We start from the raw sequence: 52979 nt of genomic DNA, 5'->3' as shown, positions 1-52979 counted from the left end.
GCGTGACAGGCTGTGCATGCTCGCGGTCAGCAAAGGGATTGAGGTTGACCTCGGGAAGCTGGAGCCGGTGCGTCAGCGTGAAGCCTCGCTTCAGGAGGTGCTTGATCCTCATGAAGCGGTCGCGTCACGCTACAAGGCCTACTCGTACCTGGCGGACAAGGAGGCGCGTGACCTGGCCTCAGGGAAAGGCTTTCGTCGGCAGCTGCTCGATGGAAGCGAGGATGGCCTCGGGACGATTGGGCGCGGGTACGCGAAGGCCCGATCTACTGAACCGTTCATCCGGCACCCGGATGATCCCAGCTTGTCCCGTCTCCTGACCAAGGCGGAACATGCCAGGGTCAAGACGATCCCGGAAGAGCTGGTACATGGTCTGCCGGAGACCGTCAGCCATGAGCTGCTGGGCCAATCAGTCGTGTTTGGGGCATTCCGTGCCGTGGGCCGGCTGGTCGGCAACTGCTTGGCGAGCATGAAACGCTCAGATGCCATAGCAGCTTGATCTACCCTTCGAGCCCCAGGCACATCCGTGCTTGGGGCTTTTTTCAGTTTCGCATGCGAAATCGCGCTGGCGCTTTGGTCTCGCCACCCGGGAACGTGGCAGTCGCCCCCCTACCTCTCCATAACCGTCACACCTTGCCCTACCTCCTTGTGAGATCCGGGCAACCGGGAATGAGAGAGGAGACTGTTCATGAGCAAGAGCAATAAGTACGAGATCGCTGATGTGAAGCGAATCGCCCAAGGGCGCTGGGGGGAGGTCTTCCAAGCCCTCTGCCCCGAGCTGGATGCCGCTCTCGAGCACCCTGGCACGCATATCGATTGCCCCGTCCATGGTGGAAAGGAGGACTTCCGGCTTGATCGGGACTTCCAGCTGCGTGGCACGGCGATCTGCACTTGCGGTAACTGGGATGGCTTCAGCCTGATCAAGGAGCTGAAGGGCTGGAAACTCCCAGAGATCCTGGAGCAAGTGATGGGTGCGCTCGGCGAGAAATCGGTTGAGCCGCTGGCGCCGGCTGTTTCGCGGCCCGTGCCTCCTAAGCCCAAGCCCAAGCAGGACATCCGACCAACGCTGCGAAAGCGCTGGACGGAAGCCCTGCCGCTGGACAAGGGGGAAGGCAGGTTTCTCCTTGGGAGCTACCTGCAATTCCGCGGCTTGCCGGTGAAGGCCATGCTCAGCGTGATGGAAAGCGAGGCTCGGCTTCACCCGAACCTCGCCTACATCGAGAAAGGCAAGGTGGTGGGGCACTATCCGGCTCTGCTGACGATCGTGAGGGATGCCCAGGGCCAGCCCGTGACCATGCACCGGACCTACCTTCACCGTTCCCAGAGCGGCATGGTGGAAAAGGCGCCTGTGACGAAGGCCAAGAAGCTGTTTCCGGTCGTCAATGGCGGCGAGGTCGGTGGTGGTGCTATCCGACTCGGCGCAGTGGTCGGCGGTGTTCTCGGCATCGCCGAAGGCATTGAGACCGCACTGGCCGTTCGTGCAGCGACAGGCATGCCTGTATGGCCCGTGTTGTCCGCGTCTCTGATGGGGGCTTTTGAGCCACCAGAAGGGATCAAGGAGGTCGTGATCTGGGCTGATCGTGATCTGCCGGACAGGATGGGTCGAAAGGCTGGGCAGGATGCGGCAAAAGCGCTTCAGGCTCGCCTGTGGGAGAAGGGGATTCAGGCGTCTATCCGAATCCCGGATGCACCCAGCTCCGGTCCTGACAAGAGCCTGGACTGGGCTGATGTGTACACCAGTGGCAACCTGGCGGGGTTTCCTCGCGAGGGTCAGGCTGCTTAACCTTCAAGCCCTCCTAACATCCTGTTGGGAGGGCTTTTTAATGTTCAGCCATAGGGACGGGAGGGGATGCTTGTTAGCTGAATCAAGTGTTTCGTCGTGGAGAAGCGTCACTCAGTTAAATCATCGTTAACCTCCGCTCCCTGTTTGTTGCTTTCGGGGCACTCTTCAGGGTGGCAAGCAATCCACCTGGAGGAGCCTCAGTTTTTAAGGCCATCAGCACGGGGTCGGCTGTCGCTTCCTTTGCCTTATATCCATGATCAGCTTTTTTATTCTTGCGGATTAGACGCGCTTCGACTCGTGGTGAATGGGGCCTAGCGTCTTCATCTAGTTCCCATGCGCGGTACATCAGTTCTCCATGCGATACGTTTCTGAACCTGCATCAGTTCTTGGTTTTTCTTTTTAATTCAGTTAGTTGCTTCACCTCCTTGGCTATCTGTCAGTGCCCCCCCTACCTCTCGTGAGACCCCAGTACCTGGGGGATGAGAGGAGAGCACGTTATGAACCGTAGCGACTCAATCGCAAGCATTGGCAGAGCGTTGGCTTCAGTCCAGGCAGAGCTGGGTGGGGTTGTCGCTTCGGATTGCAGCAATCCGATGTACGACAGCAGCTACGCCAGCCTGACTGCCATTATCGGCAGTGTCCGCGAGGTCTTGAATCGGCACGAAATTGCGCTGGTTCAGGCGCCTGTACCAGGCAATGTGGGCGCAGTGGTGATGGAAACCATGCTGATTCATGGTCCGAGTGGGGAGTTTATTGGCTCCTATTGCGAGATGCCAGTGGACACCCATGACAGCCATGGCGTGGCGTCTGCTCAGACGTATGCGCGACGGTATGGGTTGCTGGCGCTTCTGGGCCTGGCTCAAGGGTCTGATGACGATGGAAATGCTGCCAAAAATGCTGCTGTGAACACCTCAGCAATGCTCCCTGGAAGGGATGCTGAAGCTCATTCTCAGCAGGAAAAAAGCGGTCGTAGGCTGGCCTCCCCTGAGGTAATTCTGGCCGAGATCGACAATGCAGATGCTGAGCGGCTGGCCGCAGCTGAACACTGGGTCAATACCGCACAGCTAGATGCTCACCTGTCTGCACGGTTGAAAGGGGCGATCGCACAGCGCCGCCGCTTCATCCAGCGACAGCAATACCAACCAGCATGACGATTCATAGCCCCCTTTCCTTCGTGGAATCGGGGCTTTCTCGCGTGCTCTGAATTGACCCTAGGAGGCCCTGTGACCGGCAATGCGCACCGGCTTTTTGGTTTGGCGTTTGGTGTGACCGCAGGAGCGGCGATCACGCCCATGTATGGAGGCATGCCGGGGCTTGCGGTGGTGGCGCTGGCGCTACCTGGCTCAACTGCCCCGGATTGGATGGAGATCCGGTTCGGGCCGACCACGCTGATCCCTCATAGGACCGTGACGCATTGGCTCCTTCCTTGGGCAGGGGGAGCGGTGGCCGCGTGGCTGTGGCTCGATGAAACCCCTCTCTTAGCTGCGGCTCTCCTGGGGTTCGTCATCGGAGGTCTCTCGCATATTGCGGGGGATGCAGGAACCCCCTCCGGGGTGCCCGTTTGGCACCCCGGTAAGCGTCACTCCTTGAATCTATGGGATGGCGGCACTTCGGAATTCTGGCCCGTGCTTGCCGCATGGGCGCTTGCGGCAATTTCTATTCGGAGCTTCGTGCTATGAGAAACCTACTGGCTGGCCAAGTGCTGGCCCCCTTGCTCTTGTCGCTGCTGGCGCTATCGCCGGTCTTGGAGGCACAAACAGAGGTCGGCTCGAACCGCGCTTGCCTGGATTCCAGCAATCCCAAGGAATGTGGCTGGTTCTGGGGCCACCTGGATGACGATGAAGAGGAGGAAGAGCAGGAAAAGCCTCCAGAGGTCATCGCGGAGCCTCGTGAAGAGCCGAAAGAGGAGGAGATTGACTGCACCGACCCTGACGAGTGGGAGCCGTCATGCGGCTTCGTGGACCCGCAGGGGAGCTTCGAGTTCCAGGCCAAGCAGCGTGACATGCTGCTGAACCAGGCCGTGATGAGCCCCAACAACCCGGAGACCGTCGAGCGGTTCCAGCGCTACATGCGCTGGGCCGTCGATCAGGCCATCACAATGTCGCGCATGTGGGAGTGGAATCAGATCCAGAACCAGGATCTGAACCCCCTAGTGCATAGCCCAGTATCTTCCTTCGGGCTGCGAGCGGCGTCTCGTGCTCAGGATGGCAAGCGTAACGCGGTCATGGCCGAGATTAACGATCAAGGTGGGTTTCTGGTCTGGTTTACCCGATCAGCCTGCCAGTTCTGTCATGACATGCAGCCTGTGATGAAGCAGATCGGCCGCCGCACGGGGCTCACCATCTATAACGCCCCCCTCGATAACGTGTGCATGTCGGACTTCACCGAGACCTGCGATACCACGGGGCGATCGGTCGAGGCAGCCGGCCACCTGGCCATCGAAGCTGTCCCGGATCTCTGGCTACACCTCCCCCAGGATGACCTCTGGTTCCGGGTCTCCAGTGGAGTAGAGGCAGCCCAACGAATCACATCACGCATTGAGGTTTTCTTTGGTGCCATTCAGCGAGCGGCAGAGCAAGGCCTGAACGCCGTCAGTGACGGCGGAGGTCCGGCAGTCGATTTCAGTGTTCCCGACATGCTTGAACGGTCGTCCGGTGGTTTGGGCGCCGGCATTCCCCAAGGAGTTGAGTAATGTTTCACCGCAAAAAGATAGCAACCATGGTGGCGACCTCCGTACTTACGGGAATGTCGCTAACCGCTACGATCGGGCAGGCAGAGGCGAGCGCCCTGAATGATGCGTTCGATAGACTTTCAAGTGCTGGCGGTGGTTTCAGTAGTTCAACGAGTGCCACAGCATTTGAAACCCGGACGAGACATGGGTACTCCGCGGGTGGCATGACAATGCGGTTCTCGCAGAATCGCTACTCGTTGGTGAATATCGATCCACCAAGGCTCGAGGTCGGATGCAACGGGATTGATGCCCATTTTGGCGGGTTCTCGTACATTGACAGCGAGCAGATCCAGCAAATGCTGCAACAGATCGCACAGGGGGTTGTCGCCCTCTCCTTCCAGCTGGCGTTGAAGCAGCTTTGTCCAATATGTGGCGATGTCCTGGAGTTTGCTCAACGCATGGCTCAGGCAGCCGCCAAGCTCTCCCAGGACAGCTGTGAGGCAGCCCAGGCCATCGTAGATGGCTTTCCAGATTACTCAGGTGAGCTGAGCAACCTTTGGTGTAGTTCTGTGGGCATGTTTGAAGGGGTGGAAAGTGACTGGCTCGCTGCCCAACAGGATACCTGCGACTCAAGCGGCGATGCTGGCAGTGAAATTCGTGACCATCTTGATGCGAATGAAGGTGACCGAGCCCTCGCGATGGACATAGATGGCAATCGCACATGGCTCGGCCTCCAAGAGGCAGGCATAGCACCGGGTAAAGACGGCTCAAACAATATGGGGAGTGAAAACAAGATATTTGCCGAGCTTCTTATGAGCTGGATTGGTACAGAGGTTAGGAATAAAAATGGCAATGGTGATGCAAACACATATCCGCCTACGATAGAGACGGGGGATGCCATGCTGGATGTTTTCCTTTGCGGAAGTGAGCGGGCATCACCATCAGAAATCCAGTACGCGGACTTTATAAATGAGTTCTGTGAAGACAAGGTTTGGCAGGAGGGTAGCTCCGGTCAAAAAATGGAGATTTACACCTGCCAAAGCAGTGATCTGAGGGATTGTTGGGCGCCACAAAGAAGCAAGGTAGAAGACCTATCGTTAGGGCAAGGCTTCTTGACAACTGTGGTGACTGAGCTAGAGGGGGCTGTAGAGAATGTCGCTACAGGAACCCCGCTCTCCTCGTCTCAGAAGGCAATTATTGCTGCTGCGCCATTCCCGCTTTACCAGGCGGTTAACGTCGCTGCTACCTACCCAGAGATTGCTTATGACCTTGTTGTAGGTAACTCAATGATCCTTGCCTATATGATTTCCATTGAGTACATCCGTCATGCTGTACAGGCGACGGCAAAGACATCAGTGACTTCCTCAGTGCCAGCCGAGGTTCTTCGGGAGTTCAGGGAAGCACAGAATGAACTTGTTGCCCTGACTTCTGAAAAGGCACAGCAAATCAACCTGATGGCCGAGACGCAGGAAAACATCATGTCACAGGTTGACCGAATCAATCGTTCAACACTCCGCAACCTTCATGCCATGGGGCTCTCCGGCATGAACTTCGCCCGTGACATGGCCCGGGAGGTGAACTGATGAGGTGGCTAGGAATAGGCCTGACGGCTATTGCTTTGGTGCTCCTACCGGGAATGGCGATCGCCGAAACTATGAGCCCGGGCGGGGGTGCTGATACCTGGACCTTCTATGGTTACGGTAATGGCTATGCCCTTGCGCAGATCCTCGAGGCGATCAAACGCATGACGGACCCGGCTTCTAACCCTGGGTTTCGTAACCTGACGCTTTTACTGGCCATGGCAGGCTTTCTGGCGATGTGCTTCACCGGAATTCTCGCTGGCACATTGCAGAAGATTGCCATGTATTTTGCAGGTATGCTGCTAACGGTTTACATGCTTTTCAGCTTGAAAATAGATATTTTCGTTGAAGACATGGTGTGGGATGGAACTGGTGCTCCGCAGTTTACCCAACGCATCGAGGGAGTCCCCGCGGCTATTGGCCTACCTGCCGTTGTCATCTCCGAAATCGGGATGTGGGCGACCAGTAGCATTGAGTCCAACTTCACAACGCCGAACTTTGCGAACCTCAGGCTCTCTGAAGGTGCCCCTGTGGGAATGGCCGCGAGCATGCTGAATGACATGAAAAGCATTCGGCTTACCGATCCCTACCTTCGATCAAGTATCCAGAGCTTTTTAAATGACTGTGCTCTCCCCAATATCTTTAATGGAAGTATTGCTCCGGTCACGCTCATTACGTCCCAAAATGCCTGGGGCATTCTTGGTTCTAACTTGAATCCGGCTGTTTACACAGTGGTATATGATTCTTCAGATCCTAATGGCGGCATGGAAGCCTGTGACACGGCTTACACAAAGATAGACAATCGCTTGCAGGCCTCTGCACCTTCACTGCTGAACGGCATGGGGGAGTCATCCCCATTCTGGCTTCAGCAGGCGGCGGGTTCTACTGCGCTGGCTGAGGCTGCTCTGGAAGACTCCTTCCGGTGGGCATCAGGCGGTAGTGTCGTCCAGGACGCCACTGGCCTGGCCACCCAAGCGGCTATCGCCGAAATGTACTCAGGCACCTACGAGTACGCAGCAATGGCGACCGGCTCAAGTGAGCTTATCTCGGCACTCAATATCGAGCAGGCGCGAAGGGCGCAGCAATCAGGCTGGTATAGCACCGCGATCTTGTTCCGTGACATGGCGGGATATTTCTTTGCCATCTTGCAGGCATTTGTCATTGGTCTAGCGCCGATCGTCTTTGCCGCCATATTGGTGCCAGGCCTCGGACGGAAAATGGGCACCTCCTACGCTCAGGTTATGACCTGGCTCATTCTATGGTGGCCAGGCCTTGCGATCGTCAATTACATCATGATGCTGTACTTCCAGGGGCAGACGACTGGTTACCTGGCCGATGGTCTCACCATGGCCAACATGGGGGCCGTCAGTGAAATGTCCGACAAGATGGTGATGGCATCGGGATTCATGTCGACCCTCGTGCCTGCCATCATGTGGGGCTTGGTGTCCGGCAGTGGCTATGCCTTCACGTCTGTCTTGGACAGGGCTTCTGGATCTCAGCACGCGGCGGCTGCTGCCGGCAGCATCTCTTCTGGTGCGGCAACGGCTGGTCAGGTGAGCATGAACAACGCGAGCATGAATGCTCACCAGACCTCTCACCGCTATAGCTCTGGCAATGAGGTCTCTGCTCACCATGTTGGTGTTGGTGCCTCTCAGGTGACCAATATGAGCGGTCAGGACATGAATGTGGGTCTTCGTGCTGCCGACTTCAGGGAAAGCATGTCAGCCTCCCAAGGCTATTCAGAGGCGACTCAGAGAACTCAGGAGGCCAAGGAAGCATTTAGTCAGCAAGCCCAGAGTATGATGACCGATACCTTTCGGGGGGCTACGCAGTATGCTGAAGATCAAGGGTATGTCAGAGATGGCAATATTGATTGGTCTCGAATGAGCCAGGACACACAGGGTCAGCGATACATTGAAGAGCTTGCAGCAACGAACTCGCTGATGGAGAACGCTGGTGTTTCCGAGAGAGAGATGGCCGAGATAACTCAACGCTCTTCCACTACGGCTGCTGCGGAAGTCGGCGCTCGTGTTCAAGGCGGTCTGAGCCTTAATACCGGCGTATCTGCCTATGGACAGGGATCAGTGCGTGGTGAGACAGGAAGAAGCTCTTCTGACTCAGAGCAGGCAGCTCGGGAAGAGGGAAACAGTGTCTCTCAATCCGACAGCGGAAGGCTCGCCTTCGCCGAGGATGGTACGTTGTCGGTTACTGGTTCTGACGGTGAAAGATACTCCGTCAAATACAATGAGGGTGAAGCCCGGCAAGTTCTTGAAAGTCGAGCTGGTGAGGATCGTGCCTCGATGCTTTATGCTGCCTCGACTGACTACCAGGAGGCTGTTCAGGCACAACAGAAGGCCCACGAAGAATGGACAGCCAGCAGGTCGGGCTCTCTGCCAACACCTGCTAATCCGCAGGTTGTTTCCGACATGCAGACCGACATGAGCAATCTTCGTGGTCGTGTCGATCAAAGAATGGAAGATGACCAAGCAGAAATTGACAGCCAAAGAAACGATGTTGTTGGAGCTGTTGGCGCTAACACTTCTGATGTGGGCGCAAGAGCAGGAGATGCCGCTGAGACCACCTCACCTATCGGAGATCGGGGAGTTCGCGATCTTTCTGTAGATACTGGAGGACAGCTCGACAATATCCGTGCATCCGCTCAAGCACCAGTGGAAAGGCCTGACGATTATCAGGTGATCGACAACGGAGACGCCTTGTCCGTAGTTGATAGGCGCGATATAGCAGCGGCAGATCAGGCAAACGCAGATGCCTTGATCACTGGTGGCGAAAGGACAAACATCCAAGTCGGAAATGATACGTTTGTCCCTACCTTTTATACCCAGGACGAGAGTGGTCAAGCACATGCCGTCTACGCTGTTGAGCGTGAAGGTGGGCATGCTTATTACCAGTACGGAGGTGATGGTACATTTGAACCGACAAACGTAGCGGTTCCACCCACTCAGGATCAGATAGACCAGCAAGCGCAGACTGGTCCCACTGTTGAATCCACGGAAGCCAGCATGACGAGGTGGCAGCTCCGTGAGGATCAACCAACTCCTGAATCCCAGTTAGGTAATGGACAGCCCGAAAGCTCTGCGGCCAATCAGGCACCCTCTGATACACCCGGGATTGCTCCTGGGCCTCAGAATGGCCAACAGGTTGCTGGCTCCGGCCAGGAGACGCCCGCAGCGTCTCAGGGCGGCCAAGTGCCCCAGGCGGCCGCCTACGGGGCTAATCCGGGAGTTACCCCTGACCAGGGAGGGTATCTCGGCCAAGAGATGGGCACCGGGCAGCAGGCAGGCGGTGAACCTTGGGAGGCATCAGAGCAATCCCAGCCAGCGCAAGCACCGAGTAATGGGTGGACGAGTGATAGTGGTGGGGGCTCAAGTTCTAGCGGGGAGCCTCCAGCTTCTGCACAGCCCCGCGACCAGGCCCCTGGCCAAGACGAAGAAGCTGACCCAAGAGAAAACATGGAGTCACGGTAATAAAAAGCCCCCGCATCGGCGGGGGCTTTTTTTAGGCGTTACGGATAAGTCTCCGATAACGGTGTAGGAAAACCATTTGCAGAATAAAAAAGCCAAAAAAGCAGGCCCAGATATACGGGCTGTTATGGCTTACAACTCCACCTTGATTGGCGTTGGTGTGATAAAGGAGAAAGAGAAAAGCTACAAGATTGAAACCAAGGATAAGGTATACATTTACTTTGGCTCGCCACCTGACAGCGCTCACAACACTTTCTTTATCGGCTCCAATAAGCTCGTGAAGTTCATTGGCAATAAAAGAACCCTTGGGTTGTGATGCAGCCTGACGACGAGCATTGAGCGCCCGCTGGCGTTTTGGATTGCGTTTATTCTTAGCCATAAATTACCTCCGAGCGCTCGACATGATTCGATGGTCATTTAAGTATACGGTACGACGATTTCAATGTCAAACTTTACTCTATTTCCTTATCTTGTCAGCAGGATCGAAATAACTGCGTGAATGTGTAAGGTGGCTAATGAAATCAAGGTGCGCGTGAATGATCGTTTTTAACAGCCAAAGAACATAGCCAGCGGCAAACTTCACAACCTCCACGATGCCTTTTGATAATATGTCCATTATTGGACGAAAAATCTCCTTAACCCCAGGTAGAACGCCCAAGAGGAACATTGCGAATATAGTGATGGTTCCCCAGAAAACAATAGTTATCATCTAGCTTTCCTCATGCCACATCTGTGAGAAATTCATTTAGCCTGTCTTCAAAGTTCAGCGGCTGCTTGTTTGCTGGGATTTTCGTGTTGCGCTTTACAGCCTTAAATGACGGAATTTTCTTTGGGTAGTTAATCATTGGTGTTCTGAGGTGATACATCCGCGCCCCCATCATCATTACCGCATGACCCATATCCATCGCTCTTAATTGGTCAGGGGTGACGCGAAACTCCTCTATTTCACGCCAGCTTTCCCCCATGCCCCCACCATCTGACATGCTAGACTGCGGTGTTGTGCGCAGGTACTGGGCACTTTCACCTTGGTTAGCAGAAACTGATACCGATCGCTGGAACCTTTTGGTCTTTCCGAGTATTTCAGCAGCCTCTTCCGGGCTATCTTTTGAACCGAACTTGAAGAAAATCTTATTCCATGTGTTTTGAATAACAATGTCAGCGAAGTCAGGTGAGACGCGATTCAACTGACTAAACGACTGGAATGCAGGTATTAGGGCAATGTTGGCCGAACGGGCTTGCTCAAAGAGTCTGCCCACGCCCTCCATAACATAGGCCCCCATCTCATCAAGAAGGGCAATGAAGTGCTCTGGTCGCTCTCCTTTTGGAAGATCCTGTATATGCGCAACAGCAGACCGAATATCTGAAACTATCATCTTACCGAGGTTGAGTGCGGCGGTATCTTTGCCCATGGTCGGCAAGGAAACGTAGAGCATGTGACCTTTTCGGATGATCTCTGTAAGGACAATTTCAGGCGCATACACGTTAAAGACTTTGCCGAATTTACCTTGTGCAAACAGGGCAATACGCCCGGCCATGCCACCCAGGGTCTGTTTCATGCGATTCAGGTCGATTTTTGTCCCTTCCTTGGTCCGGGTGCGGAATTGATCAAGGAAGATCGAGAGAGCACGTCTTTCAGATCCCTGGGGAGTCATTCTTTCGAGGTTTTCAAGCGCCTTGTCCGATTGAAGCAGAATCGAGAGATCGCCGAAGTGGTATAGCTGTCCCGAGGCTTGCAAAGCCGCGATAATGACCGTCAAAGCGTGGTTAGCGGACTGTCGGTAGTGATCCGCGCCAGGGTTGTTCTCGGCTGAAGGGATCAAGTTCATGAGACGAGAGGCTACCTCATCAGGATCACCGTGGAGTACGGGGTTATAGGTATTGGCATTGTCTGGGTCGGAGACATCGATGATATAAAGCTCATCTTCTCGTCCGGTTACTTTCGCCATGTAAGCGAGGTGATCACGGGTATCACGGTCGATCTTCGCATCGATGAAGAGCCACCCCCCGCCTCTGGCGGTCTGCTGCCAGAGGATGTACTCACCAATAGTGGTTTTACCCACACCGGACTGACCCACGATCGCGGTATGTCGTTTCCCGAGGTTGTCAGGCATGTTGACTCTTGTGTTTTTGTCGGTTGTCAGCCCTATGTGAAGACCGCTGCCTTTGTCATCGATCGGTTCGTCTGAAGGGAGAACAAAACCTTCTCGCGAGTCCTCATCGATCCTTTCCAGGGTAGCCATGGCTTGGCTCCAAGTGAGCTGTGCCATTCCAATAGTGCCAAGCAGCCCCGCAGGCCACACAGGCAGCGTTCCGGCCGCCCAGGGGGTGGCCGTGGCCACCCCGGCTGCGATCGCAGTGAGAGCCAGGGCATCCCTCCTTCCGGCAATCATGGGCACTCCTCCAAAATCACATCATCAGCCTTGAAGATCCCGGCTGCCCAGGAAGCAGGTGCAATATGGCTCTTGGAGTCAGGCAGCGGGGCTTGATGGCAACGGATCGTTGGTGTCGCTGTGGAATCGGTCCTATGAAGGCTTATGAGGTGCCCTGGGTAGGCGGCGAAGACCAGGACACCGACATGACCTTGCGGCAATTCTTGTGGCGGAAGCCCCCCAAGGTTCTTGAACCATGCTGTCTGCCACTCAACCGAATCATAAGTAATGATCGATTTATTTACTGTTCCTCCAGAGTCAGGTCCACCATAGAGACGACTTCTTTCCTCTTCAGGCTGTTGACCGAATGCACTGGAGCTAACAAGAAATGCTAGCAATGAAGGCATTACGATATTTCGGAAGTAATGTTTCATTTGTTGTTCCTATCAAAGAAACCACTGGGAAGTTTGTCGCTTGAACCTGCGCCATTTACACTGGGGAGGAGCTGATTAGGCAAAGCTCTACCTCCAGGTACAACCGAGTCGAGAAAGTTGTTCCACATGCTGTACTGAAAACGCTCCGTATAAGCATCTCCAGAGGTCGTCACGAATGTGATTCTTCCTGTAAAGACTACACTTCCGTTTGGCGTTATAGAGCCTTCTTTAGTGCGATGCCCATAGGTGTGATAGGCGGGCGTGCCGGGTGTTACTGTCGTGGCGTTAGAACCATCCCCCCAGTCGACAACTGCTTTTTCAACCTGCCTGACATTCTGGCCACCGTGCTCAAACGATGTATAAGTCATAGAAACATCAAGCCGAGTTTCCAATCCAACATAGCCGTTGTTCGGCGTGAACATAAAGGGTCGTTGCCCGCCATTCTGCACCACCTCTTTAGATGAGGCAGCTCCAGATGCAAGAGCGTTGGCTTGATCAGTTATTCTCTCGACAGGGCTCCCGTGGGAGCCCATAGAAAGAATAGTTAACCAAGTAGCCGCGATTGACTGAATTTTTAATTTGCCCATGTCTGGTTAAACTCCGACTTTGCTTTCTCTGACAGAGTTTCCACGTATTCAGAAAAGTCCATATCACCTAAATCCAGTGCTAGGAACTCATCGATAGTGAAACCGGAGCAGTCAGGTTTGTATTGGCGATCGTAAGTCGTAGACGCTTCAGCCACACAACTTCCAAGGACTTCAAGCATGCAAGGCTCATATTTTTTCTCGGAGTATGTATACCAAGGCTTTGCAGTAAGATTGACCTCCACAGTGGCTCTAAACTCACATTCGCTATCAGTGCAACCACCAGTCAACGTGACAGGGGGAGTGCTGTTGACATAGTTGTTCATGTCGCTAATGTCATCTTGGATGTCAACTTCAGTCCACGTCGAGTCATAACGACACTGGTATGCTGAGCCAATGCACATCCGCAAACCTCGATCCGGTGATTCCGTACCGAGTGGGTTGGTATATGCTTCAAAATGCACATTGTTGTGAGCCCATGAGAACTCTCCCCAACCTGAGTTAGGGAAATTGATCGGCCATTTCATGTCGATCGGTATCCTCATTTGCCCGCCAGCCCCAGCTTTCCAGGCGTGGACTTTGTACTCGCATGAGCCATCGTCAAAGCACCCGCCCTCCACGACTGAGTAACGATTGACTGCTCTAACATGATGATCTTCAGCGGCAAGTCGATGGGTTTCCCAGCCGGGACTGAACCCATAGACCGGGTGATCGGGTGGACTTCCACATGAGTCTTCTGAGCAGACGGCGGCATAAATGTCCGGGCTTGAAGGGCAGTCATAGCCAGTCAGCATCGAGTTTGTATAGCCTTCCTCTGTTGCACACGATTCCTTCCACTTCCAGAATCTTACCCGGTTTCCATTGACATTAAGCTCGCTTGTCCACCCTCCGGTGGATTCGTAGAAGGGAAAACTTGCAGTCTTGGTTTCAGCTCCTCCTGCATTTTGTGCGGCCAGTTGGGCAAGCTGCTCGCGTCCTTGCTCCTGGATGATCCGCGCCAGCATAGAGTCAAACTCGCACCAGCGCTGATACTCATCGACTTGTGTTTGAGTGTTCGCCATGGACCATGGACGAGTCCAATGCGAGCATATTTGCTTGGCATAAGCCATATCACCCTTGGCTGGGGCGTTGTAAACGTAGTTCGCGATCGTGCAGAGCGTATTATTGGTTGGAACGAAGCCAGGGGTAACCTGAACAGCTCTTTTTGCCATCCGAGCAGCAGCAAGCTCGACATCCTCGAGATCACAGTAGTCTTCACCAACGCCGGTCGCCATAGAGATAAACGAGCTTGTGAGAACGACATCCTCTGGGTCGTCCTGGCAGCATTCCATGTGCTCAAGAGCGTTCATAATGTCAGCTGTTGCAGTTCCAGCGAGCGCAGCCCCCAGCGGTCCTCCAAAATATGTCGCCAGAATAGTGCCTATTGTGGTGTTAAACTCCATCATCCTGACAAAATCGCTAGTAACCGCTTTGCACTCTCGCTCAAACCCGGAGAAGATTCGCATATTGCCATCGAATCCACCCTCGGCTGCGATCATGTCCATAACGCCTGCTGCGGCGATAGCGTCAGAGAAGGCCCCTTCGTCATCACTGACTTCAGGCATGACTTCATAGGAGCTTGGATCGCACTTACCCTCTTCGCGACAGGTGTACGTTTGTTCCTGGCGAACACACAAACCATCCTGCTCTTTTGTGCATTCGTATTCGGTAATGCTGCAATTCGGGTCATTGTTGCATCGCGGTGTTTCTCCTATATAGCACCGCTTTCTAACCCGCTGGCCAATCACATTGCCGGAACCATCTAAGATGTCTTCGCTGCTTATGTTAGGCCCGCACCCATACGAGGTGTCTGCACTACAAGTTGATTCACTTTTCTGCCACTCTTCTGTCCAGCTATCTGGAAGGACATTTGAGTATTGAGTAAATGTTCCAGGGTAGGTCTCGTCAAATGTATTGACCAGCTCCCATTCATCGCTTCTATTTAAAGCATCCAGGTTGCAACTGTTGCTATATGGATCGCCATAACACATGTATGTTACGGAGTAACGCCAACAGTCGCGATGCACTGTATGCCCAGCTATTTGACGAGGCGCGTCGTCGACACACACCTCGCCTGCTCGATAACACTCCGCATAGTCATTGAGATTTTGTGCGCTTGCCTTACCGCTGGCCAACAAAATAGCTATTAGCGCGAGCGCCTTGATCGCGTACAGCATCAGTTCGTCTCCGGCCGGCGTTGCTCAAATGCCTCACAGTTTTCAGTCACGGTGTCCCTGAAAATCGGTGCGGCCTCGTCATAGCGATATTTTTTAGTGCTGTCACTTGGGTTACGACGATAGTGAATAGTGCAGCGCCCATTGCTGCATGTTTGCTTGATATAGTAACCGGACGGTGCGCCTGGCATGAGCTGAGGGTGGTGCCAGCCGAGATTCCTAGAATACTCGAATCGAAATGATGACCTCCATCCCGAACCATTCTGGTTAAATTGATAAACTAGGCAGTTGAACGGATTGTGGCATGATTGACATACAAACCGGCGGTACAAATGCGAATACGGACGCCATTGATATACCACCTGACCCGGTGTGCAGGCTTCACTTCCGACTTTTTGCACTTGGAGACGCCGCTCACAGGTGAATTGAGCAGTTTCCCGCTGTACGTCACATGTTTTGGATTCTGGTTCACAGGTCACAAGCCGTGTTGGGATGTCAACGGTACAAGTTTCCTGGGTAATACGATCCGGTTCGCACTGCCCTCCCCCGTCAATGTCCAGGAAGTCAATCGTTCGAGGATCTTCTGGATCGCACGAGACAGGAATATCCCCTTCACTGAATAGCTGATTTATCTGCCCTCCCAGGCATTTGGAACGGTCTTCGGCATACTGACTGCCTTGGTCGAAGTTCGGGTTATCACGGACATCCGCGATGGTGTTAGAGGGGTGATTGGGGTCTTGATCGACACGATCATTCCCCTGCTGCCGCATGTCGTTGCCACCCCAGGCATCTCCGTGGAGCTGGTGCATCGTCATCACACAGGATGTCTCTGAGCACTCAGCCTCAACTCGGTAAGCACCGTAGAGATCGCCGCCGCTGAAGGCTGCCTCCCCCCCTGCCGGGACTACTCGCGTCTGCGTATAGCGATCGTCACTGCACCGAATGCCTTGTGTCAGGGCGTCACAAACGGCGACTCTCAGCCTTTGCAACTCACCATCATCGGATTGCTGACACTCTTCGATATTGACTCGTATTCCACCTGCGGTGAGCCGAGCGCCGTCACGGCACCGGAAATTCCGCTGTTGCTGTTGCTTGACCTGGAGCCCAACCTCACCTCCCAGCTCCCCCGAGGTCTTGGTATCTTCAAGGCCCAAGGCAGAAGTCGCCGATTGGAAGCTCTTGCCTGGGTCAAAATCTTTTGCCCAGGCGCCGCCTGCGCTCAGGCCCGATTCATGAGGCCCTGCTATCGCACTCGTGCTCAATGGCACGAGGGCCGCCATAGCGACCCCCGTGAAGAGCAGTTTCAGATGAACGCCCTTCGGCATGCTATTCCTCCCAGAGATGGTCAGTGTTCTGCCCCTTCGGCCCCACGGCTGGCCCCATTGGCGTGTCGTAAACCTCGCGATCCGAGCCTTCGTACCGCTCCATGAGGCGTTCCGCGTTGCGCTCAGCAAGGTCATCGGTGAGTGATTCCCACCGTTCCGTGTCGATTCCCTGCTGCTCAGATGCGCTAAGTGCCCCTTCGCCCTTCAGGGCATCGATGTAAACCGCGGCATTGCTAGCGCCGCGGTCCTGGAACTCCTCTAGGGCATATAGGGCGGTCACTGACCCCTCGACCTTCCAGTAGCTGTCCGGGGCCGCCTCTGGGCAGGCTTTGTAGTCGAATGTCTGACCATTGATTTCCCCAGTCCTGGGCTCTGCGGTTTGGCAAACCCCCATTGGGTCTTCTTTGGCGAGCACGATGGTTGGCACGCTGTCGACTGCATAGGTGTCGAACAAACGAGGGTCTATCTGGATCGGTGCGGTCATCCCGCCTGGACGCAGTACCTTCAGTAGACGCTCCATGGTGAACTGCCTGAGGTCCATCCCGGGTTCGACCCCTCGTAGCACCAGCTCACCACCAGCCCGGGCGGCATCGAGGGCATAGCCGCGAATCATGCTTTCCGGCATTGAGAACGAGATGAAGAAATACAGGCGGTCTTGCTCACCCAGCCCAAGCGATCCACGCAAGGCTTCCCACTCGGCCGCCATCTCGGGGTCCGCAATCCCACCTGTCTGTCCGGGTTTGCGGATGTTTTCCACCATGGCAGCTCCAGCAGCCTCCCCCGCAGAGTTGGCGCTACCTCCCCCCATGGCCTCGAGAACGCGCTCTGCGCTTCCCTGGCCAGGGAAAGGGAGCTGAGCCGCGCTCTCGCCTTGAAGCGCCGAGAACGCGCTGTGAGCGGCTTCCTCGGGTGTTTTTTGCCCGAGGGCAGCTGAACTGGTGAGAACCAGTGCAAGGAGTGTCATAGAGCGCAGCATTGCTTACCTACCCAGATGAGGAATGCGGAATCGGTGCGGACAGCTGTGTTGGCGGGTGGCAACATCCCCCACCGAAATTCAGACATGCCCAGAACAGCGGTTTGATTACTCGGGACTGGCGCAACCGGGTCGATCCTGTACTGACTGCGGATCATGTTCGGCAGGTAGACCGATTGGCATTCAGCCCATGGCCCGATGGTGGAAAGCAGACCAGCCATGCGGGTCTTCCGCTGCATGTACTTTCCGAGGACGTGTAGGTTGCCTCCTTGAGGCGAACTGTGAGTCGGGCTGGAGCCGGTCAGGGGGTACAGGACGCCTTGCGACCCCTGACACCAGAACATCATGTCCAGAGGTCGGCCGGCTGCTGAGGCAACGGCATCTGGCATGCACGAAAGAGCGCCAACCGGGTTGGCGAACAGCGCAGACTCTGGAAACGCGATCGAGGTCCAGGTGTCGTCCTGCCAGGTGGGATCTACCTCGGTGAGATCCGCCAGGTTGAACCCCGAAGTGTTCATGCACCCGAGCGAACTCATCATGTTGAGCACGCTGAACAGGGGGTAGATATACCAGTGGACCTGCATCCTCGTAACAGAGCCGTGGTCACGGCCGGAGCCATACTTCTGGTTCGAGGTTTGCTCGTCATACCCTTCGAGCACTTGCACCCCACCCAAGGTCGACATACAGCCGGGTGTTCGAGCGATCTCGGCAAGGAAAGTAGGCTCCCAATACGTCATCCCAATCCCGGGCATGTCGACACCGTAGGGGCCAGGACACATGCAGATGGGGTCCATGTGCATCAACGGCGGGTTTGAACCGCCCCCCATCGATATGCCCGCCACTGTCACCGGAAACATGTTGTTCCAGTTGGGGTCGTTGATCGGGTTGAATACCTCGCCCTGGCAAGCGGCGGAGCCTGACAGGGGGGAGGCAGCAGCAAAGCTGGCGGCTGCCAGTGATAGGGCAGCCAGGCCGGAAAGGACCATTCGTTTCATGGCAGGTGGGCCTCCAGGGTCTCGACATCGTAGGGGTAAGCGAAGTGCGTCACTTCGATCGCGTCGGGACGGCTATCCCGCACGCCAGCGAGCGATGGCGTGTGAGTGATGCCCAGGCGGTCGAAGTGCCATTCCTCGGCGAAGTAGACGGCACGGCCCAGGTCAGCGGCCAAATCGCCTGGATCGCCCGCGGTCACAATGACGGTGAGGTTGACCGGGTGACGCTTCTTCAGCTCCACGGCCAGCTCGCGCTGTCTGTCCACCCGGAGATCCACAACGAGGAGCCAGTTTTGCGGGCGCACCTTTTCCAGGGGGTTAACCTTGGTGCCTGCCTCGTAGATGACGCCCCACTGGTAAGTGCCGTCCGGTTGCCGCTTCAGCGCTTCAATGTCTTCTTGAAGGGTGTAGGAGGGGTCAACGAAATGGGTTTCGGTATGTTCCGCGACGGGTACATACCAGTCGGGGATGTCGTTGGTGTGTGTCTGGGCCTGACCAGCCAAGTGCTCATGGACCGAATCCCAGTCGACGCCATGAGCTTCAGCCACGATCGCCAGACGCATATCCGGCTCGCCGATTTCCCAGGTAGGTCCGAGGGTTCCGAGATCCTGTTCAGCCGCCAGGGCGGTGCTTGAGAGCGCTACCGTAAGCGCTGCAATTTTACTATACTGTACTACGATTTCCATTTTTCAGCCGTTCCAATCTGCGGTAGACGCTGCGCTCGGTCATGTCAGCCGCCGCAGCGATTTCGGCAGCTGACAGTCCTTCACAGTGAAGGGCAAGCAGGTTCTCGTTGGACAGCCCTGATCGAGCTGAGCGTTTCGGAAGGTCGATGAGGTGCGCTGAGACGGTGGACGTGGGCTCAATCTCCACGGCAGTCTCAGTGTCGATCTCGTCGTTGAACTCTTGGGTGAAGCCAGGGATCTGCTCAGCCATCAGATCGTACTGCTCAGCACGGGGCTCACTGTCCGCCTGACCCGCCTTATGGACAGTGACGGGGAGGACGGTATGCCGACGCCAGGTGCTAATGGCTAGGAAGGCAGCTTCGCCAGCGTATTTCATGATGGCATCATGGGAATAGCTAGCGTCGTACTCCCGCCCAAGCCAGGCAAGGTAGATTTCCTGGCGCATGTCATCCTGCCATTGCCGTGGTATGTGCAGACGGGAGGCGGTCCACCCGACCAATCGCTGCATTTCGGAAGGCGGTTGTTTCGACAAGTATTCAAAGAGGTTAGCCATGCGAGACACGCTCCTGAACGACTTGATCAATACGCTTGAAAGGCATGGCTGTGAGATCAAAGTGAGCATTCCCACGACCCGTGGGCGTGCTGAGCGCAGCTCGACGGATAGTGACCTGGGCCGCCGCATCAATACATTGCGTGATCAATACGGCATGACACTGGCCAAAATTGCCGAGCTGCTGACCTCGAAGCTCAACAGCAAGATTTCCGTGGCATCCGTGAATGCCTGGACTGGTGGCGTAACCCCTAGGAAAGTCCCTTATGAGCGAGTGCAGGGCGCCCTCGAGGAGATCATGGAAGAACATGAGGCAATCGAGGGCGGAGCATGGGTCGACGCTGATGAGGTCAAGGCAACAGTGGATCGCTGGATGGAAGTGATGACTCCACGACAAATTGCCGTAGCCGCTGACGAGGCCGTGACCTCCATTCGTAGCTGGCATACGGGCAACCATCGGGTGCTGCGTACCAAGTGGAACCGTGTGGTTCCCTTGGTCGAGCAAATGCGTGAGGTCATCCAGAAGCGGCATGGTGAGACCTAGCGCCCCATGTCCTGCTTGGGCTGTTCGTGCTTACGGTCTCCCCCGCCTGAGGTGTGATTACCCTCACCCCCACCCACACGAGGCTCGCCGGCCGGGGCTTCACCCCCCTGGCCTTGCTGCTTTGCCTCTTGCTTCTCCTTTCGCTCCTGGTCCTTCAGGAACCGCTTGAACTCGCGGTCCCTGTCCATGACGTTCCTCAGCATCAGGTCGACAAGATCACTGGTCGACACCTTCTCGCCAAAGGTGGTCTGGTACAGCTCACGGTATTGATCCAGCCGATTGATCGTTGATTCAGGCAGTTGTGCCTGAATCTGCTTTTTGGGGTCGTGCTCTACGCGGCCAATGAGCATTTCGGTCTCCTGGGTTATCATGACGACGAACTAATCTTGCCGCTGTGCTGTCAGTGCGGATAGGTCGAGACCGTTAGAAATCGTTATCTGGTATAGTTACATGTGAGTGGCGTCGAATTCCGGCGTATGGGAGAGAGCATTGGATCACGACAATGAAAACGACGACCTGAAGAAGGTCATTGAGGCCGGAAAGCGTAAGCCCGGCCCCGGCTCGAAGGGTGGGCAGAAGGGAAAACCAAAGGGACCGCGGAGTGACTACCTGCAAATCGAGCCAGACACCCCTGGCTACAAGCTGGTGCAAATCATCTTTGAGCGTGCGGTAAGCGAAGGGGTATCTACCAATGAGCTGGCCGAGAGCCTTGGCATAGCACCCTCCACGTTGAGCCACCTGAAAACTGGCCGTCGCCAGGCCAGCAGCCTGGGCCGGGATGTGGTTGAGCGATTCGCGGAGTGGCTGAACTATCCAGTGCTGGCCGTCATGATCCTGGCCGAGCAGGTTCGTTTGGAGGACTTCTACTCGCCTCAGAATGACCTGGATCGTGCAATCGACAGGGCGCTTCACTTCATGGCTGATGATCCTGAGTGGGGCGGCATGATGCCCAAGGATCTTGATGGGGCCTCTACCCACATGAAGCTATGGAGTGTCTGGATGTACGAGCGAGCCACCAAGACCCGGCTGATTACTGGTGGCGTTGACTACCTGGACCTGCTGAAGGCCATGGAAGATTTCAGGTCCGAGCACCCCTCGAGTAGTTAGACGAATCCCCTTACCAAGGCCAGAGGGCGCCTGAACGGCGTGCCGACTGGTGCAGCTGACAGCCTTTGGGCCTCGGTGCTGGTATTGGCCAGTACGGGAATCGATCCCCGTTCCCATGACTTGACTATGATTACGGGAATCGAACGGGTTAGACGCATCTTGCCGCCTGGCTGAGTTAGAGCATACCGTTGGTGCTCTGATGATAACCGCTCATGAAACGCTCTTTATGGTGCTCTAGTAACGCTATATCAGGGCTCATATTTGGCCATAATTGGTTGTCATATCAGCACTTTTTTCTGAGCTTTAAGTAGTGCGCGATCGCAGCTCATGTTGAATTCTCGAGACCCGTTACACATGCCACGAAAAGCACATGGGCCGCTCCGCGGCCTGAATACGAGGCGGGCCTCGAAATGCCTAGCCCTGGTGGCTTCCCATCCTGCAATTTCGCCCGTATGGACTTCGTTCTGTGAGGGCAGCAAAGCTGCTCAGTTGCAGCCACGATCGGGCACTGTCCCTTGAGATACGAAAAGCACATGGGCCGCTCCGCGGCCTGAATACGAGGCGGGCCTCGAAATGCCTAGCCCTGCTCGTTTGTAAACCTAGAATTCGCCCCAAAAGAACTTCGTTCAGGCTGGTCCTGGCCCCATTCGCTCACGCGCCGGAAGCGCCAGCCGCAGGCACGGTGGCATGGCTTCCCCACACCCCGACAGGCACACACTCGCCGTGGCTGCTCACGCGCCGGAAGCGCCAGCCGCAGGCGCGGTGGCATGGCTTCCCCACACCCCGACAGGCACACACTCGCCGTGGCTGCTCACGCGCCGGAAGCGCCAGCCGCAGGCACGGTGGCATGGCTTCCCCACACCCCGACAGGCACACACTCGCCGTGGCTGCTCACGCGCCGGAAGCGCCAGCCGCAGGCACGGTGACATGGCTTCCCCACACCCCGACAGGCACACACTCGCCGTGGCTGCTCACGCGCCGGCAGCGCCAGCCGCAGGCACGGTGACATGGCTTCCCCATACCCCGACAGGAACACACCAGCCGTGGTCGCTCACGCGCCGAATAGGCGTTCGCACTGTCGTCACCACTGCCTGTTGGGAATACTCTCCCGTGGTGCGCTCGTACCCCCAAGGATGCTGCCAGGCGATCGCACACCCATGACGCCTGTAGTGCCATACCGGCAAGCGCTCTATGGGACGCTCTGGCGGTGTCCTATCGCTCTATCAGCCAGCCACAAAAAAGGCTCCACGAGATGCCCCGGGAGCCTGTTCGTCGCTTGTCAGTGATACCGTATCAGGGTGCTCTACTCACCCTCCCCTGTGTGCTGAAACCCTAGGTCGGGACGTGTACTGCGAGCTGCACCGATGGCCTTGTTGATGCGCTTCAGGTGATCGATAAAACGGGCTCTACGCTCGATCAGTGCCTGTGCTTCAGCAATCAGCTCGCGGGCCTCATCTGGGATGCTTTTCGAGCGTGCGGCGGTGCCTGGGCGAGACAGTCGAACGGCAATCCACTTGGAGGCGGACTGGCGGTTGTTCTTCTGCTTGTCCATCCACTTCACCCACACCGGATGCGGGCACCCAAGGCACCCGTACCCGCAGCGGTTGAGGTCCATCAAAACGGCGCCGTGTGAACGCGGCTGAGCTTCACGCAACCGCTCATGGAGGTCTACTAGCTGGCGGTTGTACTCCCCCATGATGGCCGTGATGTCATGACTCAGGGCGCCTACCATTTGGGCGGACTCGTCTAGGTAGGTTTGCCTGTCTACCGTGCGTCTATAACGCGACTTGCGCTGTGTCGGGGAAGCCCCCTCGGTGCTGCTGGATACGCTATCGGTCATGCGTCATTCCTATGTCACCTACCATGTCTAGAGCGGGCGCCTGTTCCCTCAGGAGATAGGGTTCAAGCTGTGTTCTCTCGCCCCCTTCCTTGGCGAGGGGAAGGGCCTATTCGAGCGGCATGCAGGTGGTCGGTCTGGTGTGTCTATCCCCGCCCAGGGGGTGCCCGGGCGGGCCTCGTGCGCGGCTACCGCGGGTGCTCGCTCAGGAACAGCCTGCACTCCTTGACGCAGGTGCGGGCGGCCTTGGGAATCTTGACCCCGTAGCGTTTGGCGGCGGCTTCAGCAGCAGCCAGCATCTTGGGGGTCGGCTCCCCGTTCTGGAGGTGCTTGTCGATGAACGCCTTGCACTCCCTGAAGGAGGTCAGCTCACCATTCAGGGTGACGCCGTTCTCGTCCGCCAGGCGCATCGCCAATGCCTTCATCTTGTCGGTAGGCGGGGGTGTCTGCTGCATCACCTCATCCAGGAATGCGCGGCAGGTGTCGAAGCTGTGCTCAATGCCCTCAGGCAGCTTCAGGTCACGCGAAGCAGCGATCTTCCTGGCAGCGGCGATCATGTTCTCGGTCGGTGCATTGGTGGCCTCACGAACGGCCTCGGGGGCGGTGTCCATGGTCTCGATAACCTCGTTGATGCGGGTGGTGATGAAGTCGCGTTGCTGAGTGATAAAGGTGTCGCGCAGCTGCTTGGCCTCGGCATCGCTGGAGGCGTTCTGGATCGCGTCGAGTTCGCGCTCCCAGGCGGCTGTCACGCGGACATCGGAGAGCATGCGCGGGGTGTTATCGATGAAGGCGCGGCCTCGGGGAGTGGACACGATCAGCTGCTGCTTACTCTTGCGCTGAGTGGCGATGTATTCGCGATCGAAGAGCGTCTGAATCACTGTGTCGCGGGTGGCCGGGGTGCCGATCCCCTCGGCTTTCTTGAGGGCCGCAGCATCCTCGCCTTCTACCTGTCGTCCGGCGTTGAGCATGGCGCTCAGCAGGGTGTCCAGCGTGAAGTGCTTGGGAGGCTCCGTGCGGGCCTCGTGAAGCCTCACGGCCTCGATGGGCAGGCTGGCGCCGGAAACCAGCGGGGGGAGATCCTTCTGCGCTTTCGGCGCCTGAAACGCGGTCATCCAGCCCGGGTCCACGACGCGCTTGAAGGTGCCGGCGAACAGCGCTGGCTGGCGCTCCAGCACGTCTTCCACATCGACGCTGGCGCTGACCTTTAGAGACTCGACAGTGGCCGGTGGGAGCAACGCTTGGATGAACTGCTGGGCACATGCCAGGTAGACCTTTCGCTCGGCGTCTGAGCGAGCCGACAGGTCCGGTGTCTTGAGCGTGGGGATGATGCCGTGGTGGTTCATCGGCTTATCGGTAAAGCATCGTGGGCGCGGCACATCGGCCCCTTCCAGGCAGTGCCGTCGACCCGCCAGGCGTGCTGGCGCCATGAGCCCGTCATCGGCCTTGGCGGCGCCGCCCAGGATCGCCAGCAGGTCATCCCGGTTGTAGAGACTGGCGGGCAGCTCCCCGTGCTCTGTCCGGGGGTAGGTCAGGTAGCCATCGCTACGCATGGCGTCGGCCGCCTTGAGGGTCTGCGTGGCCGTCAGCCCGTGCTGTTTCGACATGTCCCGCTGAAGCGCGGTGAGGCTGTAGGGAAGCGGCGGGTGCTTGGCGGTCTGCTTGGTGTCGGCTGTCAGAATGTCGGCCGTGTCGGCGCCCTCGAGGCGTTGTGTGAAAGCCTCCATGGCGTCCCGGTCCAGGAACAGCGGCTTGCCATCGTCCTGGAGCTTGATGATGCCGCTGGCGCCAGCAGGCGGATCGATCGGCGCATAGCTCAATTCACCGCCGCCCAGGGTGATCTTCGCCTGGTAGTGGTCGACTGAGATGAAGCCCTCAATCGTGCGATCGCGCTCGACCACTAGCCCCAGGGTGGCGGACTGCACACGGCCGGCAGAAACGACGCCGGCCTTGCCCTTCCCCTTGCCCAGATCCTTGCCCATGAGCCCGATGCGGGCGGACGCGGTGTAGGCCCGGACGAGGTACTGCCAGAAGCCATCCGCGTTGGCGCGGGCCTGCTGGGCTCGCCAGTAGGAGATGGTCTCCCCACCTTCCCGGAGGCGCTTGGCCGCGGCCTGCACGTCAGACGCTTCCATGGAGCCGGTGAGCCACATGCGCTTCACCGTGCCCCGGTATTTCGCGTGTTGCAGAACCTCGTAGCCGATCGCCTCCCCCTCACGGTCGGGGTCGGTCGCCAGCCACACCTCACTGGCCTGGGAGAGGGCCTTCTTCAGGTTGCCTAGGTACTTCTTCCCCCGGTCTGTCGGGGTCTGCGGAAAAGCGGAAGGCAGAGGCAGCAAGCTGCGTGGATCACGCCAGTTGGCCTCAGGGCTCACAACGGCAGGTTCGACCGGCGCCAGCAGGTGGCCAGCCGCCCATACCAGCGTCAGGGAGACCCCGTTCCAGGTGCCGGTATAGGAAGAGCCGTTGCGAGTCAGTCCCAGCGCTGGGGCTATCTTGTCTGCCTGATCCGAGTGCTTTTCACACAGAATGAGTGCTCGTGATGTCATCCTGTTGGGTGTCCTTAGGTAGGGATTGTCGAGCGGAATATCGCCCCGCTCAGGAGCATGCCGACAATACGATGTCTTCCATTCCCTGGGTGTGTTGCATTCCTATAAATCGTCGTCTAGTATAGCAACACATAGGCAGGCGAAACAGCGAAACCCTGCCGACCGAATTACGCGGAGTGCGCCCGTGTCTCCTCTCTCTCCCCTGACGCGGCTTTGGGGATGCGCATCAGCCGCCTGGTCGTCCCGGTCACCGGGGCTACCGGAGAGTCCACTGAGCGGCCCTTGATCCGGCTTCTCTCTCTCACTCAGCTCAGTGGGCTCCCCCGTAGCAGTACCAGCGCTTCAGTCGGGCGTGTCCCGGGCGTGCTAATAGGTCGCGCCGCTCTGCCAGAGCCTATTGACTCCCACCCGCGCTTCGCCCGGCTCTTCCCAGCCGGGCTTTTTTTTGTGAGGTCGATCCATGGACAACCTGGAGCAGTTGAGCGGAGTGGTTGCCGCTGTCCGCTTCGTCGGTGAGGAAGGATTCCAGATCCTGACGGTGCAGGATGCGGAGGAACGCGAGGTGACCCTCGTGGCGGTGTGCCAGCCGCTCAATGAAGGAGAGTCGATAGAGGCCCATGGCGCCTGGACGACCCACCCCCGCTTCGGGCAGCAGTTCAAGGCCGAGAGGCTGGTGACCCAGGTGCCTCGTGAGTCGAAGGCACTGGGCGCCTACCTGGCCAGCGGCAAGGTGGCTGGTGTCGGCCCGACCTTCGCCAAACGACTGGTCGCGCACTTCGGCGACGGCCTGCGTGATGTCCTGGGCGACGAGAAAGCCCTGCGGGCGGTGCCCGGTATCGGTAAGAAGAAGGCGGCACGGATCGCCGGCAGCTGGAACGAATATGAGGAGGCCCGGGAAGCCCTGATCTTCCTCCAGGGGCACGGCCTCGGCGCCTCGCGGGCCATGTCGGTGTTCCGCCAGCTGGGCCAGGACACTATCGCGAAGGTGTCGGCCAACCCCTACCGGACCTTGCTCAAGACCCGCGGCATCGGGTTCCGCATCGCCGACACCATGGCGCGGTCGATGGGCTTCGAGCTGACGCACCGGGATCGCATCATCGCGGGCCTGCGTCATGTCGTGGATGCCCGCTCAACCTCGGGCCACACGTTGGCAACCTCGGGGGAGTTGGCCTCGGAAGGCGCGAAGCTCCTCGAGGTGGACGTGGCACGCACGACCTCGGTGGTTGAGCTGCTGCTGGCGCACGAGAAACTGGAGCAGGTGGATGGCGGGCTGGTGGGCCTGCCGGCGCTGATCAATGCAGAGCGCACGATCGCCGCCGCTCTGCTGGCCCGAGCGGTTCCCTGGGAGGACTGCGGGCTGGCCAGTGTCGATGGCGAGCTATCCGATGGGCGCGTGCTCAGCGACGAGCAGCGTGAAGCCCTGGTGACCTGTCTGGCCTATGGCGTGGCGGTGCTCACGGGCGGCCCGGGGGTCGGCAAGACCACGGTGACCGAGGTGCTGGCGCAGACCCTTGATGACAGTCGTTATGAGCTGGCGCTGTGTGCGCCGACCGGGCGAGCCGCACGCCGGATGAGCGAGGCGACGGGGCGACCCGCGACGACCATCCATCGGCTGCTGGGGGCTGGCGCCAACGGCTTCGAGTTCAATGCGGACAACCCGATCGAGGCGGACGTGGTGATCATCGATGAGGCCTCGATGGTGGACGTGCAGCTGTTCCGCGCCCTCGTCGTCGCCCTGCCCGACCACTGCCGGCTCTACATCATCGGTGACCAAGATCAGCTGGCCTCGGTTGGTCCGGGGAACGTCCTGCGGGATGTGATCGCCTCGGGGCGAGTGCCTGTCGCCCGGTTGCAGCAGATCCGCCGCCAGGGGGAAGGCTCCCAGATCATTGTCCAGGCGCACGCCGTCAATCAGGGACACCCGCCCCAGTCTGTCCCGGGTAGCGACTTCGAGATTGTCGCGGTGCCGGAGGGGAGTGACCCGGAGCTGGTCCTCGAGGAGGCGTTCCGCGTGGCCACGACCGAGATGCTGGCGCATGGCTTCGACACCCTGCATGAGGTGCAGGTGTTGACCCCCATGCACGGCGGCCCGGTGGGCACCCGGTCGCTCAATGACGCACTGCGGGCCTACCACATCCCCGGCGACCGGGGTTCGGTGACGATCAACGGTCGGCGCTGGGCGGCCGGCGACAAGATCGTGCAGACCGAGAACGACTACAACCGGGAGGTCTTCAATGGCGACCTCGGGTTCGTGGTGGCGGCCGACCCGGAGGAAAAGACAGTGCTGGCGCGGTTCGAGGACCGGGAGGTGCTGTTCACCAGTGATGCCCTCGGCAAGTTGCAGCTCGCCTACGCCATGACCGGCCACAAGGCCCAGGGATCGGAGTTCCCCGCCGTGGTGATCCCGCTGGCGCGATCGCACTGGCACATGCTCGAGCGCCAATGGCTCTACACCAGCATCACCCGGGGGAAGCGCCGCGTGGTGCTCGTGGGCCACCCCTCGGCCATCGAGCGGGCGGCGCGGCATGTTACCGGGCGGCGGCGGCTTACCTCTCTACCGTTCTGGCTGGCGCAGCCGGCCGCCTCAACAGAAGAAGGAGATCCCCATGGCCAACCGAGCGCTTGATGGAGCCGAGAGGAAGGGTCGGGAGGCCCGCGACCGTGGCGACCCGCGGCACGCCTGCCCCTACTACGACTACCGGAAGGACTGCGGCCGGCTGACCTTCTCTCGGGCCTTCCGCAATGCCTGGCTGTGCGGCTGGGAAGACAGAGATCGAGAGCTGGCGCTGGCGCCAGCCGGTTCAGACAGCGGCGCCCCTCGCGCTGGCCAACGTGACGATCAATCGACAGTCCGGTTCCCGGGAGTTGTGACTGATGCCGAGTAAGCGTGCGGACGATCGTTTCCTGAGGTGGGCACGGGCGCTCGGCGCGTTCGGTGCGTTCCTGTCCAAGCTGAACATTGCTGGGGGCGTGGCATGGGTGCTGCTGGGGGAATTCGATAGAGGCGCCGTGCCCATCGCGGCCGGACTGATTATATGGCCCTTCGCTGCCTGGGTGCGTGATTCATCAGCTGAGACCAGCCGGCGTGACGGCGAGCAATAGCGACCCTCCCCCCCTGACCAAGAGGAGAATCCAGATGGATCAATCTTACGTCCCGATGGCCCGATGGGGTCGAGATCATTGGCGCTGCCTGGCCTATGTCGAAGCCGTGATGGTGGAGATGGCCGGCTTCCAGGTGGGCACTGACCCGCGCATGACCGCCAATCGGAGGCATTACCGAGTTCTGGCCGAGCAGTGCCCGCGGCCCAAGCGCCCGAGCCACCCGGTTCGCCCGGGCATGGTGATGCGCCCGGAGTACGCCACCACGCTGGCGGACGGCACCCAGCCGGACCCGTGGCACGACGACTGGAGCTGCGTGCAGGACTTCGCCGCGGAGGGGTTGTTTACGGTTGGCCCCGATCAGGTTGAGCCTGGCGCGACCCTGACCTTCAGTGACGCGGGGCTGGCGCTGACGGCTAAGCTGCGCCAGCACAAGGCGGCCGGTGGCCAGTACCGGGATTTCGCATGCGAAACCGGCCGACAGGCTGCCGTGGCAGGAGGTGACCTGTGACTAGCTTTCTGGTCCTGCTGTGGGTGTTTGCCCTCTTCTATGCCCTGTTCCTGGTAGGGAAGCTCATCATCGGGGACGCTCGCTTTACCCATCGCCCCTTCTTTATCCGCTGGATGGTGGTCTGGGCCACCATGCTGGCGCTGTCGGCTGCTATCCGCCTGACCGATCCCGAGCCCGAGTCACCCGAGCCGCCCCCGGCGCCGCTGCTGGAAGGGCCGGTGAACATGGCGATGCTGCCGGCCGTGCGCAGTGGCGTGGAGAGGTTTTCGCTGTGATCGACCTCGGCCCCTTCCTTGGCAAGGGGAGGTGGCCTCGTCTGCTGGTGTGAGATTCGTGAGTGGGAGTGAGCCTGTGCGAGACAAGACAACGACAACCCGATACCTGGCAAGGCTGCCGGCGCTCCTGGTGCTGATCGGCGCGATTGCCTTGCTTCAGCTGCATGCCATCCAGTTCTGGACCGAATTCGTCGGCCCAATGGGCTGGGCTTGGGCAGTGCTCCTCGAGGTCGTCGCCCTGTGGCTCTGGTATCAGCGCCAGCTGGCGCGGCGAGCGCTGGCGCTGGTGACCAGCGTGCTGGCACTCACCGGCCCGGTCTACACCGTATGCGAGCCTCTGGTGGAGGAGTGGCTGACGGCCTCGCACGTCGACGCCGGCCGTGAGCTACGGATTGAGCGCTTGACCCAGGAGGCGGCGCGGCTGGAGGAGAGCCTGGCGACCTTCCGGGAGAACAGCGAGGCCCGGGCAGGCTGGCTCACACCCATCCAGGAAGCACAGGCACGGCTTACCGAGGTCGACGCCGAGCTGGCCGAGCTGATCTCGACGCCCCCGGCCGAGGCGATGACCTGGCGCCAGCAGGCGCTGGTCGTGATGCAGGCGCTGGCGCTGATCATCTTCCAGCTGTCGGCGGTGCTGGCCATCACCTCTCTATCGCGCATGGGGCGATCTGCGCCAGCTGTCATCGGTGGCCCTATCTCATCAGGCGAGAGGTTGCCCGAGGATAGCGCTGGTCTCGGAGAGGATGTGGCCGTGCCGAGCACCCCGCCCCCCGAGGACGTGTCCTGCAACCTCGAGCCCAGGCTGGGAAAGCCCAGCATGAACGAGACTAACGATGATAGCGAGCTGGGCAAGGGTCACTTCGAGTACGCCGATATTGTCGCGCTACGAGAGGCCCTGGAGCAGCTGCTGGAAGAGCGCGGGACCACCCAGGCGGCGTTTTGCCGGAACCACGGGGTTTCGCCACGGGATCTCTCCCTGCTGCGCCGCCATGAGGCGCGTAGTGCGTCGGGAGAGAGGACGATCTCCATCACGGCCCTGGAGCGACTGGCCTCCATCATCGACGCGCAACCGATGAGCCGTGCTGCAACGTAGGAGGTAGAGATGGGCACTTCGCTGCATACCGTGAACCCGTCACCGGAGCTGGCCACGGACGAATCTCTGGCCGGTCGTCTCCAGGAGTACCAGCGCCACCGCGCCGTCATCGAACAGGATCTTCGGCGGGCCGGCATTACCGACACCACTCCTCTCGAGCTTGCGGATCGCATCATTGGCGATGCGCTGCATTCCGCTTATGCCTGCATGGTCAGTGCTCATCGCATGGCACATGCCGGCCTCGCGAGAGGGGCACAAGAACACCAAGGGGGACCGAATTATGGCGAAGCCGAGTCACCGTAAGGGAGAGCTGCTGGCGCTCTCCAGCGGTGGGACCACCTACTACCATTGCAGCGGCCTGTACCGGGCACTCGTAGACTTCAACCTTGGCGAGCTGGCCGAGCAGTATTGCCGCCAGGCGCCCTACCGGCAGGGAACGCTCGACGCCCTCAACAAGGGCATGGTGACCATCGAGCAGATCACCCAGATGGAAGCGGTCGGTGCCTTCTCGCACCGCGATATTTCCGATCAGGGCTTTGGCAGCTATCTGATCAACCGCGGCTATCTCCAGCTAGTGATGATCGATGAGGTCCACTGCGGGGCCGGCTTCTCTCCCGACCTCGTGCGCGAGAGCGCCAATGCGCGGGCTCAGTCGCTGAGCCAGCTCTCCGGGGGCTTCGCATGAATGCACTGTCTCCCGAACCCATCACCCAGGAAGCTCCGGGAGGTGACATGGCAGAGCGAGCGGCCTGCCCCGTCTGCGGTTGTGAGGACAGCCCGGACTACCTGCGCCGAGTAACCGACTGGTTCCACGCCCACTGGTTGTCCTGCCGGCGCTGTGGCTACCAGACCGCGACCCATCCGGCCTTTGAGAGCGCTGAGCGCGACTGGGACAAGGCTTCAACCGGCCGCCAGGCGGAAGAGGCAGGACTGCTGGTGCCGGCCGTCCAGGTCTTCTCCATGCGCGACCTCGAGCTGCTGGAGTCCCTTCAGATGCAGGTGCCTGATGGCGACTGTGCCCGAACCTACCTCGTGTCCCGGGACGCTCTGGAGCGATGGAAGGAGGTCGCCCGCTTGGGCAGGGACGAGGTGGACGAATCGCTGGCGCCGGCCGTGGCATCGGTTGAACGCGAGATCGCCGCCCTGCTCCACGCGCAGCAGGACGAAGACTGACCCTCTGGCGCCAGCCATTGAGGGAGGAAGGAGGATAGATGTGACCCCTGACGGATTTATTGCGAACCCTAGGCAGAGTCAGCCTGGCTGCCTCATCAAGCCCCGCCGACTTGTCGAAATGGCCGAGGAGAGGGCCGGGACTGGCTGCGGCCTTCACTACGAGCTTTATCACTTCGAGGTCGTGACGCAGCTTCGCCGCTGGCACGACATGCTGGGAGACCCCGCAGATCGAGACGGCTTGTTGGCGGAAGCTGAGCGTCGCGGGTACTCCTGCGATGATGCTGGTCTCCAGGCAGCTCGAGAGGAGCGCGAGGCGTTGCTGGACGAGCTTCGGGAAGAAATGGTGTGACGATGCCACCGAGAGGCCCGCGTGTTGGTGTCTTGCGGATCAGAGAAAAAGGAATATGCGTGTCATGAAGTACCTAGTGAGGGTGCAGTGTGCCGTGCGTCACCCGTTGACGAAGCGTGCCGGGCTGGGCTGTGCGATCGCAGCCGGCATCAGTGTGGCGAGGTGGTGGCTAGGCTACGAAGCCTCGGTGGTGATCGGCTTTTTGTCAGGGTTGGCGGGGGTGGCCGGTGCCGACTTGATATTGAGCGATCGCGATACCCTTGCCCGCCGCTGGGCGACGATGAAGCACATGGCTGGGGACTACGGAAGGGTGGCAATCGTCGTGGCCTCGCTGCTGGCGGTCATGGCCCTGGCAATGAGTCACCGACAAACGCCAGACGCACCGCTGGTTCAGGATATGCAGTCTTGGGTCGAAGTCCTTGGGCTGCTGGGTGTCGCCCTGGTGCCGCCTATCCGGTATGTGCTGGGGGCGGTGCCCTCTCTTGTGAGCATGCTGGCCCAGTATTGCCTTGGGCTCACGGGCTACGCGATTGCCTTGTGGGGCATCGGCGCGGTGGGTGATGAAACCCTCCAGTGGGTCGCGGCGAGTCCTGGCGAAGCGGCGGCACTCGCCGCCACGGCCGTGATTTGCCGGTGGATTCTACAGGCGAGCGCTTTCAGTTTTCCCTTCGCCTCTGCGGGTATCGCGCAGGGCGGGAACGCGGCTGAGAGCATGGCCAGTGCCCGCCTGGCGCGTGCCCCTCTGCCGCAGACACCGCGAGATAGTCACTACACGGCCGCGCACGAGGCTGGTCACGCCCTGGTCTTCGCGGCGCTTGGTGGTCTCCCAGCTGACATGAAGGTGGTGGTGAACGCGCAGGCGGCCGAGGGTGACCCGCTGGGGTTTGTCACCGCCCTATCCAGCAAGCACCGCCTTCACGAGAAGGCTTTTGCGGAATGGTACATGTTGGTTTTCCTTGCCGGCCGGATTGGTGAAGAGGTAATCCACGGCGAATCGACGCTGGGCAGTGGCTACGATCACCAGCGCTGGCTCAGCATCGCTCGCCAATACCTCGCCTGCCACTACCGTGGCATGTACTACCCCGCCCCGGAGACCCGGTGGGAGCATGAGCACAACGATGCCCAGCTGATCGCGTTGCAGGCCGAGCAAACTGCCCTGGTGCGCACCCTCTTCGAGATGAACATGGAGGTGTTCAAGGCGCTCACCGACACGCTGATTGCCCAGCGCGAGATGAGTCGTGACGATTTATCGCCGTTGCTCAGTCGGGTATGGCTGCCAGAAGAGTTCCCGTTGCCGTTAGGCCCATTCGACAGGTTTGGCAGAGACGTTGACGACGTGTGACAGAACCAGCAGGACGATGACTGATGCTGCCCCCATCCAGAAGGAACGTATGAATGCTCGAGGAGATCGCTGATGCCCACGGCCTGAAACGCTACCCGGAAGCAGTGGCGGAAGGCCTCATTGAGCCGGGCATCCAGCCGCTCACAGATGCACTGTATGAGTCTGGAGCGAACCCCTTGGCCAGCTGTGAGGGCCACACGCGAAGCATTGGACACTCGGGAGTCAGCTGGCTACTGCAATTCTTCGGGATGCCGGCCTCAACAACAATGTCGACTTCCCCTTATGCCATGTTCAGCGCTAGCGAGTCGTATGCGCGGTGCTTGCAGCAGAAGTGTGACGACCACATCCGTATCCAGGCTTTCATCTACAACTGGTGGGTAAGGGCGCATTTCGTTCCCGGCGAGTATGAGCTGGTCTGGATGATTCAGTTGAACGATAGCCGCTCGGGAACGCGGTCGTTCGACCTCGTGAAGGCTCGGCAAGACATTCGGCAGCTAGCATTGGTGGCTCGACAAGCCGCTGTGGCCTGCGGCTTTACTACAAACCACCCACGAAGGGAATTGTGAATGGCGACATGCTTGTTCCATGTAACCGGCCCGGTTCAGGCCTACCAGATCGCGAGGACGGGCCGCTATGTGCCCTTCTCAGTCGACCCGCTGAACACTGATGCCTGCCTGAACCTGTATGCCATGGCGGTGCGCGGCAAGCCCGTTGCCCTGTCCCCTGATGGTCAGCAGGTTGAGGCAGCCGGCGCGGCCCTAGTGGTGGAGTGGGATGGCCCCGAGGAGGTGCTGTCGACCTGGCAGACCTTGCCAAAGCCGAACGTCCTCTACCACCAGCCCTGGGACCAGTACAAGCACACTGCCCCCCTGGAGAAGCCGGAGGCCTACTACCGGAGTCTGCTCGCGGCCGGCACCGACCGCCACCTCAAGATCGTGGGCTTCAAGCTGGACGAGGAGACAGTGGAGGAGGCCTGGATTGCCGGTGATCTGCCCGACGAGATGATGGGGCTCTGGCGTTTCGGCCCGAAAGCGCTCAGGCGCCTCAAGTCCGACCGGGGGATCAAGCGCATCTACGCGGCCATGCAGCGCGTGATCGGAAGCGGTGATAGCGGCAGTGTCTTGGTGGTGGAAGGTCGTTGACACTCTGATCGATGAAAAGGAAGCGAAATGGACAAGTGGGTATTCCCCCTTCTGGCCGCTGGAGCACTGAGTCTTGCAAGCCTGGGGCTGTTGCAGTTCTTCCATGCGCCTGAGTGGGTCGTCTGGAGCGCAAGAGTCGCTGCTGTAGGGCTTGGGGTTATCGCTATGCACCAGAGTCAAAAGGCGTAGGACAAGCGGAGGAAGCAATGAAGGCCATAAGCACGTTCCAGTATGATCACTGGGCACCCAAGCCCGTCGAAGAGCTAGTGGTCGGGGACTTGATCTCACACGGGGGCACTGTCGCCACCGTGACTGCACCGCCCTATGAAGAAGCGGGGGTGACGCGGATTCCTGGGAAGCCCTATGACCCTGGCCCGATCAATTTGATGCTCGGCGAGTTTGCCGATGACAAAGAGCACATCGTCATGGCCATGGATCTGGTGGGGTCAGGCCTAGCGGAGTTCGATGATGGCACGGCACTGATCACGGATCTGGAGGAAGGCCATGGTCTGATCTACTCACCTCGCCTTCCGATCGCTGAGCTTGAGGCGTTCTGCGCTGAGCACATCGAGCGCTACCAAGCGTTCTACGATGCCAATGCCGATGCGATCGATAGATGCCAGCTGATTCCGATGCAGCCCTGGTGGCAAGAGAGCCCGACCCAGGAGGGTGGCATCATCTCGCTTTCTGGGCCGGAATAACGGAGCCGGTTGAGCATGCGTAAGTAGGCCCCGGGGTTTCGCCCGGGGCCTTTTTTGTCTACCACCTGAGGTGACGATTTCGCATGAGAAACTGAGGCCCCGGATTGCCCGGGGCCGTGGTGTGGGATTATCCCACCATCTCCAGCTGGAATTCGTTGCTGGCCAGCTCAGGGCGGCCACCGTGGAAGGCCCACTGCATGACGCCTTCCTCGCGCAGCCGAGCGACGGCGGTAAGGCGACGATCCAGCTCGCCGCGGCGGCTGGCCGGGATGCTGACCACGCCGCGCATGAGCAGAGAGTTGGCCACGCTCTCCGGGGCCTTATCGGTGTCGGCCGCCAGCATGTCGCCCTCAATGCTCAGCATCTCCATGGCGCCCTCGGGGTCGACCTCGAGGCGAGAGCCGGTGGCCACTGTGACGCCGGCATGGGCCATGAGCGGGGTGGTGACAGAGCCCAGGGTCTCCCCTTCCAAGGGGTGCAGTGATTGGCCGCCTGCCTGGGCCGGTGCGGCGGTGCTGGCGCTGGGAATGGGGAAGCGCTTGCCCTGGTGGTGGATTTCCACCCAGGCGCGGGTGGCTTCCCACGGGCGCACCTGGATACCGCGGATAGCCCAGCTCCACTCGATCGCGACCAGCTCCTGCGGGGTGATGATCTGGAACGCCGGGTTGTCTGAGCGCTCCATCTCCTCGGCGTCGAGGGTCAGGCAGGCCCGCAGCAGGTCCAGCAGGACACGGCCGCTGTAGCCGGCAGCGCTGATGTTGATGCCGCCACCGTCCTTGATGTCGGTGCCGATGAAGTTCCGGGCGCCCACGTCATGACGCAGTGAGACGATGTACTGGCGCAGCGCCAGCAGCGGCGCCATCTCCGGGTTGTCCTTGGCCATGTTGGTGAGGCTTTCGTCAGACTTACCGGCATACGGGCAGGCCCAGCAGCCGGTGCGAGCGCCGCACGGGGTCCGCTTGCCGCTGTCGCCGACGATGGAGCATTCGCCGTTGGCGCTGTTGTAGACCTCCAGCACGTCCGCCAGAGAGGTGGCGTAGCTCGGGAAAGGCCCTCCCTGTCCAAAGGGCTGGGCGAACAGGATGTAGTCCCACACGTCGCTGGTCGTCCAATCGGCAATGGGATAGGCCAGCAGGCGCCCTTGGTGATCCACCACGCCGCTCCCGGCGCCTTGGTCTGCCATGTTCGCCGCACGGCGAGCGGACTCCTCGAACCGGCTGCCCAGCAGGGTCACCTGACGCACTCCCTTGGGAAGGGACTTGGCATGCTGGCGCTTGAGCGCGTCGATCGGCTTGATCTTCCAGTCGACGGAGCAGTATTGGCTCTGCCCTTCGCTGGGCCAGGCCATTTGGCGACGGCCACCCAGGACGCTTACCTGCCAGCTCTCGGCTAGGCTCGGCAAGGCCCACTGTGCCTTCAGGGGAATGGCGTGCTCGGCGCAGAACGATCGCATGGCACGCAGATGGCTACCGACATGACGCTCGATCACGGGGTTCTCGATGCCGGTGTTGGAGGTCACCGCCATGTGCCCGATGTCCGCATTCAGCTTCCCTTCCTGCGCCAGCTCGGCCAGGGCCGCCAGCGCAAGGCTGGTGACCACGGTGGAATCCTTCCCGCCCGAATAGGCGATCAACAGGGAGGTGGGCCGCTCGGTAACTACCGCCTTCAGGAGGTCGATGGCCTGCCGCGCCCGCTGGGGCAGCGGCGCCGCGGCCGGCTCAAAGGTGGTCGGTGCTGCGGTTTCGGTGTCCAGGTTGATCGCCAGGTTCATGGTCTACTCCCTTCCCTTGTCGTTGTTCGGCTCGTGCGATGCGTTGTCCTGCTTCAGGCGTTGGCGCCTTGATGGACCTGGCCGACCAGCCGCGCCCCATCGGCGCTGTATTCGATGACGCCGACCTGCTCGTGAGGACGAGCACGGCGGGCCATTTTCTCGGCCTCGCGCTCGGCGACGTGCTGCACCGGATAGGTCTGCGTGGAGATCGGCATCCACTGGTTCCCGGGCTCGCTCTGGCTGGAGAGGCCGGCGACGACATAGAGCGGGTGCATGATGTTGAGCTTCATGGGGGTTCCTCGCGTTCGGATGTTGGCAGCTGGTTCGTGGGTTACAGGCGCTTCACGATGTCGTTGGGCGTCTCGGAGGTGGCCATGATCCTTCCGGTCTTGTGCCACCGTTCGGCGGTGCCGGAGCTGATATAGCGGCCTGTGCAGTAGAAGTCGTGCCGGCTGGAAACCCGCTCGACCAGGACTCGCTCACCGGCCCGAGTCAGGTAGTGGCCGGGCTCGACCACGATGGCTGGGAGGGTGAACAGGGGGATGAAGTAGGTCGTCATCGGTGCTCGTCCTGCGTTGGCGGTATTCAGGAGGCCCTGGCCTCCACCTGATGACTGTCATTATAGTGTGCAATGCACACTTTTTGAAGGTTTGCGCACACTTTTTTTCAGCAGATTCCCCGCTTCCGGCACGGTCCCGAATATCAATCATGGGCTATCGCCGGCATTTCCCATACTTGCCAAGGTGTGCATTGCACATATAGAATTTGATTTATGTCCAAGCCGTTGAACTGGAGGCTGTATGCCGGACGAAGAGATGCGAGAGCGCCAGCTGGCGACGATCAAGGACCATGCCGAAATTCAGCGCCTGATCCGCGACAACGAGGAGATCGCCCAGCTCGACCCCTGGACGACCATCGAGATTCATCAGGCTGTCGATCACCTTGTAGGGATTGACCTCGACCTGAACGACCGAGAGCTGTTTGGTCAGCTGCTGGCGCACTTCAACGCTGAGGAAGCCAAGGATTCGCCGCCCCGGTCGGCGCTGGATCGTGCCCGCCAGCGTTGGGGGCTTGAGGCGTAATCCCTTCCTGGCGCCAGCACAAGACCGCAGGCGCCCCTATGGATTTGGCCACTCGCCACGGCGGGCGGCCCTGAGTGAGAGACGCAGATGAGCAAATCAGAGACATCGAGTAACGAGGCCTTGCGCCAGCTCATGGAGCGCCACGGGCTGAAGCAAGAGCATGTCGCGGCCTTGACGGGCTACAGCGTCGAGACAGTGAAGGGCTGGTTTGCCTCACCGGAGTCGACCCGCTATCGCACGGTGCGTAAGCCGGTGCTGGAATCGGTGCGTCGGGCTATCGAGCTGGGCGAGCACTACAACCTGGAAGGCGTGAAGATCCCCAAGCCGAAGGCGTGATGGGGAGGGATTGTGCAGGCAAGGAGGTGTCGAGATGGGAGCAGCGATCGCTCATTACCGCGATATGTCGGAGCAGGATCTGCGTCGTGAGTGCATACGCCTGGCCAGACGTGTTGCCCGCCTGGAGGACGAAAAGGCCCAGGCTGAGGCACGGCGCGACCATTGGTTCCGAGAGCGGGAGGCAGCCTTGGATGAGATCGAGAAGCTACGGTCGAGCGCTTGACCCCCCATGGGGGCGGCAGAGGGATGGCGGGATAACGCAGATCATCTGATACACTGAAGGCGTATCAAATGATACGAGGAGGGGTTATGGAAGCCGCGATCAAAGAGTATCGGCCGAAGCTGAAGCGCCGGAAGGACGACTTCTGGAAGGCTCTTGGCCTTCCCCCGCGTGGCGCCAAGCTGCATGAGGCGCTGAGTGAGGGCGTCTCGTACAAGGTCTACATCAAGCTCACCGAGGCCTCCGGGCTCGAGAGCAAGGAGCTGGCGCGGTATGTGGTCATCCCTCCGGCAACTCTGAAGCGCCGCGCTGACACTGGCTACTTCAAGCCGGCCGAGGGCGATCGGTTGTACCGTTTCGCTGAGGTCTACAAGAGCGCGGTGGACCTGTTCGAGGGCGACAAGGCAAAGGCGAGGGAATGGCTCCTCAGCCCGGTACGAGGGCTTGGTGGCCGTCGCCCGGTGGAGATGGTGGCTACGACTGCTGGCGCTGAAGCTGTCCTGGACCTGATCGGTCGACTTGAGCACGGCGTCTTTGCATGACCTCGGTACGCGGCTATCGGCTCGTCAAGCGGAAGTGGCTCAAGACAGCCTTTGATGGTGAGGGGGCTCGACTGTACGGCGGACGCTGGAACAGCAAAGGCAAGGCCTGCGTGTACCTCGCGAGCACCGAGTCACTGGCCATGCTCGAGGTGATGGTTCACCTGGAAGACAACCAGCTGCTGAAGGAGTATGCGCTCCTGGAGGTGACGTTCCCAGAAGAGTTGCTGATGCAGCTCCCGGAGGACGTGTTGCCAGCTGACTGGCGAGCTGAGCCGGCGCCCCCCTCCACTGCTGAGATCGGTGACGACTGGCTCGAGGGACAGTCGAGCCTGGCGCTGGCGCTCCCGAGTGTCGTCGCACCCAGGGAGAGGAACTACCTCGTCAATCCTGATCATCCCGACTTCCAGGCATTGGTCGATGGTGCCGAAGAAGTCGTGTTTGCCCCGGACAAGCGCTTGTAGCGGCGGCGCCCAAACGTGAAAAGCCCCAGGAGAACCTGGGGCTGGAAGGGTGCTGATTATGGCTAGTGTGGTGCTGGCGCCGAAGGGCCATAGGTTCCCGCTTCGATGTCTGCCTGGAGCTGCTGCTCGATGGCATCTTGCTCTTGCCTCTCGCGATCGCGCATCGCCGCGACCTCTTCATTGAAGCCTACGCAGCGCCAACAGTCGTCTCCCCTGCCGGGGTGGTCAAGACCGCAGGTGATACAGGTGCGGAAAATCGGTTCGTTGATGGTCATGGTGCCTCCTCATTCCTGGATTCAGGTCTCATGAGGTAGGTAGAGGCGATCCTGACAGTGGTGCCAGCTTGCAGTGAGCCTACCACCTCTCAGATACTGTGCGCATATACAGTATTGGGAGAGAGACATGCCACCCCTTCAGCATGATGACGTTACCCCCTACGGTCTCGAGATCCTGGGGCAGTCGGCCTGCGATTCCCGCCATACCCTGCCACTGATGGCCGGGGAAGTGAGAGCCGGTTTCCCCATCCACGCCGACGCGGAGCTTGATCGTGTCCTCGACCTCACCGAGCACCTGATCCCTCACCCCAGCGCCAGCTACTTCTGTCGGGCCAAGGGCGACAGCATGGTGGGCCACGGCATCTATGACGCGGATTTGCTCATCGTTGATCGATCGCTGGCGCCTGTGACGGGAGACATCATCGTGGTCGCTCTCGACGGGGAGCTGACCTGCAAGCAGCTGGGCCAGTGGCATGGCCAGCCGGCGTTGCTGTCGGGGAACCCCGAGTATCCGCCTATCGCGCTGCGTGGCGTTGCGTGTGAGACCTGGGGCGTGGTCACCCACAACATCCATTCCCATCGTCGCCGAGGCCGGTGATGATCGGGCACTGCGACTGCAACAACTTCTACGTCAGCTGCTTCCGAGTGTTCATGCCTGAGCTGGCGGGGCGCCCTGTAGGGGTGCTCTCCTCGGGAGATGGCTGCATCGTGGCCCGGTCGAACGAGCTGAAGGCGATGGGGGTGGCCAACGGCACGCCGGTATTCCAGCTGCCTCATGAGGTGCGCCAGCAGACCGTGCTGCTGAGTTCGGCCTACCCGCTGTTCGGGGAGTGTTCAAGGCGGGTGGTGGCCACCATGCGGGCGACGACCGGCCCAGTGGAGGCTTATAGTATTGATGAGCAGTTCGTTGACCTCTCTGGTCTCTCCCTCAAGGCCCTGCAAGCCCATGCTGAGGAGCTGCGTCACATCGTCCAGCGCAGCACCGGCATCCCTGTCTCGATCGGCGTGGCGCCCTCTCGCACCCTGGCGAAGGTGGGCACCGGCATCGCCAAGAAGCAACCCGCCTATGGGGGTGTCTGCGTCCTCGAGGCGGACCACCCGGCGACCCGGGCTCACCTGGGGCGCATGCCCGTGACAGATGTGTGGGGCGTGGCGAGCCGGACAGGCGAGAAGCTGGCGCGGCTGCGCATCCACACCGCTCTGGATCTTCGCGAGGCCAATCCCAGCGAGATCCGCAGGCGCTTCGGCATTGTGCTGGAGCGGACCCTGTGGGAGCTGCGCGGCCAGGATGTGATCCGCCTGGATGACATCGACCAGAAGCGCCAGAACATCATGACCAGCCGCACGTTCGGGAGCACCACCGGGCGCCTCGAGGATCTACGCGAGGCTGTTCGATCGCATGCGCAGGCTGGCGCTGAGAAGGTGCGCCGCCAGCAGTCCGTGGCCCGGGCCGTGATGGTGTTCCTGTCGACGCCTCGCTTTCGCAGCGACCTCCCCCAGGACTACCCCAGCCTGACCCTCACCTTGTCGCGGCCGACCGATGACAGCCGGCTGATCGTCGCTGCGGCACAACGCGCCCTGGAAGCCATCTATCGGCCAGGGCTGCTCTATGCCAAGGCAGGCGTCATGATGGTCGACCTCGCGGATCGTGAAGGCATGCAGCTCGATTGGCTCGAGGGTCAGCAGACGGAAGCCGAGCGCCAGCAGTCGGCGAAGGTGATGGGCGTGATGGATGCCCTCAACCGCGAGTTCGGCCGGGGCACGGTGACGCTTGGGGGGCGCCGTCAGGATGAGCGCTGGCGCCAGCGGCATGCACGGCAGACGCCGCGGTTCCTGACCTCATGGGATGAGCTGCCCACCGTGAAGATGGGCTGAGACGACTCAGAAGGCGGTAAAGCTGGCGCTATTTCGCCCTTGGCGGGGGGAGCATGCGCTGGAGCACCCTGTCGGTGAATTCGGCGTCACCTTCTGGCACTCTGCCGCCCTCCTCCTGGATGATCCAGCTGAGCGCGGCATGCAGCATGTAGGCCTGCACATGGGGTGGCACTGGGTAGGTGCCAGCCCGCCATTCATAGAGCCTGTTCGGACGGTACTTGGTGCCCAGGTCTCGGTTGAGCTGGGCCAGGGCCTCCGACTTGGGGTGCTTGTCGCCAGCGGTGGCGACATGGAGCCAGGAGTCTATGAGATTGGTGGGCTGTGGCATCAGGGATTATCGGTTCGTGAAAAGGGAGTGTAGGGCCTTGCTCAGAAAGCCTCGCTTGGGCTCACCGGCATCTTCAGCTGGCTCCGGTGGCGCCTCGGGGGCGGGGGGCTCGTCCTCAGCATCGCTGCTCAAGGAGGCCGCCTCGGGCTCGCCGCGGAAGTAGTTGGCCAGGGCGACCCGCTCCTCAAGATACGATGTCGAGACACTGTTGGATAGGTCCGCGGCCTCTGCCGACGAGAGCACAGCGGGTGAGCCCTCGACCTCTTCAGCGATCGCCCTCAGGCCTTCCTGGTTGAAGGGCAGCTCTGCGCCCCGGAAGATCGCCGAGAGGATGGCTTGCAGCATGCCGATGGTCGGTATCTCATTGCTCTCTACCCCGAAGATCCAGCTGCCCTCGAGGTTGAAGAAGAACGTCCCCAGGGGCTCGTCGTAGCCGGCCACGCCATGGCTGAGCCAATCATAGAGGTCGTACCCTACGAGGTCGGTGAGGTCTTCCTGAGCCTCGGTGGGGTCGTGCAGTACCTTGAAGAAGCCGTGTCGTGACATAGGTAGTGTCCTATCCCTTTGATGGTGTGTGCTGGATGATCCAGCAGAAGTGTTCGCCCGGCGTGAGCCATTGGCCTTGGAAATTGATATGGCCAAGGGTCACATTGCCGAGGAGCGGATGGTCACGCTGACTGTACTCAGCGCAGCTTGGATTGGTGCAGTAGTAGCTCAACGGGTAGGCGATGTTGCCGCACGAGTTGCAGCTCGACACCGGGTATATCTCCAGCATGGCCTGCTGCTGCTCGAGGTCACTATGGTGGTCGCTGCTGGGCGCGTTCGTCTTGGCACTTTGCAGCTTGCGCCGCAGACGCTGCATTGCGTCGTTCATGATCGCGGCCACTCCAGGCGCCCTACAGGGCGCCCTCCTCGAGGTGGATCTGTGCCGGGGCCGGTTGCGCCCCGACGCCGCGGAAGAGCTGCGCGGCCTTGCCGGCCTCGCGACCCGAGCGGATCGCATGGATCTCCTGCTCGCTGCTGGCTGGCGGCTGCTCGCGCCACTCGCCCTTTTCCACCTCGCCGTAGGTCTTCTCCTTGAAGCGCTCGATCACGTCGCGGTCCTGATCGCTGATCGCGATGGCCTCCACCTTGGAGCGCACGGCTTGTACCCAGGACTCGCAGAACAGGTCGCAATGGCGGCTTTTCCGGCGAGGCGCCATGCGCGGGTGCAGCTCCTTCTTGTAACGGTTACGGTCAGCGCTGATCTGCCGGAACAGCACCTCATAGCAGTATTGGGCCGCCTGGGGCTTCTCGCCGATGCCGACGAAGACAGCCCAGTTCTGCCAGGCACCACCGAGCTTCTGGTAGCGGTTCATGACTTGCACGCCAAACACCCCGCCGATGGTACTTCTCAGGAAGACCACCCAGGCAGGCAGCGACTTCGCACGAGACGCACCCCGCGCCTCGGCCTCGCTGACGGTGTGCAACGACAGGTCTGAAGCGGTCAGGTTGTGCTTCTCCATCAGCTTCTGGGCCTGGCGCAGCGCGGCAGCCGCCTCTGCCGGATTGTCGCTGCTGGCGAGGTTCATGCACTTCTGGATCTTGTCCAGGACGCGACTCGTGCTCATGTGGAAAGTCCTCCTTAGACGTTCAACTGGCTCATTGGCTTTGAGCCATGGCGCTGGCTTCCCAGTCCGCCTCTTCCACCCACTGGTTCACTCGCTTGGCAACACTGTCCCAGCTCTCACCTTCGAGGAGTCGATCGATCGCTTGCTGTTGCTGGGCGGGCTCCAGGTGGTCGAACAGGGTGTGCAGGCTCAGTTCGCGACGGGCCGTATCAGTGTTCATCGTCATGGGTCATTCCTTGTGTCAGGTTGATGGAAAGGCCGAACCCATGGGGCTCGGCGGGCCTTTCCGGCTATCCAGGGCGCGTGGCCACCGGGCATGGAAAGGCGTGGAAACCATGGAAATGCGGTCACGCCGCGTCCCAGCGGCAGGCCTCCCAGGCGTCGACCACCGAGAGGAGGACCGACGAGCAGGAGGCTTGCATCGAAGTGATGGGGAGTCGTCGGCCGGGCTCGACGGTCAGTGAGGCTGTCTCTCCCGATTCGGTTGTGAGGGTCAGCATGCCTTTACGCAGTTGGCCGAGCGCGTACACCAGCTCCTCGAGGCTGCCCGGGTGCCGCTGTTGCGCGGCTGTTCCGAGCGTGACGCGCTCGAGCGATCCGTTGTCCAGCTTGCCGATGCCTTTCGGGGTTAGCTCACTCAGCAGGCGATCCAGGATGCTCATGAGGGTCGAGGGTGCCTCGGCACGAGTTGCCGAGGTTGCTTGTTCAAGCGCCAGCATGGTGACGGAGGCTCCGTGTTTCTTCGCGGACCTTGGCAACCCAGTCCCAGTAGGCGAGTCGTGTGTCGCCGTTCTGATATTCGAGCTGCCAGTCCTGACGGGGGAATTGCGGGTGCTCATGGGAGGCCCTGCGGCCTCGCAGCGGGATGTTCTGGTTGTGATCGGTCATGAGATCGCTCCGTGATGCAGAGTTACGCAGCTGCCTCGCTGCAAAACGTGGCTTTCCAGTCATGGATGGGAAGTCCGGGAACAGGGCGAGCATCGGGGTCGAGCATGAGCCACCGGAGGCCAGCGCTGCGTGCTTCCTTGGCGAGGGAGCACAACACCGGTAGATCGGCATGAGCGGCCTCATGCGGGTATTGCCCCGCGCAGTCCCATGGAAAGTCGGCGGATATGACGAACCATTCTCGATGGGCGCTTGCCCCTTTGATCACGCGATTAGCCAACAGGGTGGCCACGGTTTCCGCCTCCTCTTCCGGGAGGTGGAAAGTCCTCAAGGCCACCATGCCCTGGGCCTGATTGATGGAGGCAAAAGCCAATGGAGATGCCATGCGTTCACCTGTCCCGACGAATGGATGTGGCTCTATTATAGTCCTATATATAGGACTATGCCAGCAGGCTGAGCCGTTGCTCCCGGCCCAAGGAGAGCCGGTGTCACAGCAGGGGTAGGGGCGTGACCGTCACTCAGGGAGGGGAAGATCGAATTTCGCATGCGAAATCGCCCCGGCCTTCTGGGTGCGGTTATTGCTATGTCGAAGGATGCGATGTGTGGCACGCTCGATGTGTCATTTCCCGGATCAGAGAGGCAGGCATGTCAGAGTGGACGTGTGACACATGCGGAGGTCGCATCACCGAGGCTAAGAACGGCTGGGTAGAGTGGCTGTATGAGCACGACAGCGATCGTGAATACGGGCTGCGGCTTGTTCATCATCGCCCTGCATCGCCGCGGCCTGGGGGTTGCCAGTATGACGGTAGGGAAGAATTTGCCCGCTCCAGAAGCTCGGTGAAGGATCTTGAGCTGCCATTCTTCCTCTCGCCCGATGGGCTGATGCAGCTCCTGCAAATGGTGTCAGATGGCCGGTTCTCGGATCGGGAGGAGCTGTTGGAAATGATCAAGCGCCTGCACGTTCCAGGCTACGAGAAAGCCCATCGACACCTGGAGACTGCTGTGGCGGAAGGGGTCTACGAGCCTAATGCACCACTGATGTACCCTTTCCAAGACCAGATTCAGCTCACCAACGAGTGGCTTGATCGGGAGCGCGAGAAAGAACACTGAGCAGCAGAAAAACCGGGCAACCCCAGCGTTGAGGCTGCCCGGTCGGCTCAGGGCATTCATGGGGTGACGACGCCCCTCTCACTGTGCCGGAGTGGCAGCTTCATCCGACTGTTCATCCAGAGTGTCAGAGGCAGCCGACAGGGATGCCTCGGCCATGGCAGCAGCGTTCTCTCCGACTTCCTCGGGGGATAGTTGCCCCCCTCCCTCGCCAAGCAGGATCGCGTGCATTGCGACCATCGTGTAAGCCTCAAGCCGGGTCATTTCCAGGGCAGGCTTGGTGAAGCGTGAAGTGTTGAGGTTGTCGTCGCCCATGATGCTCTCCTTACGGTTGGGGGCCGCGCCGGACGCGACCCCTTGCTCGATCAGATTTTTTCCCAGTCGCCAGTCGCGTTCTGGCAAGTGGTGACATTCTGCTCGTTGTCTTCGGGGCCGCCTGTGACGCTGATGTGATAGTCGATGCAGGTGCGACCCTCAGCATCCACATACGGATCGCTCTTAGCTACGTTCTGGCGCATGTTCGCCACGTCCCCGAACCCTACCTCGGGTTCACCCTGCATGGCAGCAAAAGCCCCGCGCATCCCTTTATCGACCACGCCCAGCGCCGCTGCACCAGCCGCACCGTAGGCGGCTCCGCTCATGGCCGCGCTTCCGCCATTCACCATGCCGCGAACGCCACCCATTTGCCCCGCTGCCTGTGCGCCTGCGGCGCTGGCGCTATTGGAGCTGCGACCGCTAATCGCGTCGGCAACGCCGCCGATCGCATTGGCTGCGACCCCTTGGAGGTTCCCTGCGCTTTGCGGCACAGCACAGCCTGACGCCAGGACGAGCAGTGAAGTGGCGGCCAGACCTTGGAGTGTGCGCTTGATCATCATTGTCTTCTCTCCCTTGGTTGTGATCCCGAGCTATGTTGCCCTATATCTGAAATTATACAATACGACGATTTACAGCTCAAGTCGCTGCGGCATCATTTGAGTATCAGTATGCTTGCTTCGGGTCAGGATTTCGCATGCGAAATCGCAAGAGCGAGTGTACCGCAAAGGCGTTGGTCTGATACCGCAACCGCATGGCCTGGCAAGGCGACCGCTAATGCGCCGGGTAGACTTAACTAAAAAACGTCGTATTGTATAGATAAGGCTTTATAATGGACTCTGATACGTTGATTCAGGAGGCAGAAGCCGACCTTTCCCTGCTGTCGAGGCTCGTTGTGGGACGGGCCACGATGCAGGAGCGCAACGGGAAACTCGTGCTGGGGATCGACCAGGAGGGATCGCGATTACTGACGATGGATCGCGTGAGGCAGGAGATCGAAAGCGCGGTTGAGCGAGTCTGGGGGCTGGAGGTCGCGTATGAGCGAGCGTAGCACCCGTCAGGCCCGGCAGTTAGTCAGGCGCCTTGCCCGCGACTGCAACCTTGAGTGGCCTGGCGGCGAGGAAAACGCCGCGCTCCTCTATGACCGCTCGACTCGCCGCTGGGAGCTGCGCTGCATCGACAGCACTCCCGCTCCCGTCATCCGTGGCCCTACCCCTCTTACACACCTGCTGCGCGATGGCTTCGTGCTGATCCGCTGGCCTGACGACCAAATTGAGCTGTATCACGTTGAGACGGCTCATACCCAACTGCGCCACCGGCTTGAAAAAGCGGAGGTGGCCCAAGCCGGAGCATAGTTCGATGAGTACGAGCATCACCTATCGAGTCAGTCACCGTGCCTTGCTGGGCTACTGGCTGCTCATCCCCGTGGGGGCGGCACTGTATGTTGCCCCCGAAGCCCCATTCACGTTGGCCGGGGCAAACCCCGCCGCGCCGCTGACTGTCGCCCTTACCTGGGCCGGGATGGGGGTAGCTGCCTGGGGGCTGCTAAACGTGGCCTACCAGCGACTTGCTCACAAGTACGTCATCGAGTCGGATCGCGTCATTGAGCGCCATGGCATCATCGCCCGGCGCGTGACGCCGCTTCACATCCACCACATCCGCTCAACTGAGGTGAACCAGACCATCATGGGGCGGCTGCTGGGCTATGGCACCGTGGAAATGTCCGCCGCTGGCACGGGCACCAGTGAGGCCCGTTTCGATCGCGTATCGCGCCCCATGAACGTGATGGCGGCGATCGAAGGCTCCGTGAGCAACAAGGCGTCTACCGCAGGAGGGGAGTAGCAAGACCATGGAAAGCCTCACTTCGTCCCTCGCCAGTGTGTTGATCCCCGGCCACCATGTTGCCATTGGCGCTCCTGGAGGGCAGGAAACCCTGCCCGAGCGCCAGCTTCTCTCCCAGGTATTCCTGAAGGCCATTGATGACCTGAAGAGCGACAACCTCAAGCACCAGTATTCCGCGGCCGAATTCCTGGCTGGCCCGGTAGCGGAGGAGTACATCGGCCACCTCGGGCTACCTGAGTGGACGCCAAAGCTGGCGCTGTTGATCCACGCCCAATGCGATCTTCGCTCTTGCCTGGAGATCCCTGATGACCTGGAGGACGCCTTGAGCCGGTATCGTCCCGTTGTCAGCGACGGCAACGAAGCCTCGTTGTGACTTGCCTCTCGCCATGCCTCTCGGCATCCTGCGGCCTGATCAGGTCAGTGGCGACTACCGAGGAGGGAAACGGCATGGCGGACTTTCGCTCGACAAGGATTGGCGTAGCCAATGCAGCCCGCATCCTCAATGTGCGGGTGGTCGAGCTAAAGGAGGCGGTGCGACACGACCAGCCGCTGTACGGCGTGCGCCTCCCTAGGCCGATTGGCTACCTGGGAGTCTCGGCCAAGGAAATGTTCTTCGCCGCTGGCGAGATCATGGACGCGGCAGACCGGATCGCACGGCAGCGTAAAGCCCCATAGCCCCTCACCTTCCAGGGTCGCGTCTGCTGTCCCGGCTCCCAGTACCCTGCGGGTGATCCAGTCCCGATTACCCCTCATGGCGCCATCTGCTTCCCTGGCAGCTCTGCACCCAGCATCCTCAGCTTGACTCTTGGGCGACCGACACGCTGCCTCCTTTGGCGCTCACCCACGCCTCCAGCTCACTCGCGCAGTCGTGCGGCAACCTGACCTCGACCGTGACGAACGCCCGATCAACCTCGGCCCGAATGCGCTTTGCGGCTTGTGAGACAGCCGCCCGGCTGATGCCGTGGTGTTGCGCAGCCTCGGCATAGGTAGCGCACACTCCCTCGATCACTTCAACGGCAGCATCGCAGGCCCTTCCGCGCAGCCTTAGCCTTGCTAAAGCGGCGTATAGCTGCCCTTTGCTGATGTCTCTATCTTCCATGCAGCCTCCAAAAAAGTGTGCATTGCACGCTAAAAACGCTTGCTGTAAATACTTTTCGTGTCGTAAGGTGTTTACATCGTACCGACAACGCAGCGAGGCCGCGACCGATGCAGCAAGACACGACGCAGCTCCCCTCCCCTGCCCTGGGCGCCATGGACGATCTGCTGGCGCGTCGAGAAAAAGCGCTGGCGCTGGTGCAGGGCGCAGCGGCGCAACTGGCCGAGGCCGCCTCCCTCATGCCCATCAGCAGCTTCCGGTTTGCCTCCATGCTCCGGCATCTGTCCTGGCACGATCTCAGCGTTCGCCCCGAGGCGTTCTGTGACCGGCTCTCCAGCGAGGCGCGGCAGACCTTCGATGCCAACGGCTGGCGCTGGTTGCTCGACAGCTCCGGCCTGGGTGATGTGATGACCGCCCAGGACAAACAGGAGGTGCAGCGCCAGCTCGATGATGACCCCCTGCCGTTGAGTCGGGAGAACGTGCAATCGACCTTTGTGGCCCTGTTCGAGACACGCCATGAGGTCTTTCGGCGCGGGGTGGTCGAGCTGTTCCAGAGCCTCTGCAAGCGGTATCGCAGCCACAGTGCGTTCAAGGTCAAGCGGCGGCTGGTGGTCGAGCAGGCGTTCAGCGAGCACGGCGGCTGGCGCAGCTTCGGGAGTGCCAGGGAGCGCGTGGACGACCTGGAGCGAATCTTGCTGGTGCTGGAGGGCCTGGAGCCTTCCCAAGTGCCCCATGAGGAGCGGTTGGCCCACCGCCTGCAAGAACAGCGCCACGCGGCCCTGATGGCCGATGGCGATCGTGCTGGGGAGCTGGAAACGGAGTGGCTGGTTTGCCGCTGGTTTGCGAACGGGAACCTGCACCTCTGGCTGAAACGCCCCGACCACATTGACCGGATCAACGACCTGATCGCGGAACATTACGGCGCCGCGCTGGCGCACGAGCGCTACTAGGGAGGACACCTGCATGATTCACGAAGCCATCGACACCCGCGCCAGCACCGAATACCTGGACGACCTCGGCGAGTTCTTCGCCCCCGTTTCCACCGACCTCATTGACGGCCTCGTGGGTGAGCGCCAGGCGAGGAAAGCGGAGATCGAGGGATTGGCCAACCTCGTTCTTGGTGAGGGATACAGCACGGCCATGGGCTACTTCCTGGAGGGGAATCAGCACGACCTCTCGCGCTTCGGCGGTCATCAGGTATCGCGGCTATTCGATGTCGAGGGTGCTGTGGCGGCGCTGGATGCGGGTATGTGGCAGCGGACGCTGGCGCTGACTGATGTGCTCGACGTGATGCCGGCTGACCGGCGCTATGAGTGGAATGATGAGATCCGTCGCCACAAGGCCCCGGCGTTCGAGGAGGCCACCGTTCGGGCCACCCTAGAGCAACTGCTGTTGCAGCGTGCTGAGTTCTTCGCCGAGAAGGTCGATGGGGTGTTTCGCGCCCTGTCGGGCCAGCATGTCACCAACCGCCCTGAAGGATTCAGCAAGAAGATGATCTTCGGTGGACTGCTCGATGTGCTGGACTTCATCGACTCTCGGCGCTGCGGCTACATCCACGACCTTCGCACCGTACTGGCGCGTTTCATGGGGCGCGAGGAGCCGCTGCCGGGGACGACCCGCAAGGCCCTGGATCTCGTGAAGCGCCGCCTTGGGGTATGGCATGACCTGGATGGTGGTGCCATCCGGCTCAAGCTCTACAAGAAAGGCACCTGCCATGTGGAGGTTCACCCGGAGCTGGCCTATCGACTCAATGCCATTCTGGCGAGCCGGTATCCGGCTGCGATCCCGGCAGCCTTCCGTAAGCGTCCCTCTGCTGGCGCCAGCAAGAAGCACTTTGCCGCCCTTCAGATGCCTCTGCCCTCGGCGGTGATCAGTCAGATCGCCGACGCCCGGCTCAACGGCCGCAAGCTCAGCCTCTCCTGGTACACGCTCGATCAGCAGTCGAAACGCGAGCGCCAAGCCATCGAGGAGGCCCTGGTGGGAATCGGGGGTGCCAAGGTCGATATGGCGACCTTCGAGTTCGACTATGACCCCGAGGAGGCGCTGGCGCATCTCGTGATGACCGGCTGCCTGCCTGAGCAACGCTCGCACCAGTATTACCCGACCCCGGCGAGTGTGGCCGAGGAGGCTGTCGACCTCGCCGAGATCAGCCCGCACGACAAGATCCTGGAGCCGAGTGCAGGGCAGGGCCACCTGGCCGAGTGGCTGCCACAGGCGCAGACGACCTGCGTGGAGCTGGCGGATCTTCATTGCAAGGTGCTCGCGGCGAAGGGCTATGCCTGCCACCACGCGGATTTTCTGACCTGGGCTGAGGATGGTCGCATGGCTGGCGCCTTCAGCAAGGTCGTCATGAACCCACCCTTCAGCCAGGGCCGAGCAGCACTGCACCTTGCCGCTGCGGCGAAATGTGTCGCCTCAGGCGGTCGCCTGGTGGCCGTGCTCCCGGGCTCTCTCCGCGGCAAGGACGTGCTGCCGGGCTGGGACGTGTCCTGGTCGGCGCCACGGCAGGGGGAGTTCGCGGGAACCGGCGTGACGGTCGTGCTCCTGGTGGCCGACCGCCCCGCCGCCTAACCGGCTGGCTGGCGCGGGTCGACCGCTCGCGCCAGCTCAGGCCCGTGGGATAGGATCGCAAAGCGCGAGACAGGAGTGGTGGTCGGATGGATCGTACTTGCCGAGAGGCGTATCAGTTGTCGCATGAGTTGTACCGGACACTGGGTAACTACCAGCCGTCGCCCTACGCTCCCTGGTCGGCAGAAGACTTGGCTTGGATGGCTGGCGCGGATGATGCGTCAGGCTGCTACCCCGATCGCGCCACCCCAGCGCCGGCCCCGACGACACCGGCCCCCACCGACCAACTCTCCCTGTTCTGACCCCCTCGGCATTAGGCCTTTATCTCTTGCCGCAGAGCCCGTGATAACCGTACTGCCAGCGCCGATCGAAAAAAAATCCTCCTCCCCCGCCATTTAGTGTCAGTGGCCGCCCTATCAGTCAGCGAGGCCCATTCGGGCACCTGATGAGAGAGCACCGCTGGGAGGCGGAATACGATGGGAGTACGCGGAAGCACGCTGATCGGCGTGGCCATCCTTGTGTGGGTCGCATGGATTGTCTTGGCGACCGACTCAGAAACACGCATTGATCGCACCTGCCAGCCCGTTCTGTGGGTGGGCAATGTTGCTACGTCAATCACACAGCTGACCTTCAATGAGCATCAGGACTCGGTGCAGGAGAGCTTCGAGTCTGCCGACTATGCCTGCCGCTTTACCGTGTGGCGCCTACTGCACGAAGACGCCTGGATTGAGAGCCATCAAGGCACCAATCCCGAGGCGCAGACCGGGGAGGGCGAATGATGTTCGCGCCCCGTCGATTCCCTACCCTGTTTCGCACCCTGGCGGCCACCCTGCTCGCCGCGGGGGTCAGTGCTGGCGCGACGGCTGATGAGCCGCGCCCTGTCGCTCTGGTCGAGTTCGCCAGCTTCGATTGCCAGTTCTGCCAGGCGATGAGTGATCACCACCCGGCGATCGAGGCGGCCGTCGAAGACGCAGAGCTTGAGTACCGCTACGCCCCCCTCCCCTCCCATACCAGCCTCGAGCGTGCCTGGCGTGAGCGCGCCTATTACGCCTCCCGTGAGATCCCGGGGATCGCTGAGGAGGTCCGTGAGGCGTTCCTGGCAGCCGGGAAAACTGGCGTCCCTCTCGAAAACCTCGATGAGGTGCTGGCGCATCTCGAGCTTCATGTTCCCCAAGTCCGCTGGAACCAATTTTCTGAAGACCGCATTCAGGACCGCAGCTCCGTCGAGGCCATTGAGCGGGCCATCCGGCTTGCTCAACGGGCCGAGCTGCGGGAGTACCCAGCCTTTGCTGTCGTCTCTCGCTCTGGTGT

The 52979-nt window shown here is 60.2% G+C and carries 66 protein-coding genes (2 of these 66 cut by a window edge); 38 read left to right on the top strand and 28 right to left on the bottom strand.

The genetic code is table 11. From position 1 onward, the window contains the following. The 7 genes from FIU88_RS18355 to FIU88_RS18325 all read left to right on the top strand — a co-directional run. Positions 1-496 carry the 3' portion of a DNA cytosine methyltransferase gene (locus FIU88_RS18355; protein WP_152480395.1) on the top strand. The gene continues 872 nt to the left of window position 1, outside the view, so only the last 496 of its 1368 coding nucleotides appear in the window; its start codon lies off the left edge, out of view; the stop codon is at positions 494-496. A gap of 189 nt (positions 497-685) precedes the next feature. After that, positions 686-1780 carry a toprim domain-containing protein gene (locus FIU88_RS18350; RefSeq protein WP_152480394.1) on the top strand — a complete coding sequence of 365 codons (1095 nt, stop codon included), beginning with the start codon at positions 686-688 and terminating at the stop codon, positions 1778-1780. A 497-nt stretch (positions 1781-2277) separates the two neighbouring features. Then, positions 2278-2931 carry an ERF family protein gene (locus tag FIU88_RS18345; RefSeq protein WP_172977783.1) on the top strand — a complete coding sequence of 218 codons (654 nt, stop codon included), beginning with the start codon at positions 2278-2280 and terminating at the stop codon, positions 2929-2931. Positions 2932-3003: 72 nt separating this feature from the next. After that, positions 3004-3459, top strand: a complete 456-nt coding sequence (locus FIU88_RS19590) for a metal-dependent hydrolase (RefSeq protein ID WP_172977782.1) — start codon at positions 3004-3006, stop codon at positions 3457-3459. Next, complete coding sequence (traF, locus tag FIU88_RS18335) at positions 3456-4472, top strand: conjugal transfer protein TraF (protein WP_172977781.1); 1017 nt, start codon at positions 3456-3458, stop codon at positions 4470-4472. Before FIU88_RS19590 ends, traF begins: the two co-directional genes overlap by 4 nt. Beyond that, entirely contained in the window at positions 4472-6034 is a 1563-nt protein-coding gene (locus FIU88_RS18330; protein WP_152480391.1) for a conjugal transfer protein TraH, read from the top strand. The genes traF and FIU88_RS18330 overlap by 1 nt, the downstream gene beginning before the upstream one ends. Next, positions 6034-9516 (top strand): conjugal transfer protein TraG N-terminal domain-containing protein, encoded by a 3483-nt coding sequence (locus tag FIU88_RS18325; RefSeq protein WP_152480390.1) that lies wholly within the window; start codon positions 6034-6036, stop codon positions 9514-9516. The genes FIU88_RS18330 and FIU88_RS18325 overlap by 1 nt, the downstream gene beginning before the upstream one ends. A gap of 31 nt (positions 9517-9547) precedes the next feature. Here the strand turns inward: FIU88_RS18325 and FIU88_RS18320 are convergent, their stop codons facing one another. The 10 genes from FIU88_RS18320 to FIU88_RS18275 all read right to left on the bottom strand — a co-directional run bounded on the left by FIU88_RS18320 (position 9548) and on the right by FIU88_RS18275 (position 19642). Next, positions 9548-9892: a hypothetical protein gene (locus tag FIU88_RS18320; RefSeq protein WP_152480389.1), complete on the bottom strand. Its 345-nt coding sequence runs from the start codon at positions 9890-9892 to the stop codon at positions 9548-9550. A 340-nt stretch (positions 9893-10232) separates the two neighbouring features. Next, positions 10233-11903, bottom strand: a complete 1671-nt coding sequence (locus FIU88_RS18315) for a type IV secretory system conjugative DNA transfer family protein (protein WP_152480388.1) — start codon at positions 11901-11903, stop codon at positions 10233-10235. After that, positions 11900-12316: a hypothetical protein gene (locus FIU88_RS18310; RefSeq protein WP_152480387.1), complete on the bottom strand. Its 417-nt coding sequence runs from the start codon at positions 12314-12316 to the stop codon at positions 11900-11902. The genes FIU88_RS18315 and FIU88_RS18310 overlap by 4 nt, the downstream gene beginning before the upstream one ends. After that, positions 12313-12903: a hypothetical protein gene (locus FIU88_RS18305; RefSeq protein ID WP_152480386.1), complete on the bottom strand. Its 591-nt coding sequence runs from the start codon at positions 12901-12903 to the stop codon at positions 12313-12315. Before FIU88_RS18305 ends, FIU88_RS18310 begins: the two co-directional genes overlap by 4 nt. Beyond that, on the bottom strand, positions 12891-15116 hold the full coding sequence (gene traN, locus FIU88_RS18300; protein ID WP_152480385.1) for a conjugal transfer protein TraN: 2226 nt from the start codon (positions 15114-15116) through the stop codon (positions 12891-12893). The genes FIU88_RS18305 and traN overlap by 13 nt, the downstream gene beginning before the upstream one ends. Further along, positions 15116-16438, bottom strand: coding sequence for a hypothetical protein (locus tag FIU88_RS18295; RefSeq protein ID WP_152480384.1), 1323 nt, complete (start codon positions 16436-16438; stop codon positions 15116-15118). Before FIU88_RS18295 ends, traN begins: the two co-directional genes overlap by 1 nt. Before the next feature lies 1 nt (position 16439). Further along, the gene (locus tag FIU88_RS18290) at positions 16440-17198 is read right to left on the bottom strand and encodes a type-F conjugative transfer system pilin assembly protein TrbC (RefSeq protein WP_172977779.1); all 759 of its coding nucleotides are present in this window, start codon (positions 17196-17198) and stop codon (positions 16440-16442) included. Between the two features lie 200 nt (positions 17199-17398). Beyond that, positions 17399-18406 (bottom strand): TraU family protein, encoded by a 1008-nt coding sequence (locus tag FIU88_RS18285; protein WP_152480382.1) that lies wholly within the window; start codon positions 18404-18406, stop codon positions 17399-17401. After that, positions 18403-19089 (bottom strand): hypothetical protein, encoded by a 687-nt coding sequence (locus FIU88_RS18280; protein ID WP_152480381.1) that lies wholly within the window; start codon positions 19087-19089, stop codon positions 18403-18405. The genes FIU88_RS18285 and FIU88_RS18280 overlap by 4 nt, the downstream gene beginning before the upstream one ends. Next, entirely contained in the window at positions 19067-19642 is a 576-nt protein-coding gene (locus tag FIU88_RS18275) for a hypothetical protein (protein WP_152480380.1), read from the bottom strand. Before FIU88_RS18275 ends, FIU88_RS18280 begins: the two co-directional genes overlap by 23 nt. Here FIU88_RS18275 and FIU88_RS18270 point away from each other — a divergent pair. After that, a complete protein-coding gene (locus FIU88_RS18270; RefSeq protein ID WP_152480379.1) occupies positions 19641-20183 on the top strand; it encodes a hypothetical protein in 543 nt (180 codons plus the stop codon). The two genes, FIU88_RS18275 and FIU88_RS18270, sit on opposite strands and share 2 nt — an antisense overlap. Here the strand turns inward: FIU88_RS18270 and FIU88_RS18265 are convergent. Further along, the gene (locus FIU88_RS18265) at positions 20180-20533 is read right to left on the bottom strand and encodes a DUF2274 domain-containing protein (protein ID WP_172977778.1); all 354 of its coding nucleotides are present in this window, start codon (positions 20531-20533) and stop codon (positions 20180-20182) included. The two genes, FIU88_RS18270 and FIU88_RS18265, sit on opposite strands and share 4 nt — an antisense overlap. 139 nt (positions 20534-20672) lie before the next feature. Between FIU88_RS18265 and FIU88_RS18260 the strand changes: the two genes are divergently transcribed. Next, the gene (locus FIU88_RS18260) at positions 20673-21290 is read left to right on the top strand and encodes a helix-turn-helix transcriptional regulator (RefSeq protein WP_152480377.1); all 618 of its coding nucleotides are present in this window, start codon (positions 20673-20675) and stop codon (positions 21288-21290) included. A gap of 1303 nt (positions 21291-22593) precedes the next feature. On the opposite strand, the gene FIU88_RS18255 is transcribed toward FIU88_RS18260, so the two are convergent. Further along, the gene (locus FIU88_RS18255) at positions 22594-23130 is read right to left on the bottom strand and encodes a hypothetical protein (RefSeq protein WP_152480376.1); all 537 of its coding nucleotides are present in this window, start codon (positions 23128-23130) and stop codon (positions 22594-22596) included. A gap of 185 nt (positions 23131-23315) precedes the next feature. Next, on the bottom strand, positions 23316-25673 hold the full coding sequence (locus FIU88_RS18250) for a DNA topoisomerase (protein WP_152480375.1): 2358 nt from the start codon (positions 25671-25673) through the stop codon (positions 23316-23318). 460 nt (positions 25674-26133) lie between these two features. Between FIU88_RS18250 and FIU88_RS18245 the strand changes: the two genes are divergently transcribed. The 13 genes from FIU88_RS18245 (at position 26134) to FIU88_RS18195 (ending at position 35358) form a co-directional block, all read left to right on the top strand. After that, positions 26134-28299 carry an ATP-dependent RecD-like DNA helicase gene (locus FIU88_RS18245; RefSeq protein ID WP_152480374.1) on the top strand — a complete coding sequence of 722 codons (2166 nt, stop codon included), beginning with the start codon at positions 26134-26136 and terminating at the stop codon, positions 28297-28299. Beyond that, a complete protein-coding gene (locus FIU88_RS19585; RefSeq protein ID WP_367613886.1) occupies positions 28199-28558 on the top strand; it encodes an Rmf/CrpP family protein in 360 nt (119 codons plus the stop codon). The genes FIU88_RS18245 and FIU88_RS19585 overlap by 101 nt, the downstream gene beginning before the upstream one ends. Before the next feature lie 251 nt (positions 28559-28809). After that, entirely contained in the window at positions 28810-29283 is a 474-nt protein-coding gene (locus tag FIU88_RS18240) for a hypothetical protein (RefSeq protein WP_152480373.1), read from the top strand. Next, on the top strand, positions 29280-29558 hold the full coding sequence (locus FIU88_RS18235; RefSeq protein WP_152480372.1) for a hypothetical protein: 279 nt from the start codon (positions 29280-29282) through the stop codon (positions 29556-29558). The genes FIU88_RS18240 and FIU88_RS18235 overlap by 4 nt, the downstream gene beginning before the upstream one ends. Positions 29559-29634: 76 nt before the next feature. Beyond that, a complete protein-coding gene (locus FIU88_RS18230; RefSeq protein ID WP_152480371.1) occupies positions 29635-30651 on the top strand; it encodes a helix-turn-helix transcriptional regulator in 1017 nt (338 codons plus the stop codon). 9 nt (positions 30652-30660) lie between these two features. Beyond that, a complete protein-coding gene (locus FIU88_RS18225) occupies positions 30661-30954 on the top strand; it encodes a hypothetical protein (protein ID WP_152480370.1) in 294 nt (97 codons plus the stop codon). Continuing rightward, positions 30932-31336 (top strand): hypothetical protein, encoded by a 405-nt coding sequence (locus FIU88_RS18220; RefSeq protein WP_152480369.1) that lies wholly within the window; start codon positions 30932-30934, stop codon positions 31334-31336. The genes FIU88_RS18225 and FIU88_RS18220 overlap by 23 nt, the downstream gene beginning before the upstream one ends. Beyond that, the gene (locus FIU88_RS18215) at positions 31333-31824 is read left to right on the top strand and encodes a hypothetical protein (protein WP_152480368.1); all 492 of its coding nucleotides are present in this window, start codon (positions 31333-31335) and stop codon (positions 31822-31824) included. The genes FIU88_RS18220 and FIU88_RS18215 overlap by 4 nt, the downstream gene beginning before the upstream one ends. A gap of 40 nt (positions 31825-31864) precedes the next feature. Next, positions 31865-32173 carry a hypothetical protein gene (locus FIU88_RS19250; RefSeq protein WP_172977777.1) on the top strand — a complete coding sequence of 103 codons (309 nt, stop codon included), beginning with the start codon at positions 31865-31867 and terminating at the stop codon, positions 32171-32173. A 64-nt stretch (positions 32174-32237) separates the two neighbouring features. Beyond that, positions 32238-33515 carry a hypothetical protein gene (locus FIU88_RS18210; RefSeq protein WP_172977776.1) on the top strand — a complete coding sequence of 426 codons (1278 nt, stop codon included), beginning with the start codon at positions 32238-32240 and terminating at the stop codon, positions 33513-33515. A gap of 53 nt (positions 33516-33568) precedes the next feature. Beyond that, positions 33569-34081, top strand: coding sequence for a hypothetical protein (locus tag FIU88_RS18205; protein ID WP_152480366.1), 513 nt, complete (start codon positions 33569-33571; stop codon positions 34079-34081). Beyond that, positions 34082-34657, top strand: coding sequence for a hypothetical protein (locus tag FIU88_RS18200; protein ID WP_152480365.1), 576 nt, complete (start codon positions 34082-34084; stop codon positions 34655-34657). 206 nt (positions 34658-34863) lie between these two features. Further along, on the top strand, positions 34864-35358 hold the full coding sequence (locus tag FIU88_RS18195) for a hypothetical protein (protein WP_152480364.1): 495 nt from the start codon (positions 34864-34866) through the stop codon (positions 35356-35358). A gap of 127 nt (positions 35359-35485) precedes the next feature. Here FIU88_RS18195 and FIU88_RS18190 read toward each other — a convergent pair whose 3' ends face one another. From FIU88_RS18190 to FIU88_RS18180, 3 genes are read right to left on the bottom strand one after another with little or no spacing between them, the layout of a single operon-like run. Next, positions 35486-37129: a phosphoadenosine phosphosulfate reductase family protein gene (locus FIU88_RS18190; RefSeq protein WP_152480363.1), complete on the bottom strand. Its 1644-nt coding sequence runs from the start codon at positions 37127-37129 to the stop codon at positions 35486-35488. A 53-nt stretch (positions 37130-37182) separates the two neighbouring features. Continuing rightward, positions 37183-37419, bottom strand: a complete 237-nt coding sequence (locus FIU88_RS18185; RefSeq protein WP_152480362.1) for a hypothetical protein — start codon at positions 37417-37419, stop codon at positions 37183-37185. A 41-nt stretch (positions 37420-37460) separates the two neighbouring features. Then, positions 37461-37688 carry a hypothetical protein gene (locus FIU88_RS18180; RefSeq protein WP_152480361.1) on the bottom strand — a complete coding sequence of 76 codons (228 nt, stop codon included), beginning with the start codon at positions 37686-37688 and terminating at the stop codon, positions 37461-37463. A gap of 241 nt (positions 37689-37929) precedes the next feature. On the opposite strand from FIU88_RS18180, the gene FIU88_RS18175 reads away from it, so the two are divergent. From FIU88_RS18175 to FIU88_RS18160, 4 genes are all read left to right on the top strand, one after another. Then, on the top strand, positions 37930-38211 hold the full coding sequence (locus tag FIU88_RS18175) for a hypothetical protein (RefSeq protein WP_152480360.1): 282 nt from the start codon (positions 37930-37932) through the stop codon (positions 38209-38211). Between the two features lie 87 nt (positions 38212-38298). After that, positions 38299-38547 carry a helix-turn-helix transcriptional regulator gene (locus FIU88_RS18170; RefSeq protein WP_152480359.1) on the top strand — a complete coding sequence of 83 codons (249 nt, stop codon included), beginning with the start codon at positions 38299-38301 and terminating at the stop codon, positions 38545-38547. 309 nt (positions 38548-38856) lie between these two features. Beyond that, positions 38857-39309, top strand: coding sequence for an antitoxin Xre/MbcA/ParS toxin-binding domain-containing protein (locus FIU88_RS18165; protein WP_152480358.1), 453 nt, complete (start codon positions 38857-38859; stop codon positions 39307-39309). Then, the gene (locus FIU88_RS18160; protein WP_152480357.1) at positions 39306-39770 is read left to right on the top strand and encodes an RES family NAD+ phosphorylase; all 465 of its coding nucleotides are present in this window, start codon (positions 39306-39308) and stop codon (positions 39768-39770) included. Before FIU88_RS18165 ends, FIU88_RS18160 begins: the two co-directional genes overlap by 4 nt. A 62-nt stretch (positions 39771-39832) precedes the next feature. Here the strand turns inward: FIU88_RS18160 and FIU88_RS18155 are convergent, their stop codons facing one another. Continuing rightward, complete coding sequence (locus FIU88_RS18155) at positions 39833-40045, bottom strand: hypothetical protein (RefSeq protein ID WP_152480356.1); 213 nt, start codon at positions 40043-40045, stop codon at positions 39833-39835. A gap of 127 nt (positions 40046-40172) precedes the next feature. On the opposite strand from FIU88_RS18155, the gene FIU88_RS18150 reads away from it, so the two are divergent. Both FIU88_RS18150 and FIU88_RS18145 read left to right on the top strand, forming a co-directional pair. Further along, a complete protein-coding gene (locus FIU88_RS18150) occupies positions 40173-40643 on the top strand; it encodes a LexA family transcriptional regulator (RefSeq protein ID WP_152480355.1) in 471 nt (156 codons plus the stop codon). Then, positions 40643-41920, top strand: coding sequence for a Y-family DNA polymerase (locus FIU88_RS18145; RefSeq protein WP_152480354.1), 1278 nt, complete (start codon positions 40643-40645; stop codon positions 41918-41920). Before FIU88_RS18150 ends, FIU88_RS18145 begins: the two co-directional genes overlap by 1 nt. 28 nt (positions 41921-41948) lie before the next feature. Here the strand turns inward: FIU88_RS18145 and FIU88_RS18140 are convergent, their stop codons facing one another. The 8 genes from FIU88_RS18140 to FIU88_RS18105 all read right to left on the bottom strand — a co-directional run bounded on the left by FIU88_RS18140 (position 41949) and on the right by FIU88_RS18105 (position 45128). After that, positions 41949-42248: a hypothetical protein gene (locus FIU88_RS18140; protein WP_152480353.1), complete on the bottom strand. Its 300-nt coding sequence runs from the start codon at positions 42246-42248 to the stop codon at positions 41949-41951. 6 nt (positions 42249-42254) lie between these two features. Continuing rightward, on the bottom strand, positions 42255-42794 hold the full coding sequence (locus FIU88_RS18135) for a hypothetical protein (protein ID WP_152480352.1): 540 nt from the start codon (positions 42792-42794) through the stop codon (positions 42255-42257). A gap of 10 nt (positions 42795-42804) precedes the next feature. Then, positions 42805-43122, bottom strand: coding sequence for a hypothetical protein (locus FIU88_RS18130; protein ID WP_152480351.1), 318 nt, complete (start codon positions 43120-43122; stop codon positions 42805-42807). Between the two features lie 22 nt (positions 43123-43144). After that, a complete protein-coding gene (locus tag FIU88_RS18125; protein WP_152480350.1) occupies positions 43145-43858 on the bottom strand; it encodes a DUF2786 domain-containing protein in 714 nt (237 codons plus the stop codon). 31 nt (positions 43859-43889) lie between these two features. Then, positions 43890-44084 (bottom strand): hypothetical protein, encoded by a 195-nt coding sequence (locus FIU88_RS18120; protein WP_152480349.1) that lies wholly within the window; start codon positions 44082-44084, stop codon positions 43890-43892. A 121-nt stretch (positions 44085-44205) separates the two neighbouring features. Then, on the bottom strand, positions 44206-44577 hold the full coding sequence (locus tag FIU88_RS18115) for a hypothetical protein (RefSeq protein ID WP_152480348.1): 372 nt from the start codon (positions 44575-44577) through the stop codon (positions 44206-44208). After that, positions 44564-44746 (bottom strand): hypothetical protein, encoded by a 183-nt coding sequence (locus FIU88_RS18110; RefSeq protein WP_152480347.1) that lies wholly within the window; start codon positions 44744-44746, stop codon positions 44564-44566. The genes FIU88_RS18115 and FIU88_RS18110 overlap by 14 nt, the downstream gene beginning before the upstream one ends. A 22-nt stretch (positions 44747-44768) precedes the next feature. Further along, a complete protein-coding gene (locus FIU88_RS18105) occupies positions 44769-45128 on the bottom strand; it encodes a hypothetical protein (RefSeq protein ID WP_152480346.1) in 360 nt (119 codons plus the stop codon). A gap of 260 nt (positions 45129-45388) precedes the next feature. On the opposite strand from FIU88_RS18105, the gene FIU88_RS18100 reads away from it, so the two are divergent. After that, a complete protein-coding gene (locus FIU88_RS18100; RefSeq protein ID WP_152480345.1) occupies positions 45389-45853 on the top strand; it encodes a hypothetical protein in 465 nt (154 codons plus the stop codon). Between the two features lie 78 nt (positions 45854-45931). Here the strand turns inward: FIU88_RS18100 and FIU88_RS18095 are convergent, their stop codons facing one another. Both FIU88_RS18095 and FIU88_RS18090 read right to left on the bottom strand, forming a co-directional pair. After that, a complete protein-coding gene (locus FIU88_RS18095; protein WP_152480344.1) occupies positions 45932-46165 on the bottom strand; it encodes a hypothetical protein in 234 nt (77 codons plus the stop codon). Between the two features lie 50 nt (positions 46166-46215). Next, positions 46216-46725 carry a hypothetical protein gene (locus FIU88_RS18090; RefSeq protein WP_152480343.1) on the bottom strand — a complete coding sequence of 170 codons (510 nt, stop codon included), beginning with the start codon at positions 46723-46725 and terminating at the stop codon, positions 46216-46218. A gap of 269 nt (positions 46726-46994) precedes the next feature. On the opposite strand from FIU88_RS18090, the gene FIU88_RS19245 reads away from it, so the two are divergent. The 5 genes from FIU88_RS19245 to FIU88_RS18070 all read left to right on the top strand — a co-directional run bounded on the left by FIU88_RS19245 (position 46995) and on the right by FIU88_RS18070 (position 48679). Then, on the top strand, positions 46995-47213 hold the full coding sequence (locus FIU88_RS19245; protein WP_172977775.1) for a hypothetical protein: 219 nt from the start codon (positions 46995-46997) through the stop codon (positions 47211-47213). Next, entirely contained in the window at positions 47200-47517 is a 318-nt protein-coding gene (locus tag FIU88_RS18085) for a hypothetical protein (protein ID WP_152480342.1), read from the top strand. The genes FIU88_RS19245 and FIU88_RS18085 overlap by 14 nt, the downstream gene beginning before the upstream one ends. A 4-nt stretch (positions 47518-47521) precedes the next feature. Continuing rightward, the gene (locus FIU88_RS18080; protein ID WP_152480341.1) at positions 47522-48004 is read left to right on the top strand and encodes a PH domain-containing protein; all 483 of its coding nucleotides are present in this window, start codon (positions 47522-47524) and stop codon (positions 48002-48004) included. 7 nt (positions 48005-48011) lie between these two features. Continuing rightward, a complete protein-coding gene (locus tag FIU88_RS18075; RefSeq protein WP_152480340.1) occupies positions 48012-48377 on the top strand; it encodes a hypothetical protein in 366 nt (121 codons plus the stop codon). Positions 48378-48451: 74 nt separating this feature from the next. Beyond that, entirely contained in the window at positions 48452-48679 is a 228-nt protein-coding gene (locus tag FIU88_RS18070) for a hypothetical protein (protein ID WP_152480339.1), read from the top strand. 118 nt (positions 48680-48797) lie between these two features. Here FIU88_RS18070 and FIU88_RS18065 read toward each other — a convergent pair whose 3' ends face one another. Next, positions 48798-49103, bottom strand: a complete 306-nt coding sequence (locus FIU88_RS18065; RefSeq protein ID WP_152480338.1) for a hypothetical protein — start codon at positions 49101-49103, stop codon at positions 48798-48800. A 107-nt stretch (positions 49104-49210) separates the two neighbouring features. On the opposite strand from FIU88_RS18065, the gene FIU88_RS18060 reads away from it, so the two are divergent. The 4 genes from FIU88_RS18060 to FIU88_RS18045 all read left to right on the top strand — a co-directional run. Next, on the top strand, positions 49211-50050 hold the full coding sequence (locus FIU88_RS18060) for a DUF4942 domain-containing protein (RefSeq protein WP_152480337.1): 840 nt from the start codon (positions 49211-49213) through the stop codon (positions 50048-50050). Between the two features lie 13 nt (positions 50051-50063). Then, the gene (locus FIU88_RS18055) at positions 50064-51671 is read left to right on the top strand and encodes a DUF4942 domain-containing protein (RefSeq protein ID WP_152480336.1); all 1608 of its coding nucleotides are present in this window, start codon (positions 50064-50066) and stop codon (positions 51669-51671) included. 473 nt (positions 51672-52144) lie between these two features. Then, complete coding sequence (locus FIU88_RS18050; RefSeq protein ID WP_152480335.1) at positions 52145-52447, top strand: hypothetical protein; 303 nt, start codon at positions 52145-52147, stop codon at positions 52445-52447. Next, on the top strand, positions 52444-52979 hold the 5' portion of the coding sequence (locus tag FIU88_RS18045) for a thioredoxin domain-containing protein (RefSeq protein ID WP_152480334.1). It continues 73 nt past the right edge of the window; the window shows 536 of its 609 coding nt (coding positions 1-536); the start codon lies at positions 52444-52446; the stop codon falls past the right edge of the window. Before FIU88_RS18050 ends, FIU88_RS18045 begins: the two co-directional genes overlap by 4 nt.

The sequence above is a fragment of the Halomonas sp. THAF12 genome (assembly GCF_009363675.1).
Lineage (GTDB): Bacteria > Pseudomonadota > Gammaproteobacteria > Pseudomonadales > Halomonadaceae > Halomonas > Halomonas smyrnensis.
The sequence above is the reverse complement of the archived record's forward strand: the minus strand, read 5'-3'. Positions and strand labels throughout refer to the sequence as shown.

Bases quoted from the DNA above. Each gene is read 5' to 3' on its own strand.
- FIU88_RS18085 (WP_152480342.1), top strand. From the start codon at position 47,200: ATGAGCGAGCGTAGCACCCGTCAGGCCCGGCAGTTAGTCAGGCGCCTT.
- FIU88_RS18125 (WP_152480350.1), bottom strand. From the start codon at position 43,858: ATGAGCACGAGTCGCGTCCTGGACAAGATCCAGAAGTGCATGAACCTC.
- FIU88_RS18175 (WP_152480360.1), top strand. From the start codon at position 37,930: ATGCCGGACGAAGAGATGCGAGAGCGCCAGCTGGCGACGATCAAGGAC.
- FIU88_RS18295 (WP_152480384.1), bottom strand. From the start codon at position 16,438: ATGCCGAAGGGCGTTCATCTGAAACTGCTCTTCACGGGGGTCGCTATG.
- FIU88_RS18120 (WP_152480349.1), bottom strand. From the start codon at position 44,084: ATGACGATGAACACTGATACGGCCCGTCGCGAACTGAGCCTGCACACC.
- FIU88_RS18170 (WP_152480359.1), top strand. From the start codon at position 38,299: ATGAGCAAATCAGAGACATCGAGTAACGAGGCCTTGCGCCAGCTCATG.
- FIU88_RS18310 (WP_152480387.1), bottom strand. From the start codon at position 12,316: ATGAAACATTACTTCCGAAATATCGTAATGCCTTCATTGCTAGCATTT.
- FIU88_RS18195 (WP_152480364.1), top strand. From the start codon at position 34,864: ATGAAGGCCATAAGCACGTTCCAGTATGATCACTGGGCACCCAAGCCC.
- FIU88_RS18305 (WP_152480386.1), bottom strand. From the start codon at position 12,903: ATGGGCAAATTAAAAATTCAGTCAATCGCGGCTACTTGGTTAACTATT.
- FIU88_RS18150 (WP_152480355.1), top strand. From the start codon at position 40,173: ATGCCACCCCTTCAGCATGATGACGTTACCCCCTACGGTCTCGAGATC.
- FIU88_RS18180 (WP_152480361.1), bottom strand. From the start codon at position 37,688: ATGACGACCTACTTCATCCCCCTGTTCACCCTCCCAGCCATCGTGGTC.
- FIU88_RS18325 (WP_152480390.1), top strand. From the start codon at position 6,034: ATGAGGTGGCTAGGAATAGGCCTGACGGCTATTGCTTTGGTGCTCCTA.
- FIU88_RS18050 (WP_152480335.1), top strand. From the start codon at position 52,145: ATGGGAGTACGCGGAAGCACGCTGATCGGCGTGGCCATCCTTGTGTGG.
- FIU88_RS18145 (WP_152480354.1), top strand. From the start codon at position 40,643: ATGATCGGGCACTGCGACTGCAACAACTTCTACGTCAGCTGCTTCCGA.
- FIU88_RS18105 (WP_152480346.1), bottom strand. From the start codon at position 45,128: ATGGCATCTCCATTGGCTTTTGCCTCCATCAATCAGGCCCAGGGCATG.
- FIU88_RS18315 (WP_152480388.1), bottom strand. From the start codon at position 11,903: ATGATTGCCGGAAGGAGGGATGCCCTGGCTCTCACTGCGATCGCAGCC.
- FIU88_RS18130 (WP_152480351.1), bottom strand. From the start codon at position 43,122: ATGAACGACGCAATGCAGCGTCTGCGGCGCAAGCTGCAAAGTGCCAAG.
- FIU88_RS18275 (WP_152480380.1), bottom strand. From the start codon at position 19,642: ATGGCTAACCTCTTTGAATACTTGTCGAAACAACCGCCTTCCGAAATG.
- FIU88_RS18070 (WP_152480339.1), top strand. From the start codon at position 48,452: ATGGCGGACTTTCGCTCGACAAGGATTGGCGTAGCCAATGCAGCCCGC.
- FIU88_RS18240 (WP_152480373.1), top strand. From the start codon at position 28,810: ATGGATCAATCTTACGTCCCGATGGCCCGATGGGGTCGAGATCATTGG.
- FIU88_RS18135 (WP_152480352.1), bottom strand. From the start codon at position 42,794: ATGTCACGACACGGCTTCTTCAAGGTACTGCACGACCCCACCGAGGCT.
- FIU88_RS18055 (WP_152480336.1), top strand. From the start codon at position 50,064: ATGATTCACGAAGCCATCGACACCCGCGCCAGCACCGAATACCTGGAC.
- FIU88_RS18265 (WP_172977778.1), bottom strand. From the start codon at position 20,533: ATGCTCATTGGCCGCGTAGAGCACGACCCCAAAAAGCAGATTCAGGCA.
- FIU88_RS18065 (WP_152480338.1), bottom strand. From the start codon at position 49,103: ATGGAAGATAGAGACATCAGCAAAGGGCAGCTATACGCCGCTTTAGCA.
- FIU88_RS18280 (WP_152480381.1), bottom strand. From the start codon at position 19,089: ATGGAAATCGTAGTACAGTATAGTAAAATTGCAGCGCTTACGGTAGCG.
- FIU88_RS18075 (WP_152480340.1), top strand. From the start codon at position 48,012: ATGGAAAGCCTCACTTCGTCCCTCGCCAGTGTGTTGATCCCCGGCCAC.
- FIU88_RS18095 (WP_152480344.1), bottom strand. From the start codon at position 46,165: ATGGGCGACGACAACCTCAACACTTCACGCTTCACCAAGCCTGCCCTG.
- FIU88_RS18155 (WP_152480356.1), bottom strand. From the start codon at position 40,045: ATGACCATCAACGAACCGATTTTCCGCACCTGTATCACCTGCGGTCTT.
- traF (WP_172977781.1), top strand. From the start codon at position 3,456: ATGAGAAACCTACTGGCTGGCCAAGTGCTGGCCCCCTTGCTCTTGTCG.
- FIU88_RS18185 (WP_152480362.1), bottom strand. From the start codon at position 37,419: ATGAAGCTCAACATCATGCACCCGCTCTATGTCGTCGCCGGCCTCTCC.
- FIU88_RS18285 (WP_152480382.1), bottom strand. From the start codon at position 18,406: ATGAAACGAATGGTCCTTTCCGGCCTGGCTGCCCTATCACTGGCAGCC.
- FIU88_RS18100 (WP_152480345.1), top strand. From the start codon at position 45,389: ATGTCAGAGTGGACGTGTGACACATGCGGAGGTCGCATCACCGAGGCT.
- FIU88_RS19245 (WP_172977775.1), top strand. From the start codon at position 46,995: ATGGACTCTGATACGTTGATTCAGGAGGCAGAAGCCGACCTTTCCCTG.
- FIU88_RS18060 (WP_152480337.1), top strand. From the start codon at position 49,211: ATGCAGCAAGACACGACGCAGCTCCCCTCCCCTGCCCTGGGCGCCATG.
- FIU88_RS18200 (WP_152480365.1), top strand. From the start codon at position 34,082: ATGGCGACATGCTTGTTCCATGTAACCGGCCCGGTTCAGGCCTACCAG.
- FIU88_RS18080 (WP_152480341.1), top strand. From the start codon at position 47,522: ATGAGTACGAGCATCACCTATCGAGTCAGTCACCGTGCCTTGCTGGGC.
- traN (WP_152480385.1), bottom strand. From the start codon at position 15,116: ATGCTGTACGCGATCAAGGCGCTCGCGCTAATAGCTATTTTGTTGGCC.
- FIU88_RS18320 (WP_152480389.1), bottom strand. From the start codon at position 9,892: ATGGCTAAGAATAAACGCAATCCAAAACGCCAGCGGGCGCTCAATGCT.
- FIU88_RS18225 (WP_152480370.1), top strand. From the start codon at position 30,661: ATGGGCACTTCGCTGCATACCGTGAACCCGTCACCGGAGCTGGCCACG.
- FIU88_RS18250 (WP_152480375.1), bottom strand. From the start codon at position 25,673: ATGACATCACGAGCACTCATTCTGTGTGAAAAGCACTCGGATCAGGCA.
- FIU88_RS18165 (WP_152480358.1), top strand. From the start codon at position 38,857: ATGGAAGCCGCGATCAAAGAGTATCGGCCGAAGCTGAAGCGCCGGAAG.
- FIU88_RS18110 (WP_152480347.1), bottom strand. From the start codon at position 44,746: ATGACCGATCACAACCAGAACATCCCGCTGCGAGGCCGCAGGGCCTCC.
- FIU88_RS18350 (WP_152480394.1), top strand. From the start codon at position 686: ATGAGCAAGAGCAATAAGTACGAGATCGCTGATGTGAAGCGAATCGCC.
- FIU88_RS18160 (WP_152480357.1), top strand. From the start codon at position 39,306: ATGACCTCGGTACGCGGCTATCGGCTCGTCAAGCGGAAGTGGCTCAAG.
- FIU88_RS18290 (WP_172977779.1), bottom strand. From the start codon at position 17,198: ATGGTGGAAAACATCCGCAAACCCGGACAGACAGGTGGGATTGCGGAC.
- FIU88_RS18345 (WP_172977783.1), top strand. From the start codon at position 2,278: ATGAACCGTAGCGACTCAATCGCAAGCATTGGCAGAGCGTTGGCTTCA.
- FIU88_RS18190 (WP_152480363.1), bottom strand. From the start codon at position 37,129: ATGAACCTGGCGATCAACCTGGACACCGAAACCGCAGCACCGACCACC.
- FIU88_RS18215 (WP_152480368.1), top strand. From the start codon at position 31,333: ATGAATGCACTGTCTCCCGAACCCATCACCCAGGAAGCTCCGGGAGGT.
- FIU88_RS18210 (WP_172977776.1), top strand. From the start codon at position 32,238: ATGAAGTACCTAGTGAGGGTGCAGTGTGCCGTGCGTCACCCGTTGACG.
- FIU88_RS19585 (WP_367613886.1), top strand. From the start codon at position 28,199: ATGTTACCGGGCGGCGGCGGCTTACCTCTCTACCGTTCTGGCTGGCGC.
- FIU88_RS18115 (WP_152480348.1), bottom strand. From the start codon at position 44,577: ATGCTGGCGCTTGAACAAGCAACCTCGGCAACTCGTGCCGAGGCACCC.
- FIU88_RS18330 (WP_152480391.1), top strand. From the start codon at position 4,472: ATGTTTCACCGCAAAAAGATAGCAACCATGGTGGCGACCTCCGTACTT.
- FIU88_RS18090 (WP_152480343.1), bottom strand. From the start codon at position 46,725: ATGATGATCAAGCGCACACTCCAAGGTCTGGCCGCCACTTCACTGCTC.
- FIU88_RS18140 (WP_152480353.1), bottom strand. From the start codon at position 42,248: ATGCCACAGCCCACCAATCTCATAGACTCCTGGCTCCATGTCGCCACC.
- FIU88_RS18205 (WP_152480366.1), top strand. From the start codon at position 33,569: ATGCTCGAGGAGATCGCTGATGCCCACGGCCTGAAACGCTACCCGGAA.
- FIU88_RS18255 (WP_152480376.1), bottom strand. From the start codon at position 23,130: ATGACCGATAGCGTATCCAGCAGCACCGAGGGGGCTTCCCCGACACAG.
- FIU88_RS18270 (WP_152480379.1), top strand. From the start codon at position 19,641: ATGCGAGACACGCTCCTGAACGACTTGATCAATACGCTTGAAAGGCAT.
- FIU88_RS18220 (WP_152480369.1), top strand. From the start codon at position 30,932: ATGGCGAAGCCGAGTCACCGTAAGGGAGAGCTGCTGGCGCTCTCCAGC.
- FIU88_RS18245 (WP_152480374.1), top strand. From the start codon at position 26,134: ATGGACAACCTGGAGCAGTTGAGCGGAGTGGTTGCCGCTGTCCGCTTC.